This window comes from Brumimicrobium aurantiacum (assembly GCF_003402975.1).
In the GTDB taxonomy this organism is placed as follows: domain Bacteria; phylum Bacteroidota; class Bacteroidia; order Flavobacteriales_D; family Crocinitomicaceae; genus Brumimicrobium; species Brumimicrobium aurantiacum.
In genome coordinates, this window is record NZ_QURB01000002.1 from 413,444 (window position 1) to 471,114 (window position 57,671).

The following is a 57,671-nucleotide window of genomic DNA, read 5'->3' on the forward strand; positions in this document are numbered from 1 at the left end:
CAATAGTCAGTTTTATGGAGATGTTGAGGAGTGATTTGGTTTGTAACTATGGATTTATCACTTAAAAAATTTGAAATTCTTTCTTGATCATCTATACTCAAAATATAGTTACCTATTACATATTTTTCACCTTCTAAATCTCCCCTTTTCTACTTTCCAAAAGTTTTATACTTCACTGAGGTTGCACCTACTGTTATTTTTGATTTATCAATTGCTTTATTCAATCGATCGATGACCTTTGTTGCTTCTTTACGTGGCAAATACTTTCCTGCCAACACATTTAATTCAGATTTCAAGGCTTTTAAAGTTGTATAAGCACGATATGTACTCAACATTTGGTTTCCACTTAAATTATTGCGATTCATCGTTGAAAGTAAATCTTCATTTTCAGGTTTAAAATTACTTTGAACTGGATCCGTAAAACTATTGACTTGCATTTCGATTGAACGGTCGATATGGATTATAACTTCAGTCGTTCTCAAATCTTTAAATCGGCTACTTTCTTTCGCTGCCAACCTCTCATCTTGAGTATCACCTGGATAATTAGACAACTCACTTGGATTGTAATTAATCACCACTCTATTATTCTTTTTCACACCAACTCCACCACCTCTTGCAATAATATTTAGGTCCTTTTTATTATCCAATAAGGACTCGAAAAACTCTACCACAGCTATAGAATCTGACGCTGTAAACAACTGATCTTGCTTTAATTCATATTGATCCACTTCAAAAAGATCATTCAATTGTAGCTGTACATTTGAAGTATAGAGTGGAGTCGCATCAGTCACATTTATATGTAACATTACTTCATCATAATTATTACTCAAATGAGACATAGGCATAGCTAGCAAACGGATATCAAAATATTCCTTGTCCTCTTTTTCAACTTTTGAAGGAGGAAAAACAAATTCTTGTGTCAACATATTAAAAGTAGTAGAATCTTCGTATAGATAATAACCATCTTTTTCTTTGTACTCGACCCATTTTCGACCAATTGCATTATACATTTCCTGGACTTTCTTTTCCAACAAACTTTTCTTGTACAAAACTTGTTCTTTTTCTAATTTTAATTGCCTGATTTTTTTTTCAATATCTTTCAATAAATTGTATGCAGAAACCACTTCGTCTTGACGCTTTTTTCTTTTTTTACGCTTCGAATCAGTCTTATACTTCTCGTGGTTAGTCGTAATTGTACTGTATCGAATTTCATTGAGTTCTTTCTCCTTTTTTTCAATCTCCAGGTTGGTATCATCTTTTCTACCTTCCAAATCTTTTATACGACTATCATAACCTCTTCTTCCACTAATTTTATCTTCTAAATCTGCAATATCTTGTTCCAGTTTATGAATCAAAGAATAGTATGTGGTTCCACCACCATAAGCTGAATCAGGAGATAAAAAGCGCGTATTACTTGAACCAAAAAGTGGATAATACTTACCTTCTCGTTTGATAACAACTGTTGTTTGTTTTTCAGAATTGTACCCCCAAACATCTAGGTGAATATTGGTTTCCTTACCCTCTTTAGCAATTTCAAAATTATGGATTGTACTTCCATTCGATAAAATTTCAGGTTTCTTCTTTTTTGCATCTGGTTTAAATCCAATATAAGGTTCATAAGGAAACAAACCAACTGCTTTTGGCAAACCTTTATTCCATCGTCCACGTTCGTCTTTTTCACGCTCTTCAAACAAACCAGATGTTGTTGAACCATCTCCTGCTGCGGTAAGCACATTTCGGAAATAATCTGCTTTTCCTCCCAATTGAGTAAAAATTTGTTGCGCACGATTAGAGACAAAAGTATTTACAGCGTTATTATATGCTACAATAACTTGCTTCTTCTCAATTTCGGTCCAACTTCCAAAACCATCCAAAATAGCCACTTTATCTTTAAACGTTAAGGTTGGATTGGTAAATTTCTCTATCCTTTTTACAATGACAATTTCATCTCTTTTTTCTTTTTTCGCTTGGGGAGGGAGTTTACTTAGAAAAAGCTGTTCAAACTTTTCGTAATCAGTAGCGTTTCCATCTTTAATTAAAGAATTATTTCTATTGGATTGTAAAAGTTTGTTTAATTCCCATATGGCCATTTTATTGGCTAATTCAGCTAACAATCCTTTAGGCGAACGACTTATATCATGGGCATAAATCATTAATAAATCTGGCTGGTTAATTATTTTCTGTTCAGTAGAATCATAATTAATTTCTCCATTTGGGAGGGTAATTTCTTCTCCTTGGTAAACAATGTATCGACCTATGTTTTGTTCTAAGATTGGGCTTTTTCTAACAGTATGATAAAGGTAGGCTTTACTTTGAGGAGACAAGAAATAATCTTCTTGAGCGATTAAAGGAAAGCAGGATAATAAAACCGCAAATAAGCTTGTTAATAAGTAATTCATTTTACAAATATGAAAAAAAGATTCAAGCTTTTAAACTTCTCTTTCAGTAGTTATTAACATGTAGACTGTTGGTTTTAGCTTAATATTAGTAGAATAGAAAGAAAATTGACTTTATTTATATCTGCCTACTGTTTTTACACGTCGATAGAAATTAAATCAGTATTTTCGCATTTGAATAAAAACCATGAAAAAACTAAGTATTTTTTTCATAAAATCATTTGTGGGGCCGTTTTTAGCGACCTTTTTTATTTCCATGTTCATGCTAATCATGCAGTTTCTATGGAAATACATTGATGATTTAATGGGTAAAGGGTTGGAAATTAGTATTATTATTGAATTACTATTTTATGTTTCTGCCAGTCTTTTACCGCTCGCCCTTCCCTTAGCAATTTTGCTTTCCTCACTCATTGTGATGGGAAATTTAGGTGAATCAAATGAATTAACGGCTTTAAAATCAAGCGGACTTTCTATCTACAAGATATTGAAACCCCTTACTGCTGTAGTTATTTTTATTGCCATCGGTACATTTTACTTTTCCAATTACATCATACCAATAGCCAACTATAAATGGCATTCGATAATATATGATATTCAAGAAAAGAAGATGACCTCCTTCTTAAAACCCGGTGCCTACACGCAAGAAATTGATGGTTTCAGTATTAAAATCAAGGAGAAAGACGGAAATAGTTTTACGGACATTATTATTCACGATCGTAGAAATAGTGCCGAATTAAAAACCATTCGTGCAGACGCTGGTGAACTATATCAATCAGATAATGGTGAGTTTTTATATTTCAAACTTTTCAATGGAGATGTTATTGAAGAACTAAAAAACGCACCTTCATTTCAAGGATCTAAAAAGAATTCTAAAAGTATTTTTCCAGGAAGAAAAACTGATTTTAAAACAGCTACTTATAAATTAGACATGAGTGGCTTTAAGCTACAACGCTCAAAAGAAGAAATGTTTAAGGATGATTACGAAATGCTTAATGTTTTTCAAATTGACGAAACAGTAGACTCATTAAGAAAAAATTTCGATGAGCTTTCAAAAATGCTAAGGAAAAATACACTTACAAAACATCCTTATTTTCAAGCGAAAAATTATCTGGCAGGAAAGGAACCTACAAATAATAAATATCAAAATGTTCATTCAACAAAAGAATTGATTGAAAAATCCAATGAGGAAAAAAATCAGCATAAAAAGAAAACTGTCAAACAAACTCCAGCTCCAAAAAAAGTAGACAGCAGTAAATTAATTTTTCCTGTTTTTAAATTTTCTGAGATGTCAGATGAAAAACGAAAGGGAACTTTTAATCATATGAATATTCAATTGGAGAATAACATTAAGACCCTGAATGGTCAATTAGACATCATAAAAAATAGACACCGACAATTGCGTAAATTTGAAATTGAATTTCATCGAAAATTTGCCTTGTCCTTTTCTATTATCATCTTATTTTTCGTTGGTGCGCCACTTGGAGCCATTGTTAAAAAGGGTGGATTTGGTGCTCCTGTAGTTATTGCCGCATTATTATTTATGGTTTACTTTGTTTTAATTACCATAGGAGATGGTATGGCTGATGGTGGTATTATTCCTCCATCGTTGGGTATGTGGGGACCAAATATTATTTTAACACCTATTGCATTACTCTTACTGAAAAGTGCAGCAAATGATAAAAGTTTTGTAGCATTCCCGAATATTTTTAAAAGATTCAAAAGGAAAAAGGACACCAATGACTAAGGTTTTTCACTTTTCAAACAAACCACCTTTTCCACAATGTGATGGAGGCTGTGTTGCTATTTCTAGCATTTTAAAGTCTTTACTTTCTGCGCCAAATTATAAGGTGACACACTACACCATTTCAACTTTTAAACATCCCTTCGACATTTCGAAATATCCGGATTCTTGGCTGAAAAGAATGCGTGTTGAAACAGGTAAAATCAACACAAAAACAGATGTCTTTGGCGCGTTAATTCATTTAATACTCAACAAATCATATAATGTAGCACGTTTTTACGATAAAAATATAGCCCAAGCGATAACGAAAATTTTAGACAAAGATCAATTCGATGTTGTAATAATGGAAAGTATTTACCTTCTTCCCTATTTACACCTATTTAAATCAAAAAACATCAAGGTCATTGTAAGAACACATAACGTTGAACATCAAATTTGGGCTGGATTAAGTGATCATGCTCACAATAGTTTAAAAAAATGGTATTTTAGAAGATTGTCAAAACAACTTATGAAATATGAAACTGAAATGTTGATTAAAGTTGATGGGATCATTTCTATTACAGAAGATGATGCTAAATTCTTTCAGCAATTTGAACCACAGGTATTAACAACTTCAATTCCAACAGCTGTAAAGACCAAGTTTCCACCGACAGATTACCGTTTGTCTGATTTCTACTTTTTAGGCGCTATGGATTGGAAACCTAATCAAGAAGGAATCCATTGGATGCTTGAAGAAGTAATTCCAGAGGGATTAAAAGGAACATCTTTTTATGTCGCTGGGAAAAATTTAAACAAAGCAGAATTAGATCATCCAACAGTTGTAAATTGCGGAGAAATAGAAAATGCTGTTGATTTTATTTCATCTCATGGAATTTGCATCATTCCAATGCAAGCAGGAAGTGGTTTAAAAATTAAGCTATTAGAAAACATGGCGATGGGAAAACCTATTATAACGACATCAGAAGGAGTCAGAGGTGTAAATGTCACGCATCATAAAGAAGTGATGATTGCAGACGATCCTGACGAATTTAGAGAATTGATGTATAAATTATTTCTAGATGAAAAATTAAGAAAACAATTAGGAACACAGGCCAAAAAATATATAAGCGATCATTTTAGTGAAGAAAAAATAACACGAAGACTCCTTGCATTCATCTCAGACATATAAAAAATTAGTGGTTTTTACCTCGCGTTTTCCTTTTCCCCTTGAAAAAGGTGATAAATTGCGTGCATATCATCAGATAAAAGAACTTTCAAAACATTATGAAGTACATTTAATTTGTACATCAGAACATAAGGTTGAAGAAAAAAGCAAGACTCAGTTAGACCCCTATTGTGCCTCGATAAATGTTTTTCCGATTGGATTGATCCAGAAAATTTTCGGTTCTGGAAGAAAAATCTTCACCCATAAGCCTATACAAGTCGGTTATTTTCATCATTTAACCATACAGTGGAAGGTCAATAAACTTTTAAAAGAAATACAACCCGATCATATTTACTGTCAATTAATTCGTGCTGCTGAATATGTGAAAAATTACCATGAATGTCCAAAAACCATTGATTATATGGATGCATTATCCAAAGGTATTGAGCGACGTTCATTAACAGCAAAGGGAATTCGAAAAATTATATTCAATAAAGAATATAAGCGTTTATTGAATTATGAAAATTCTATTTTCGAGTATTTTGAAAATCATACAATAATTTCACAACAAGATAAGCAGTATATTTTTCATAAAAATCGTGATCAAATTGCAGTAATACCAAACGGAGTAGACGAATCATTTATTGGACAACATAATAATACTCCAAAGACTGCGGATATCGTTTTTATCGGAAATATGTCCTACCCTCCTAATGTAACCGCTGCACAATTTATTGTCAATGAAATTACGCCTTTACTGAAAAAGGAAATTAAAATAAAAATTGCGGGTTCTAATCCTGCAAAAGAAGTTTTGAAATTGGCTCAAGAAAATGTCGAGATCACCGGTTATGTTGACGATATTAAGCAAGCATACCAAAGTGCACAAATCTTTGTTGCACCAATGTTCTTGGGAACTGGATTACAGAATAAGCTTCTTGAATCAATGGCTCTAGGTGTTCCGTGCATAACAACAAGTTTAGCAAATAACGCATTGGGCGCTAAACCTGAAAAAGAAATTTTAATTGCAGATACAGCCGATGAGTTTGCAAAACGAATTAAAAGACTAAGTTCAAATGATGAATTGAGAAATAATATCATCAACAACGGAAGGTCATTTATTCTCGAAAATTACGAATGGAGTAAAGTGACACAGCAATTAGTTGAATTGATTAAAAGTAGTTAAGCGAATAAATATTTAAGATACTTCAATATCTTTTAACTGCTGAATTTCAATTTCAAACAATAAAATTTCAATACCTTACATTAAAAAAACAACTACTAAAATGACAAAAAAAGACCTATTTACCATTGTTTTTAAACTTTTTGGCCTTTACTTATTCATTCAAATCCTAATATTTATTTTTTCATTAATTGTAATGTGGCGAGAACCGAACTTCATTGATGTTCTTAGTATTTTCCTCAATGTAGTTTATCTATTCTTAACTTATCTGCTACTCTACAAATCAAATTTAATTATTGATCTATTTAAATTAACTGAGGGTTTCGATAATGACAAAATTTCTCTTAACATTAATGAAAAAGGGATAGTTAACGTTGGTTTAATATTTATTTCAATCTATTTAATCGTAATGTATTTAGGCGATTTTATTACCCAAACGATAATGTTTTTCAATGACCATATTGCCAGAGACACACAAGATCCGCAGTTTAATTTATTTGGATATAGTTCAACAAATTATGAGCGTTTGTTTAATGCTTTACTTTGTTTAATGATTGGTTTTTTGATTTTGAGTAATCATAAGAGACTTACCAATTGGATATTAAAATTAAATCAATAAAAAGAAATTGAAAGCTTTCCACCTAAAACACAACTCAACACTGTAATTCAATCAATTATAAAGGATTAAACTACACATGCATTTTTTTATATGTGATAAAGTCGTTAAAATTTGTTTTACTTCTTCGGTTTAGGCATGAAATGTTCATATTCCGGCTTTATTATCGTAAATTTGCACTAAAATTTAGAAGACAGCAATGCAATATAAATTAAATACGATAGAAGAAGCGCTCGAAGACATCAAAGCAGGTAAAGTTGTTATTGTAGTTGACGATGAAGACCGTGAGAACGAAGGAGATTTCGTTACTGCAGCGGAGAATGTAACGCCAGAAATCATTAATTTCATGGCCACCCACGGTAGAGGTTTAATTTGTGCACCACTTGTTGAAGATAGGTGTGATGAATTAGGTTTAGATTTAATGGTACATTCAAACTCTGCGGCGTATGAAACTCCATTTACAGTTTCTGTTGATTTAATCGGACACGGCTGTACTACTGGTATTTCTGCTAGCGATCGTTATAAAACGGTAAAAGCATTGATTGATCCAGAGATTAAACCAGAAGAATTAGGAAAACCAGGTCATATTTTCCCTTTGCGTGCGAAACGTGGTGGAGTATTGAGGAGAGCTGGACATACTGAAGCTTCAATTGATTTGGCGAGATTAGCTGGATTTCAGCCTGCTGGAGTGATAGTCGAGATATTAAACGAAGACGGTTCAATGGCTCGCTTGCCTCAATTGGTTGAAATTGGTGAGAAGTTTGGAATTAAAATCATTTCAATTGAAGATTTAATCAAATACAGAGTTCAAAAAGAAACACTTGTTGAACGTAGAGTTGAAGTACAAATGCCAACTGAATTTGGTGATTTTAGAATGGTTGCATATGAAAACACAAACAGTGGCGAAGAACATTTGGCTTTAGTTAAAGGAGAATGGGACAAAGATGAAGCTGTTCTTACAAGAGTACACAGTTCTTGTATGACAGGTGATATTTTTGGTTCTTGTCGATGTGATTGTGGACCTCAGTTACATGAGGCAATGCGCATGATTCAAGAAGAAGGTAGAGGTGTTATTGTTTACATGAATCAAGAAGGCCGCGGTATTGGATTAATGAATAAACTTAGAGCATACAAGCTTCAAGAAGAAGGATATGACACAATCCAAGCCAATGAAAAACTAGGTTTTAAAGGAGACCAAAGAGATTATGGTATTGGAGCTCAAATTTTACGTGATTTGAATGTCCGTAAGATGAAATTAATGTCTAACAACCCAACCAAAAGAACTGGATTAATTGGATATGGATTGGAAGTCGTAGAAAATGTTTCTTTAGAAATCGAAAGTAACAAACACAACAAGTTCTACCTGGAAACGAAACGTGACCGAATGGGACACAACATTAAGGTTGGAAATAAATAAGAATGAACTATTGAATTTTGGAGTTCAATCGGATGAATAGTTAATTCAACGAATAAATAAAAAAGTGCGAGAAGAAATTGATAGCTTTAATGGTTATCCTTTTCTTTTCGCACTTTTTGTTTCATTTAAAGTGAAGCAATTTTATAACTTCTAATCATGACATCATCAGATTTACTTTCAATGAATTTAAACTTAATAAAGCACTATATACCGTCCTCTTTATTGTCTTTTTCGTTGATTACTTCGTCACGTTTCTTGTGAACTTTTTTAGACCAACCACGTGCAATAATCAAAACTAGAATCAGCACTCCACCAATAATCATGGCTGTATTTGATTCCCAAAAATTAACTTGTTCATCATCTGTTTGCGTAACATGTTGGGGTGTTTGGGCATTTAAAATGCATCCCATCATGAATAAAGTAATCGTTAAAAATATATTTTTCTTCATAATTGTCAATATAGTTGTTTATTCGAAACTAATGAAATTTTAATCTAATAAGTACTGATTCATTCCACGACTGTATGCTCTTTCGATGCGACCTTGTTTATTTTCAAAAAGCAAATACGATTCAATTCCAAATTCGGGATTGTCTTTAATCAATTGAAGTGATTCCTCTACTCCCATCACCATAAATGCTGTTGCAAAAGCATCAGCTGTTGCAGCATCTTCAGCAATTACTGTGGCACTTAGAATATTATGTTTAACTGGTCTACCTGTCTTTGAGCTAATCGTATGACTGTATTTTCTTCCATTGAGTTCATAAAATTTTCGATAATTGCCAGAGGTTGCAACAGCCTTATCTGAAATAGAAATATAGTTTTCCAATTCACGTTGCTGCTCTCCTTTTACACCCGTATTGGATTCAACAGGTTCATCAATACCGATTACCCAATTCTTTCCTTGATCATTTTTACCTTTTACGCGAATTTCACCACCGACTTCAATAAAGTATTGCGACTGACCTTTATCTTCCAAATGTGTTGCTAGAACATCAACAAATTGACCTTTTGCAATGGCATTAAAAACCAATTTGAAACGAGAATCTTTCTTATTTAATAATCCTTCCTCGTACTGGAATGTTGATTTATCTAATCCTACAAATTGTAATACACTATCAATTTCATCTTCTGTTGGTACAACATCTATATCTTTGAAAAAGCCCCACAAACTAACCAATGGGTAGACTGTAGGATCAAAAGCTCCATCAGTTTGTTCATATATCGTTTTACTCAATTCAAAACATTGCTTAAAGTACTTTGTCGAATTTAAATCAATAGTTGTATCCGCAGTATTAAAATGACTAATCAATGAACTTGAATGATAGGTTGAAAGTTCTTGATTAAAATCTTCAATCAAGGCATCAATTTGTTCTGGATTGGTCAATAAAGAATCGTCACTTGATTTCACAACGAAGGTTGTACCTAAAGCATTTCCATGAATTAATTTTTCATTTTGCCAAGCTACATTCTCTGTGTTTTGAGCGTACAAACTCTTCTGTTTAAGATCAGAAGTTTCATCTTCGGCAATTTCTTGTGATTCTTGTGTTCCACATGCAAAAAGCATAGATAAAATCACTGTTCCTAAAATTTTTTTAGTAGTGTTTTTCCAAATTAGCGTCTTCTGTACCATTTATCCAATTTTGTTCTGTTACTGGCGAACCATTTTTACTATAAGTTAAACCATTTCTTGTTTGTGTTCGAATATACACTTCCCCTCTTCCATCGACTACAACAATACGTCTTGTAACGATTTTAACAGGTATTCCCTTACTGTCTTTTCTAATATAGTTTTCCTGAGTAACTCCTTCTGGGAAATCTTCCCCTAACTCATTCGCTATAGCTTCGGTAAAGTTGATTTTGTTATTTTCAATATCGTCTATATAGCTTCCAGTATTTCTATTTTCTTCTACCTCACGTTGTCTTTTATTTCTGTTTTTTTCTTCGTAATTATCTATACGCTCCTTCACATCCTTTTCAACAACTGTTAGGTCTTTGGTGTTTTTTATCGATCTTTCAGTATTTTCAGTTTTAATCCCTTCTACTTCCAAGTAAATTTCTTCTGTTCGGTCTTCTTTTTCTTTACTTCTTTCGAGATTTTGAACCTGTTGACTTTGATCCATTTCTTTTAACTGTTCCACTGCTCTTTGTCGGGCATCATCTTTTCCTAATGTAGTTTTATCATATTGATTTTCGTAAGCCGTAATTTGCTCATCAATTTCTACACTAACACCATGAACTGTACTCGCTTCATTTTCGTATTTCTTTTCTAATGTCATTTCATAAGCAAGAAGATCTTCTTTCATCTGTTGTTGAATTGCACCTTTTTCTTGAGAAGATTCCGCCACTTTAATTTCAGCTAAAATCGCCTCATCTTGCAAACGAATTACATCTTCATACTCCGTTCTTGAATCTTCAACTGGATTCTGACCGTTTTCGATTTCATCAATCTCCTCACCTGTTGCTGTAACCTTAACATGATGATGTTTTGATTCAGTTTTAGTCATAATATTACGTTCCGACTCAATGGCTTTTAACTCTTCTATGGCATCTTTATGCTTTGCTCGATAATCAGCCTTCTCAACATCAAAATCATCTTTTACATATTCAATCTCTTGACTTGAACGAGATAACTCTCCATCTTTATACTTCGTCAATTGATTCGTTTTCTTTTCAAAAGTGTAGATCTGATCATCGACTTTTTGTGCCAATTCTCCTTTGTTCTCTTCTTCTTTTAATTGTGATTGATCTCTTAAATCGGCAATTGCTTTTACCTCATTATTAAACTCGACACGTTCATCATAATCACTCAGTTCACGTTGAGCATCCTCTCCTTCAAACTTACTTAATCGATTTGCAACAGCCGCTTGCTTCAAACGCTCTCTTTCGATTTCTCCTTCTTGAAGCAAAGCAGCCCCTTCCAATATTGAAATATTAGATTTCTCACCAAGATTTTCTAATCCACCTTTTTCCTTAATTAAAGCTGCTAATTTCTGTTGAGCTTTTGCTATTTGTGTCTTAGGATACTGAGATGTACTCTTTAAATTACTCGCACTCTTATAAGCTGTAATTGCTTTTTCATACTCTTCATTATTGAAATATTCATCAGCGATTTTAATCGATTGTTTATAACGTAAATCTTGTTTTTTCGCTAACTCTTCACTAGCTTTCTGGATACTTTTACTTAATTGCTCCTTAGCATATGCATCATCGGATTTAATACTTAGTGCTTTTTGGTATGCTGATTTTGCTTGCTGATAACTTTCATCTTTGAATAATTGATCTGCCTCAGCTATGTATTCATCAAACATTTCTTCTTGAGACTCCTGTTTTCTTTTGGCTTCAGCAAGATTGTCTAAAATCTGTTGAGTTTCATCAATCTTATCTTTGGCCTTACTATCCTCTTCCTTTATTTCTAAAGCTGATTTATAATTCGCCAAGGCTTTTTCATAGTTCTTATTTACAAATTCAGTATCTCCTGCAGATATGAAATTATTGTACTCCTCCTCTACTTGATTTGAAGCATTTTCTGTTATCGCTTGGTCTACTTTTAAAATTTGAGCCTTTGGATATTCTTCTTCAGCTTTATAAGATAATGCCTCATTATACAAGACAATACTTTCTTTATAGTCACCACTATTGAATGCCTTGTCTGCATTTGCAATCGCCTTTTTGTAATTTTCCTCTAATTGATCTTTTGCATTTACTTTATCCAAAATAGATTGAACCCTATCAATTTCCTCCTGAGGAAAAGTCTCAGATGGTTTTAAGTTTTTTGCTGTTTTCAAATGCGTAATTGCTTCCTCGAACTTTTCTTCCTTAACTGCTGAAGCGGCTAACTGAATTTCTTCATCATATTTTTCTGCATTTATTTCAGCTTGCTTATTGGCTTGGATTGCTGCTAATTTTTCTTTGATAACATTCATATTCGCTTCTATCTCTGAATCAGTTTGAATTTTCAAGGCTTCTTCATATTTAGCTTGCGCATTTTCCCATTTTTCTTTATCAAATAATTTATTTCCGTCTTCTTTTAAAGCCTCAAATTCTTCACTTTGATTTTGTGCCGTTTCAAAAGCTTCTTTACTCGCTTTAGCTGCTGTTAATTTCTCTTCAACATCTGTTCTGCTTTCATCAATCTTTAACGCCTTTTCATATTTAGCAATTACATCCGACCATTTATTTTCTGGCTTCAATGCTTCAGCTTCATCAAGTAATGCTTGTATTTCAGCATTCTTTTCAGCATTTTCTGACTGTAATGCCAACTGCTCTTCGATCTTTTCAATACGATTATTAACATGCTCATCACCATCATTTATTGCTTTTGCAGCACTATACTTTTCTTTGGCCTTATTCCAATTCTCAGCGTCAAATGCTTCATCAGCTGCACTTACTAATGAATTAAACTCTGCCTTTGCTTCCTTTTCAGATTGCTGTGCTTCATATTCTGCTTTGCTTGCTTTTGCTGCTTCTAACATTTCTGAAACATCTGTTCTTCCTTCGTCAATAGCCAATGCAGATTCATATTTTGAAATCACCTCAGACCATTTATTTTCAGGTTTTAATGCTTCTGCTTCGTCAAGTAATGCTTGAATTTGTTCTGAAGATTCTGCTTTCGCTTGTTGTGCTTCAAACTCAGCTTTGCTTGCTTTTGCTGCTTCTAACATTTCTGAAACATCTGTTCTTTCTTCATCAATAGCCAATGCAGATTCATATTTTGAAATCACCTCAGACCATTTATTTTCAGGTTTTAATGCTTCTGCTTCATCAAGTAATGCTTGAATTTGTTCTGAAGATTCTGCTTTCGCTTGTTGTGCTTCAAACTCAGCTTTGCTTGCTTTTGCTGCTTCTAACATTTCTGAAACATCTGTTCTTTCTTCATCAATAGCCAATGCAGATTCATATTTTGAAATTACCTCAGACCATTTATTTTCAGGTTTTAATGCTTCTGCTTCGTCAATTAATGCTTGAATTTGCTCTGAAGATTCAGCTTTCGCTTGTTGTGCTTCATATTCTGCTTTGCTTGCTTTTGCTGCTTCTAGCATGTCTGAAACATCTGTTCTTTCTTCGTCAATAGCCAATGCAGATTCATATTTTGAAATCACCTCAGACCATTTATTTTCAGGTTTTAATGCCTCTGCTTCATCAAGTAATGCTTGTATTTCCGCTGAGTTCGCTTCTTGCTCTGCCACTTTGGATAATGCTGTTTCAACAGCCTCAATTCGCTCATTCACGTGTTTATTATCGTCAAACAAAGCTTTTGCTTCCAAGTACTTTTCTTTCGCTTTTTCCCATTCAGCATTATCAAAAGCTTGATCTGCAGTTGTCACTAACTCATTGAATTGTGATTCTTTTTCTTGGTTCGCATTTTTTTCTACCAACAAAGTTTCAGCATTCTCTTTTCCTTTTATCGCTTCAGCGTTCGTTTCTTCAATCGCTAAAACAGCATCAAAATCAGTAATCGCTCCTGAGAAATCTTCAGCTGTAAGCTTTTCCTTAGCACTTGCCAATAAGCCATCAATTTGTTCACTTTTTTGAGCTTCTGCAATTTTAGATTCAACCTCTGTAATTCTATTATTCACATGTTCATTATCATCAAAAACACCTTGTGCTTCAACGTATTTAGTCTTTGCTTCTTCCCATGTTTTTGCTTCAAAGGCTTGATCAGCTGCTGCTACTAGTTCTTCAAACTTAGCTTGTTTTTCTTGGCTAACCTTCTTTTCTTCAAGCAAAGCTGCTGCATTTTCTTTACCAGTTTTCGCTTCTGTATTCGTTTCATCAATAGCTAGAACAGCATCAAAATCATTGATAGCCCCTGAATAATCTTCTGCTGAAACTTTTTCTTTAGCTGCAGTCAATAAATCCGCAATTTGTTGGGCCTGTTGCTCTTTATTCTTTTGTTCTTCCAATAGACTTTTCGCATTGTCTAATTTTGTTTGAACCTCTGGACTTTCCATTAGAGCAATTGCTTGGGTATATTTGTCAATAGCAGGTTGATATTCTTTTGCGCTAATGTGTGCGTCTGCTTCAGTGACAAGTTTATTAAATTCTTCCTGACTTTTAGCTTTAGAAATTTCTTCTTTGGCCATTTTTATTCTTCCTGGTGGATAAGTCGCTGCACTTTCAAATGTCAAAGCCTCTTCATATTTAACAATAGCTTCTTCAAAATTTCCAGCATCAAAGAGTTTATCAGCTTCGGCCACTGCTTTATTATAATTATCTTTCTTTTCCTTTATGGCTTTCTGTTCATCCAACTTTCCTTTAATTATCTCCAATTGAGACTTCGGGTATTCTTCATTCGGTAAAATTTTCAAGGCATTTTGATACATATCTCTTGCTGCTTGAACACTATTTTGTTTAAAGAAACCATCGGCACGTTTGATCAACTTATCATATTCTGCCTGCTTTTTCGCCTTTTCTTTTTCAGCATTTAACGTAGCAATTCGATCTTTTGGATATTGTTCATCGTCTTTAATTACAATGGCCTCTTCATATTTTGAAATGGCTTTATCATATTCTTTGGCTTTGGCAAAATTATCTGCAGCTGCGATCAAATTTAAGTAGGCTTGATTATCTTGTTGGAAAGCCAACTCCTCCTCTTCCTTCTTCTGAAGTAACTCTTCAATTTCCAATAAACGGGCATTGGGATGCGCCTCTTTTTGCTTACCCGGTAACTGCAAAGCAGCAACATATTTATTCAATGCTTCCTCTAATTTACCTTCATCAAATAATTTGTCAGCATCTTTAATCAATTTGTTATACTCCGCATCTGCATTTTTTAAAGCGCTTTCTGCTTCCAATAATAAATTTTCAATTTTCTTTTTGGTTTGCATCATTTGACCGTTGTTGTAATTCATTCGGTCACCATCAAGATACCATTTTACCACAGGAGTTGTTTCCAAAAATGAAAAATCATAACCAGGTCTTTTTTGAAATAGATCTAGATTAATTGGAGGGAAAATCTTTCCACCAGGAGGCATATCTTCAGCAATAACAGAAGTTACATCTAATTCAATGATTTTTGTAACATAACCAGATTTGGTGTATTTCACAGTATACTTCTTTCCAACAGGAAAGTTTACGGAGTACTTCCCTCCACCAGAGGTCGTTGAACTTGTAACATTCAAACCACCCGAAAGAACAGTAACTGTAACTCCTGATATAGATTTTTGCGAGTCCATGTCTGTGATTGTACCATCATAAGTAATGTTTTGACCATAGCCAAAATTAACAAAAAGTACAAATGCTAAAATTGAGAAAAAATGCTTCATCTTATATAAATAGAACGCTGAATATAACTTCGGTTACATCTGGCGCTTTTTGGTTCATAGTTTAACTTACAAATATCGATAAAAATATGATAATTCCATAGAATTCTCACTACCGAAACAGCACCAATTCAATCACGATGCCAATTTATTGATTGACAACATTTAGACCTTGAATTAATTCACGCTTTAAGATTTATGACAACGATTCAAATAACAACATACAAAACATTGATTAACAATCAATTTAATAAAGTTGATAATTTAAAAACAAATAGCTTAAAAACAATCATTTTTACATAGCGATAGAAATTTGTAAAAACGAATTAAGTAAAATTATAATTGTATTAATTTAAGACCATACAAACGCAATACAAGAAATTCATTAAATTCGCCACATGCAGAAAAAATTAATTGAAGTTTGCTATACTCCAGCAGACTATGCCTATTTTAAAGGAAAATTTGAAATCGTTGTTGTAATCGACGTATTAAGAGCAACTTCCGCTATTTGTTCAGCAATTAATAATGGTGTGAATAGTGTCATTCCTGTTTCAACAATTGAAGAAGCTAAAGATTACCAAAAAAAGGGGTATTTAGTTGGTGCCGAAAGACAAGGTGAAATCGTTGAAGGTTTTGATTTTGGAAACTCACCATACAGCTACATGAAGCCTGAATTAAAAGGAAAAGACATTGTACTTTCAACAACGAATGGTACGCGCGCAATCAACATAGCAAAAGAGGCAGAAACTGTTGTTATTGGTGCATTAACAAATTTAGATGTGCTTTGTGAGTGGTTAGCAAAACAAGACAAAAATGTTGTGTGCTTATGTTCTGGTTGGAAAGACAATTTCAATCTTGAAGACACCATTTGTGGTGGAGCAATTGCAGAAAACTTATTAAGAACAGGAAATTTCGCTTCAAACGAGGACTCTTCAGTTGCAGCAAAATATTTATATTTAACTGCTAAAGACAACTATTTCGGCTTTTTAAAAGCCAGTTCACATAGAAGAAGGTTGAAAAAATTGAACTTGAATGAAGACATTAAGTTTTGTTTAACACCAAACCAAATGGACGTTATTCCAGTTTTGAGGAACGACAGAATTGAAAAACTAAAATATTAAAATGAAAAGCCTACTGTTTATTCTACTTTTAATAATTGCTCCAATTGCATTTGCAGTAAAGGATGACACGAGTAAAGTAGAATGGATAAAGGTTTATTTCAACGGTCAATCAGATCATAGTTTTGCACTCCCTCACAATAAATCAAACGACCTACAAGACCTTATTCAAGCCTTAGTTGACCGAATAGACAGTGCTAAGGTCAGCATTGACTTGGTGGCCTACGATTTACAAAATATGCGTGTTGGACATGCGCTTGCCAATGCTAAACGTCGAGGTGTTAGAGTTCGAGTAATTACAGATGTTATTCACCGAAATCACGCTCCAAGATTTACTCATCCAATGTGGGATACTTTGCGTGCAGCAGGAATATACAACATTGATGATAGCGGAACAATTTACGCTCCAGATGGTGAAATTATTGAATTGTATGAAAGCCTTCCTAACTCAGGGGCTAACATGCACCACAAATTCGCTGTTTTTGATTTAATTAACGACGACCCAGAAGATGATTATTTATGGACGGGATCGATGAATGTCACTTATACTGGACCATGGAATACGAATGTTACAATGGTCATTAAGGACAGTGGATTATCCGGAGTTTACGGAGAAGAATTTCAACAAATGTGGGGAAGCGACACCGAAATTCCCAATGCAAAAAGGGCACGTTTTCATAAAGACAAGAAAAATGTTTCTGAAAACATTCATTATATCAAGGACATAAAAGTTGAAGCCTATTTCGGTCCACTTGATAGAGATAAACGTAAACCAAGTATTTCCGCTAGAATTACAGAGCTCATCAATGATTATGCAAAACATGATGTTCGTTTTCTAGCATTCGCAATTAGTCCTAACATTTCAATTAGTGAGGCATTAATTGACCGTTCTGGACGAGGAGAAATTAATTTAGAAGGAGTGATCGACCCTGCTTTTTATGCAAGATACCGAAACAACAATCAAATTTGGGCGAGTGCAGAAATGAACTTTGGAAATCGAAAAGTTGTGGCTGGTAGAGAAGTAAGAAAACTCCATGCGAAAACCTTGATTATCGATGCACAATACCCTTACCCAGAAAAGCATAAAGCCTTAACAATTGTAGGTTCTTATAACTTTTCAGCAGCCGCAGAGATCGCCAATGATGAAAACATTCTCATGATTTACGACAATAAAATTGCCAATCTATTTTTACAAGATTTCAAAGGAGTAATGAGTCGCGCAGAACAAAAAACTTACCATCGTTACCCGAAAATCGATACCAGTCATTGGTACACAAACTTTAGATTTGGTCGCAGTGGCAACATTGAAGTTGAGTTAGATACAAACTTTTATTATCCTGTTTCTCTTTTAGGTGTAAATGTACCTAGAGTTTGGGGCGGTCATGAGGATTCTAGTTATTTCTTTGCTGAGGAATCAAATGATTACCTTAAGAATTTACTTGAAGGAGCACAATTGAAGATTAGCGCTGGAAAGGAAATGCCTAGCCATCAATTTGGTCGATATAGTGCATATATTTTGGCTAGAAAAGGGAAGGATACGATTTCTGTAAATAGAGAAATGTTGAAATCGGGACATGGCACCTACTCCACTTACAATCGACAACAAAAAGATTCTATTTTAAACTTTAAAATGTTAGAACAAATTGCCAAAGAAAATAAAGTTGGAATTTGGGGTTTTCCGAAATTATTTAAAACAAAGGTTTTAACCAAAGAAGCTGAAAAACGCAAAAATCTATTTCCATTGAATTTGAATACAGCATCATTAGAAGATTTAACTTTTATTCCTTCAATTGGAGAGAAAACAGCCGAAAGTATTATTGAATTCAGAGAAAAACGTGGTGCATTTAAAAAGCTCAATCAACTAACATTAATACCTGGAATAGGATCTGCAACATTAAAGAAATTAGAACCCTATCTATACATAGAAGATAAAAAATAATAACAATGACGAACAACGATATTTTACGCCAAATACGATATGCATTTGACTACAACGACGATGAAATGATGGGGCTATTTGCTTCTGCAGGAATGGAAGTCACGCGTGCACAAGTGTGTGATTGGTTAAGAAAAGAGGAAGAAGAATCTTATGTGAAACTAAGCGATAAAGAAATGGCTACATTTTTGAATGGTTTCATCAACGAAAAAAGAGGTAAAAAAGAAGGTCCACCTATGCGTCCTGAAGACAATTTAAATAACAACATCATTTTCAGGAAACTTAAAATTGCATTAAACCTTACAGATGTTGACATCTTGGACATTCTCGATTTAGCAAATATGCGTGTAAGTAAACATGAATTGAGTGCATTTTTCAGAAAACCAACACAACGTCAATATAGAAAATGTAATGATCAATTTTTGAGAAACTTCCTTTATGGAATGCAACTGAAATACAGAAAAAAATAGATATTTTTACTCTATTTTCAAGAACTTTTAAAACATTATTTATTCTTATAAATATAACTTATGATTCAAGTACAATATATTCGTAAAGAATTTGAATTAACCAAGAAACAGCAAAAAGAGAACAATACTTCTGAAAAAGTTGCTGTAGCGGTTAATGACATTAGTTTTGAGTGTAAACCTGGACGTATTTTTTCATTACTAGGTCCAAATGGAGCAGGAAAAACAACCACGCTAAGAATGTTAGCAGGGATCTTACAACCTACAAGTGGATCTATTCAAATTAATGAAATTGATATTCAGAAAAATCCAAATGAAGCCAAGAAAGACATCGGTTTTTTAACAGGCTCAACAGGACTTTATGAACGATTAACAGCCAATGAAATCATTAGCTATTTTGCCAAACTTTACGGTGTTTCAGATCAAGACTTCAAACAAAGAAAAGAGCACCTATATGAATTATTGGGAATGCATGATTTTCAGGATAAAAGAATTGGTCGTTTAAGTACGGGAATGAAGCAAAAAGTTTCTATTGCAAGAACAATGATTCACGATCCTAAGGTAGTGATTTTCGATGAACCAACAAGTGGATTAGATGTGATAACAGCCGAAAATATCATTAAATTAATTAGTGACTGTAAAGAGCAAGGTAAAACCGTAATCTTTTCTTCACATATAATGAGTGAGGTTGATTTATTATGTGATGATTTAGCGATTATTCACAAAGGAAACATCGTGCATTCAAGCACAATGGAAGAATACAGAAATGCAATGACAACTTCAAGTTTGACTGCAGAGTTTATTAAAATCATTAATGAAAATAACTAGGCCATGATATTTACAATTTTCAAAAAAGAGCTAACCGATACTTTACGCGACCGAAGAACAATTATCGCAATGATTGTTGTTCCTATTTTAGTATTCCCTATCATTTTAGGCTTGTCCACTTCTGTTTCGAAATATTTTGACGATAAACAGAAAGAGGAAGTTCTTAAAGTTGCATTAATTTCAGAAGATACTGATAATCAATTTACCCAAAGACTTTCAGCAATTCCTGATTCTTTAGGACCAAAAGAACTTATTTTCAGACAAGACACGATTGGACTTAAGAAAGAAATTAGTGAAGATTCTTTGCAATTGGCCATTGTGATTCCTGCAGATTTTGATCAACAGCAAAAAGAGAATCAACAATCAACAATTCAAGTTTTCCATAAAGGAGTAAATTTAGGTAATAAAGACAGGGTTGAAGGATATGTATCCATCATAGAAAATACTTTATTAGAAGATCGTTTTGAGCGATTGTCACTTGACAAACAACTTATCGATCCTATCAATGAGCAGTACGTTGACATTTCAAGTAAAAAGGAGGTCATCGGAAAAGTTGCTGGAGGTTTCCTTCCATATTTATTCATCATTTTTGGTTTTATAGGATGTATGTACCCTGCAATAGACTTGTTTACCGGTGAAAAAGAGAGAAAAACCTTGGAAACATTATTGACAACTCCTGTTCCGCGTTGGAAAATACTTGTCGGAAAAATGTTAGTTATATCATTATCTGGAATTGCCGCAGCTGTGTTCGCATTAGTAGGTATGTTTGCTGGATTAAGACTTTTCAATTTAGTAGATATTCCTGGAATCAATGAAATTATTGATGGAATTTTAACGCCTTCATTTATTGTAGGATTGTTGATTCTCTTAATTCCACTAACGATATTTTTTGCTGGAATTATGATTCCTGCTACCATTTATGCAAAATCGTTTAAAGAAGCGCAAAGTGTTTTAACTCCGGTGAATTTCATCATTTTCCTTCCTGCTATTATCGGGATGTTACCAAATATTGAATTGGATTATACCACAGCATTTATCCCGATTGTGAACATCGTTTTAGCCACAAAGGAAATGGTTGCAGGTACAATTGATTTTGTCTTGTTAGGCATTAGTTATTTGGTCATGGTAATTTTCGCTGCATTATCAATTCTCTTTTCTTATAAAAGATTTGGTAGAGAAAGTAACATTGTTTCCTAATTCAATAATGGAATACAATAAGACTTTAAAATTGACGCAGTTGATTTTAATTGTAATAAGAAAATAGTGGATTAAAATCAAAAAGATACATCCCTCGGAAAACTAAAAATTTTGTTTTATGTTGTCCGAGGGATTTTTGTAAATACAATCTAATTACTTCTTTATTTTTGCCAAAGTCCAATGACAAGTCCAAGATTTAAGTTTAAAAATTGAATTGATTCTTTATAAGATTTGTCTGATTCAATCGGAAATTTAGAATAAAGATCTGTTTTAGTATTATGAATTGTAATAGGTACATTAGGCATGATATTATATGTTCCAGAAACAAATATTTTTAATCTCCTATTTAGTTGGTAAGCAACATTTGCATTAGGCTCTATAAATAAATTGACCATATTACCGTATTTAGGTACAATATTAATTTCATAATATTGATTGGCTCCTTTTTCTTTTAAAATATAAGCGTATTCTAAATTGCTCATTGAAGCAAATCCAACACCAAGTCCAAGTTGATATTCCCATTTATTTTGAGTCCAACGGTACATCCCTCCTATTGATGCAAAAATATTCTCAGGCTTATCTTCTTCCGTATTGCGTACTCTTTCAGTTTGTAAAACGTAAAAATGATCGTCATAATAACTTTCAAGGGAATTGGTCGTTTCTGGAAGATTTATATTTCTTCCTGTAGCTTGAATTTTGAAGTATGCCAACCAATTGCTATTTATATTTAATGAAGCCTTAGCATGAATCCCGAAATGATGTGCTTGATTTTCATCTATTGCACTATATATCGAAGAAGAGGAAAAGTTACTTATTTGATTAGCATAATCTACTCCTATATGTAGACCAAAACGAAATTCATCATCCTGTGAAAGAGCACAATTGGAAATCAGAATGATTAACAAAAATTTAGTTAGCGTTTTCATAGTGTTAGTTGAATTGATGGTGATGTCGCTTCGAAGACCTCATTATTCATTGTAACTATCCTTATTGTAAACTCATGATTTTCTTCTTGAGTTGGGAGTTCTTTTAATAATAAATCTATTGATTCAAAAAAAGAACCATCTTTTCGTTCATTCACTTTGGCTACACGGTCACCAGATAAATAATCTTGGACTGAATAAAACATATAATTTTCAAAAACAGAAAAATGATTAATCAAATTTTCCCCTGATTGATGCTCACTATCAAAATTGGACGAAGATGTTATTATTATTGAATCTATTGTATTCTTTACTGAAAAATCTGGTTCATCCTCCCAATCAGAATCTTCTGTTAATTCTAGATCAAGATATAATTTTAAACCAAACGCTTTTGCCGATAAAGACTCCTCATTGGAAGTTGTTGGTTCTTCAAAACGATTATCAGACAAGAAAAGGTTAATTTTTTCAATATTAACAAGCTCATTATCATACTTCTGTGTACAGGCAAAAATAAGCCCCGACACCAACAACAAATAAACTCCAAATTTGATCATTTTCATGTTTTCAATTTTAAATAAATAATAGAATTTTAATATTTAATACTCTCTTTAACGGAACTACCTATTTAAAGGTTGGCAATTAATATATAAACTCTAATTATATCTATAATTAATTAATTCTGATTTTATTTGTTTACTTTAGACTCTCAAAACCAAACAAATGAAACAAAAGTTTATTTTCAAAATTACATTGACAATTCTCATTCAATTTTGTTTCTACTATGGATTTTCTCAAAAAACAAACTCTATTTTAACTAATTTACCTACGAATTTTAAATATCAGGTAATTACAGATTCAATTCCTGCTAATAATTTTCTTGCTCAGTCTTCATCTTTTAATGAAGGAAGTCAAAAATTAAATATAGGATGTTCCCCCACTGTTGAGGTTGAATTAGATTTTTCATTGGTTATCTCTCATCCTTTTCTTTTTGACTGGAACCATTATAAAAAAGATGGAAGCATGATCATATACGCCATTAAGAAAAGTTTTCTTAAGCAAGATTCTACAGTTCTCAAAGCTTTAGATGATTACTGTTTTTATGGTCAAATGAACTATGCTCACGTCACAGAAACACATATATTATTTCTTTATTCTAAATATACTAATTCCCGCCATTTTGCTGATCGTTTGAAAAACACTTCCATGTGGAAAATGATTTTAGATCCTTTAGAAGTAAGCTTACAATCTGTTGATTTTATCACGAATGAAACACAAGATATTGTAGAGGGAGTAAATGGATTTCACGAAAAGAAAAAGATTATAGGAAAATACAAACTTTGCTCAATGGCACTGCCTGCACGAAAGATTCAGAAGGATAATAAAGAATTAAAAATCTCTCAAGGCTATGAAAATTGTAACACCATACTAAAGTTTAAACGTAACGGTAATGCTAAAGCATATTCAGCTAACGAAGGTAGAAGACTGTTTCTTGGAAATTGGAAGTGGAACATGGATAGTCAATACATTTATATAGATAAACAAAATACTAGAGGAATGTCAGGATATCAAATCGTAGGACCTAAAAGAATCCTTTCATTAAATAATAATTCGAAAGACGGAGTCATTTTGTATCCATTTCCATGAAAAAACTCAAAAATATGAAGTTATCAATGTTATTATTATTCATCTTCATGGCGACTAACTTAATTGGGCAAGATGATTGCAAACTTTGTAAAACCATTTCAAAAGGTCAATTTAATAAGATGGAACACATTGTAAAAACTGAACTCTTAAAATACAAATATGGTACAATCATCAAATCACCATCGGCGAGTTACACCAATTATGATGATTCCTACGATACAATTGTAGCCTGGTTAAATTCTAAATCATGCGTTGAGCAAGCCACGTGGGACAAATGTCAAGATAAAATCCAGCCTTACCCCAACTTTTCTAGGTTGGGATTCCGTTTAAAATCGGGTGATGAGTTTGTTTTTCATATTCAACAAGGACATTCCAATAACTTAAAAAACAGATTAAAATTTAGAGAACGACTTTATTATCTTTCTATGACAGAAGATAAAGGATTCGTGAAAAAGCAAATCACTCTTTGTAAAGGTCATTAATAATCGAACCAAAAACACTTAAATTTAAATCAATTATTCACAAAAATTTAATAATTATTTCTTATTGAAGGCTGTGGTTTTAACGCTTAAAAAGAACTTAAAACTGTTTAACCGGATAATTTTATAGACGAAACCCATTTACTATAAGATTAATTATATATATTTGCACGGATTTTAAATACTAATTATGAATTCTGTCGAATTAACAAAGAATCAAAGAATATCAAATTCGGTTAACATATTTGCGTTTCTATCTATTATAACTGCAATTGTATTTTTAATTTTCAAATTATGGAGCGAATCTAAATTCATGACAACCACCATGATACCAGATTATACTGTTCTTTATATGAATAAAGCCGAAATTAATTTAATTGCATTTCTTATCGGTTCAACAATTCCAGCACTCTATTTTAGATTTAGAGGACAGCACTTAATATCAACTGTATGTATTTCTGTATTTTACATTATGGGACTTTTCTTTAAGAACTCAGTTGATATTATCGAAAACTGGTATGCTCTTGTATAATTCAAAAAGAAATATTTAAATAAACTTAATCTATTTTTTACCTTGTTCAGTAAGTTATTTCTTAAAAATACTTGCTAAGTCATACAATGATTCAACAGTAAAATAATTTGAATGACTTTTTGGATGTATATACACATTGATCATTCCTGCTTTATCTCCAAATTGCATATCACTGATTGAATCCCCTACCATAATTGATTTTGAAAAATCAATCGTTGGAAAATCTGATTGAGCCTTCTTGGCCATTCCTATTTCAGGCTTACGCATTTCACTATTTTCTGCTGCTAGTTGAGGCGCATAATAAACAGCATCTATTTTTCCTCCGGCAGACCTAATTTTATCTAAAACTTCATCATGGACTATTTTCAAATCATCATGAGACATTAATCCCTTCCCTATCCCCTGTTGATTAGTTACAATAACAATTCTGTGAAAGTATTTAGAAAGTAAAGCAATAGCTTCAATGGCACTTGGAAAAACATCTAATTCATCCAAGTTTTTCACGTAATCATTGTCTAATTTTCGGTTTATCACACCATCGCGATCCAAAAACAAAGTCCAGCTTTCATCTACATTTGAAAATAGATTTTCATAATTTTGGTTACTTTCCATTTGCTATTTTTTTGTTTGTCTATAAAGTTCTAGGATGTTATTGACTAAAATCTCCCAACTGTATTTCTTCTTCTCTTCCTTGATTCCTTCTAATAGAATATTCTGATCTGTTTGTTCGTAAAAACGTTCAATTGACTCAGCCAAAGCAGATTTATCAACTGGTACGACAAATCCTACTTTACCGTCTGGACACATTTCTTTCAATCCACCAACATCAGTCACAATCATTGGTTTATTAAAATGATATGCGATTTGTGTAACACCACTTTGGGTAGCAGTTTTATACGGTTGAACAACAACATCTGCAGCACAGAAATAATATTTCACTTCAGAATCCTGAATAAACTCCTCCACATGAATTACCTCTTCCGTTAATTGATACTTTTCTATCAACTTCAAATACTTTTCCTTATCCGTGTAATATTCTCCTGCAATAATCAATTTAATTTTCTTGTCCCTCAATCGTTTTTCAGCGAAGGCTTCCAATAAAATATCCAAACCTTTATATTCTCTGATTAATCCAAAGAACAGCATATACTTGAATTCTGGATCTAATTTCAAATAGCGTAAAGCTTCTTGTTTTTCAATATGTTCACCAAAATTATCGAAGATGGGATGCGGAGAAATCAATCTAGGTTTTTGCTGATCAAAAGTAGATAAATCCTCTTGAACCACTTTTGTCATGGATAAAAATGCATCAACTGATTTCACAAAGTACTGAGTAAACATTTTATCCCCAATTCTTGACTCATGGGGAATCACGTTATCCAAAATTGAAATTACTTTTGTGTGCTTATTGCGTTTAACAACACGCAAGATCGTTCCCAAACATGGTCCCATAAATGGCAACCAAAATCGAGGAATAATAATATCAGGTTTTTCTTTAGCAATTTGACGTCCAACTTTTAACCAGTTTAATGGATTCACGGAATTCACTGTACGTACAATATTTAAATCGTAGGTTGGTACTTCGTCAACAAATTGAGTTTTTCCTGGAAATAAAAACTGTGGATATTGCAAACTAAAAGTATGTATTTTTACTTGATGCCCCTCATCCTCTAAGGTTTTGGCTAATCTTTCATTATATACTGCCAAACCTCCTCTATAAGGATACGCTGGACCAATAATTACAATTTTCATACTTTTAATAACTCTTAAATTTCGGCTGAAACAATTTTGTTTGCGTCCTGATTTATTGACAAACATCACGATTTTTTTTCAAAAACAATACTATTTCAAGTCGAAATATTGAAGTTTTAAATCTCCTAGAGAAGGCTTTGCTTATAATCGACAAAAAATCACAGAAAAAGCAAACAAATACCAATCAAATTAATGAGAATCCTTAATTTTATAGCACGAAAATAATTTTAGAAAATATGATAAAAAAAGTTGCAGTTATTGGTGCAGGAACAATGGGAAATGGTATTGCTCATGTATTCGCACAATTTGGATATGAAGTATCATTGGTTGATATAGCTCAAGAATCGTTGGACAAAGGAATGGCTACGATTGAGAAAAATCTTGACCGTATGGTTAGCAAGGAGAAAATCAGTGCAGATGACAAAGCTAGTACAATAGGTCGTTTAACAACATTTACTTCTACAGAAGAAGGAGTTAAGAATGCAGATTTAATCGTTGAAGCAGCAACAGAGAATGAAAGTTTAAAATTCAAAATTTTCGAACAACTGGATAAATTTGCTAAACCAGAAGCAATTTTAGCAACGAATACATCTTCAATTTCAATTACAAAAATTGCAGGCGTAACTTCTCGTCCAGACAAAGTAATTGGAATGCACTTTATGAATCCAGTTCCAGTAATGAAATTGGTTGAGATTATTCGTGGATATTCTACTTCAGACGAGGTAACTGACTTAATTATGGAAACTTCAAAATCATTGAAGAAAACTCCAGTTGAAGTGAATGACTATCCTGGTTTTGTTGCCAACCGTATTTTAATGCCTATGATCAACGAAGCAATTATCACATTGAACGAAGGCGTTGCTGGTGTTGAAGAAATCGATACAGTAATGAAATTAGGTATGGCTCACCCAATGGGACCATTACAATTGGCTGATTTCATCGGATTAGATGTTTGTTTAGCTATTATGGAAGTACTTTACGATGGATTAGGTAACGATAAATACGCACCTTGTCCTCTACTTGTGAACATGGTAGCAGCAGGTAAAAAAGGTGTTAAATCTGGGGAAGGATTCTATGACTGGAGTCACAAAACAAAAGATTTAATTGTTGCTGACAATTTCAAAAAATAAGAATTAACTAAACAGGATTGAAAAATAATTTGATATCCTAAATAATTTAGTTTATACTAATGCAAGTACCTTAATATAGGTACTTGCAATTTTTATATATAACTCTTTCATTGAACTGGTATTATTTGTGTAACAAATCAAGATCTTAAACGTTATAAAGTTATGAGACTATCCATTTTATTTTTATTCGCATTTTTAATTTCATCATTTTCTTTCTCACAGGGGAATGAATCGAAACTTCGTGAAAAAGAATTAGAGCTTTCTCAATTATTGGCAGAATTAAGATCTGTAAAAGAGGATGCTAAAATTGATGATCTCAATGCTGAATTTAAAAAAGAATTTAAACGTGCATTATTAATTGACGGAGCTTTTGATTATCCTTTTGAATCCTTAAGAACAGTTGGTAAAATTCACTCTCAAGATAAATTGGTACGCGTGATAACATGGAACGTTCAATATGAAAATTTGGCGTTCAACTACTCTTCTTTCATCATGAAAAAGGATGAAAGAAGGAATAAAGTTTATGTTACAGAATTAAATCGACAACAGCAGCCGTATTCTATGATAGAAGGAGAATCTGTAACCGATGAAAATTGGTATGGCGCATTATACTATGATATTATCGATGTTAAACGAAGAAGCAGAACATTTTACACCTTACTTGGATATGATGCAAACAATCAATCAAGTTCTATAAAATTGATTGATGTGCTTTATTTCACTGGAAGTAAACCAAATTTTGGTTACCCTCTTTTCAATACTAAAAACGGAAGAGCACGCAGGGTTATTTTTGAACATTCGGCAAAAGCGACAATGTCTTTAAAATATGATGACAAGCGTGAAAAAATCATCTTTGACCATTTGACACCAGAGTCTCCAAATTTGAAAGAATTTAGATCATATTATATTCCAGATATGTCATATGATGCTTTTAACTGGGATGGAAAACAATGGAATTTAGAAGAAGATATAATTGCAATCAACAAAGAAGAGTCTGACCGAGTAGAATTAAAAGCCTACGATTCAAAATTAGATACCGTTGTCACAGTTCCAGTAAAGAAAAAATGGATTAATCCTGAAGATCCAAATTCAGCAGTGAGCGGTGGAAAACACCAAGCGATAACACCTGAGGATATAGAAGAAGGCAATTCAAAAAAGAACAAAAAGAAACGTAAAAAAGAAAAAAAGAGAAAATCTAGTTATCCTCCTTCAAATATTGGAAGACCATAGATTGAAGTAAATCCAATTGGTGAGGTCACGAAAATTTTCGGAATCATCCCTCATCAAATTTAAATTGTCAGTTACCTAGGGATGATTTCAATCACTTACTTCAATAGATTCGAGAAATTACTCCACTATTAAAGATGTTTTAAATACTATCGGTTGGATTTATTTTAAATTTATAAAAGTTGAATTTTAAGTCCTTGAAACGACTCGTGGCTGAGCGTACTATTTCTATTGAATGTTTGATAAATTCCACCTCAATAAAATTTGACTCCAATTAAAAACACATTTTTATTGCGTTGACCAGATCCCCTATTCTGACCAATTTCTCACAATAAAATCTGATTAAAATTAACTTAAGAAATTAAGTTATTTTATAAAGTTTCTCACTTATGTTTGTCTTATCCTCGGTAGGAATAGTCAAATAAAATCCTTATTTTCGCACTCTAAAATTTTAACCTTATGTCAAAAAACACAGTCCTTAAAGAGGAACCCAATAAAATAGATTTCGAAGACTTCAAAAAAGAAGTAATTGCTGATTATGAATTGGCTTGTATTTCTCGTGAAGCATCTTTGCTTGGAAGACGTGAAGTCTTGACTGGGAAAGCAAAATTTGGAATTTTTGGTGATGGTAAAGAAGTCGCTCAAATAGCTTTAGCTAAACAGTTTAAAGATGGTGATTTTAGATCAGGTTATTACCGTGATCAAACCATAATGATGGCAATCGATCAACTGAATGTTCAACAATATTTTGCTGCCCTATATGCTGAAACAGATGTTAATTTAGAACCAGCTTCAGCAGGTAGACAAATGGGAGGACATTATTCTACACGTAACATTGACGAAAACGGTGAATGGAAGAATTTGATGGAACAAAAAAATAGTTCTGCAGACATCTCTCCTACTGCTGGTCAAATGTCTAGATTATTAGGATTAGCACAGGCATCAAAGGTTTATAGAAACCATGATGAGTTAAAAAACATAGAAAAATTCAAATCATTTTCAAACGGAGGTAACGAAGTTGCTTTTGGAACAATCGGAGATGCAAGTACATCTGAAGGTCAGTTCTGGGAAGCAATGAACGCTGCTGGTGTACTTCAAGTACCAATGGTAATGTCTGTTTGGGATGATGGATATGGAATTTCAGTTTCAAAGAAATTTCAAACCATAAAAGAAAATATTTCTGAGGCATTATCTGGATTTAAACGTACAGAAGAAAAACCTGGTTTTGAGATTTTCAACACTAAAGGTTGGGATTATCCACACTTATGCGCAACTTACGAAAAAGCAGTTCGTTTAGCGCGTGAAGAACATATTCCAGTTTTGGTTCACGTTGAAGAGGTAAATCAGCCACAAGGTCACTCAACTTCAGGATCTCATGAAAGATATAAATCTGATGAGCGTTTGAAATGGGAAAAAGAATTTGATGCTTTAGCGAAATTCAAAGAGTTCATCGTTAACTTTAAGGGAGAAAACGGCGAAACGATTGCCAATGAAGAAGAGTTAGATACTATTCAGAAGGCGGCTAAAAAATCTGTAATGGCTCAAAAGAAAGCAGCTTGGGCTGATTTCAGAAATGGTGTCGGTGCAGATTTCAATACAGCAATTCAATTGATGAAAAACGTAGCTTCTGAAAGTGCTAACGGAACATTCATCAATAAAGAAATCGAATCTTTAGAAAAGGAGTATGAACCAATTCGAAGAGATGTTTTCAATACTGTAAACAAAGTTTTACGTTTAGTACGTGGCGAAAAAGGTGATGCAAGAGCACAACTGATTAACTGGTACAAAGGGAAATTAAAAGAAAATAAGGAGCGTTATGGATCACATCTACACTCTTCTTCAAAATATGCTGTAACAAACATTGAAGGTGTTGCTCCAACTTATGGAGACGATGAAAAAGTGGATGATGGAAGAATCATCCTTCGTGATAACTTCATGAAATTGTTTGAAAAGCATCCAGAAATCATCACTTTCGGTGAGGATACAGGAAAAATTGGTGGTGTAAACCAATCAATGGAAGGAATGCAAGAGAAATTTGGTGAATTACGTGTTTCTGACACTGGTATTCGTGAAAACACGATCCTAGGTCAAGGAATAGGTATGGCCATGAGAGGTTTGCGTCCAATCGCTGAGATTCAATATTTAGATTACCTATTGTATGCAATTCAAGTTATTTCTGATGATTTAGCAACATTGCAATACCGTACAAAAGGTGGACAAAAAGCACCTGTTATTATTCGTACACGTGGTCACCGTTTAGAAGGAATCTGGCACTCTGGTAGTCCAATGGGAATGATCATTAATGCTGCTCGAGGTGTGAATGTTTGTGTACCAAGAAACATGACTCAAGCCGCAGGAATGTACAACACATTGATTGAAGCAGATGAACCAGCTTTGGTAATTGAGCCATTAAATGGTTACCGTGTTAAGGAACCAGTTCCAACGAACCTTGGTGAATTTAAGGTTGAGCTTGGAAAAGTTGATGTGGTAAAAGAAGGTACTGATTTAACATTAGTAAGTTATGGTTCAACTTTCAACATTGCTGAAGGTGCTGTAAAAGAATTGGAAAAATCTGGAATTAGCGTTGAATTAATTGACGTTCAGACCTTATTACCTTTTGATTTAGATCATACCATTTCTAAGTCATTAGAAAAAACAAGTCGTTTGATGATTGTTGATGAAGACGTTTCAAGTGGAGCATCTGCATATATTTTAGATCAAATATTAGTGAAGCAAAAAGCATATTACTTATTAGACAGTGAACCTGTTACAGTAAGTGCAAATGACCATCGTCCGGCTTACGGAACGGATGGAGATTACTTCTCTAAGCCAAATATTGATGACATTTATGCAGCAGCATATAAATTGATGAATGAGGCAGATCCAAAAGAGTTTCCTTCTTTTTTGGATTAATAAATAGTTAAAATAGAAAAGAGCGTTTCGAAAGGAACGCTCTTTTTTTTGTGCTTGAATTTTGATAAAAAAAAATGAAATGACTCATGATTATATTCTGAATAATTAAGTGGTTGAAACCACTTTTGGATAGAATTTCGTTTCTATTAGTGAGGGATGAATTCCTCACCAATAGTACGTTAAAAAATAATATTAATTATTTATCAGATATTTATTCTTTATATATTTCTATCTGTTTTTAGAATTTCATAAATCATAGATAACTATTCGATTCCATTGATGCGGGATTCATCCCGCATTCAATGAAATTTGTACAAACTTTAGCCGTTTTAACGGCTTTAAATTTTGAGTTATTTTATTTAGAGGCCCTTCCCTCCTAATATTATGTTTTCAAGACAATTAATTTATACACATTAAACGCATTATTTAATTAATTTCTCTACTTTTCCAGATTCAAAAATGAGGTACTAAAAAAAATATTTGAATTTTTATTACTCATTAATGAACCTTAAACATTATCGTTTGTACAGTACACTTATAACAACAAAATAGCAATGAAACTCCAACATATTCCTTTACTTTTTCTTCAGATTTTCTTGATTAATTCTTCGCTTAATGCACAACCTGAAGAATTGCCAATTTTCAGACAATATCATGCTACAGATACACTTGAAAATCAAAACTTCATTGGGCATCTTTTTGACACAAAAGATTTAATCATTCGTGATCAAGAAAAGGATACGATTGAAATCGTTTCCTTACGAAAAGGAAAAAAACATGGGGAACGAAAAATCTTCTATAAAAGTGGTCAAGCAAAAGCAATTGCAGAATATAAAAATGGATTTCTCGATGGAGCTGTAAAATACTACCAACAGTACAATCAATTATTGACTAAAATTGAACATTATAAATCATTTCCAAAGCAAGACACGTCTTTGCTCGATGGTAAAACTACCATTTACCGTAACGGAACTGAAATTCAAGAAGAATATGAATACGCTGAGGGATTAAAAAACGGTAAATATCGTATTTTCAATTACAATGGAACATTAAAAGAGGAAGGTCAACTTGAGAATGGAATCAATGTTGGCAGAAGACTTTCCTACGATGGTAATGGAAGGCTTAGAAAAGATGAAAACTATAAAATCATAGATAATCCAAACTACATCCAAATAAAGCAGCGACACCAAGAAAAATACGGTGAAGTTAGACATAAAGAAATCGTACATATTCCACAAAAAAAAGCTGTATTAGACGGAACTTGTCGTTATTATTATAAAGATTTCTTAAAAACAGAAAACGAATTCTTAGAAGGACAAAAACATGGAACTTGTAAAGAGTATCACCAAAACAGTACTACTTTAAGTTCCGTCAATGAATACAAGAATAATTTACGTCATGGTGCATTTGTCAATTATTTTGCCAATGGTAAAGTCAAAAGTAAGGGAATATATTACCGTACAATTAAGGTTGATGATCAAGTCTATAACAATGTTTATGATGGAGAAATTATACATTACAAAGAACGTAAAATGCCAGATGGTTCAATGCAAATCACAAAAGACCGTGTTGAACACTGGGATAATTACATGAAAAATGGGGTCTTTGAAAATTACTCTTACCATAATGGAACATTAACACAACGTACAATTTACAAAGACAATTTAAAAGCAGGTTTAGAACAACGATTTGATCAAGAAGGAAACAAAAGCTATGAAGCAAATTATGAAATTGTAACGGTTAACGGAAAACAGATTTCTCAAAAAACTGGAACCGAAAAGGCATGGAATAATGGGAATCTAAGCTATGTTAAACATTGGAAAAGTGGGAAAGAACATGGAATTACAACCACTTATTATGCCAATGGAAATATTGAACGAAAAATGACTTTTGTCGATAATGAACTAAAAGGGCCTTATCAATCTTATTATGAAAACGGTCAGTTAAAGGAAGATTTAAATTATCAAAAAGCACCCTACTCTAGTTCAAACATGCATGTAGCTTGGAATAGAAAATATGACGAAAATGGAAAGCTTACCAATATTTTTTATGCACAAGGAAAAGATGAAAAAAGTATAAACTTGGCCTTTGAAAATGGTCAGCCTACCGAAATCTTGTTAGCCAACTCCTTGAGGTTTATGATTAACAAGAACAAAAAGCTAAAATCTGTTCATTGGATCAATTACTCTAGACCTTATCTTGGTTTCGATAATTTCAGTAATGGTCAATTAAGACGAGTTCATTTTAATGCTAATGGATTTAATCCTGCATTGGCGAACTTTACAACAGAGGGTAAAATCATCCAAGTTTATACCAATACTGGACAAAATGTTAGGAATCAAGAATTAGAAAACATTGCCCAAGCCATTGCAGAAAGTCAAAATCCAGACTGGAACAATGAGAACCTTGTTACTGAAGGATTCACCAATAAAACACACCAATGGAAGTTTGCTGATGGAACTCCATTTTTCAAAGTTTCATTTAAAGACAGTTTACCAGATGGCATTTGGACCGTCTATAGTCCGATCACCAAAGACACCATTTACAGACAAGAATATTCAAATGGAAAACCTATTGGAAATTGGTTCGAAAAAACAATTGATGGAATAAACTTGAATCGTTCTAGTTATCATGAAAATCATAAAATCAAGAAAAATATCCGCTACATCAAAGATGGCATTGTAAAGGAAATTAAAGAAACCGACAAAAACGGAAATGAGATTTACTATGCAGAATATTTTGAAGATGGAACAATCCACAATTGGAGAAAACCGAAAGAAGAAGCCTATTTATACATGCGAAAAGAAGGTGATACCTCAAATTACAGATATTTCGATACACGAGCAGATTCTATTCAAATAGAACGTCAATTTTACGCAGGAAACCAATTAAAAACCATTCGTAAAAACAACATTACAACTGGTCGTGGTGAAGTTCGCACCTATTATGAAAACGGACAATTGAACACGCTACATGAAATGAAAGATAAGGTGGCACATGGCGTTTACAAACGATTCAGAGCCAACGGAGAACTTTGGACCATCGGTAGTTTCAAAGAAAAGAAAAGAGATGGAAAGTGGATCAATTACGACGAAAATGGTAAAGCTGAAATCAGTAATTTTAAAAATGGAAAAATTGTCATTGAAGAAAATTTAGGAGAAGATGATTTTTGTAGATGTTACGATACTAGCCTGCAAACTGGTTCCATTGGTTATGCCGGAATGCTTTCCCACTTTGAAGAATACGAAAATGTTGTCAAGTATTTCCCAAAGAAAATTGTTCCGATCGACAGCTTAAATTATGATCATATATTCTACCTTGGGTTACAAACGGACAATAACCGTTCGGGTGGTTACACCAGTTTTAAACTTTTAATGTTTAGAGATTTCTCTTTTCATTATCCAGCACAGAATTATCTAAAATTTAACTTAAATCCATGTAGAACGACCGGTTACATCAGCAACATGAGAGGTGAATTTAGCTACCAATTCAACAATGAACGTACGATGAATTCGACGCTTTACGCAAAAAACATCGCCATTGGACTAAATAATAACCCTTTAATGCAAAGTAATGGAAATGCTTACACTGTGAATTTTGATACAAAAAGAATTCGTTTTAATGAAAATGACATTCAATCCATCACTTTTAATGAAGCTGAAACAGTTTGTTATCCTCCTGGCATAATCAACTCAATACTGCAGATTGAAATTAAAAAAGCAGCATTAAACTACAATCGTCCAAGTTTAAATACTTATGGGCTTCCACTCTTTCCCAATGAGGCTAAACAGTTTTACGGATTTGAAATCACTGTAGCCGATCTTGAATTTCAAATGGAAAATCTACAGAAAACAAAAATTCACGCAAGTGCTGAAAGAATCGTCGCAGGTGCGAATTATGTTGCTGGTAAAATCAAAGTTGAAGGAAATCTAAAAGAAGAAAATGTATTCATTTTAAAGAGCAGTAATACGCCAGTTAAAATTGATGAAATACAACGATTTTTAGAGCAAAAAGGATTTTACAGAGTTAAAATTGAGCAAGAGAACGATGCTTTATACATCGAATTTTTTACAGAAAAATAAAGCATAATAAATCATGAAAAATCCAAAATATTTAGTTCATCCATTGAAAAATAAATTCAACATGAAACACGCCTTCCTTTTTATTCTTTTGTTCTCTTTTACCATTTCAGTAAAAGCACAGTTTACCGACATTTATCAAAATAAGAAATACGAAATTCACAATTTGGTACTCAAAGCTGAAATTAAAGCTGCCTACTCTCCGAGTCAGCTAGAAATCGTACAATCCAGAAATGAAGAAAAACCTGAAGATTGGGCTAAAGTAGAGGATAAAATATTTGATATCGCTGTGAATCAAGTGAAAAATGAGATTTCTTTTTTTAAAATTCAATCTAAAGCCATAGACTTTCGCAATCGCATTCAAGAATGGAAAAGAATCAACGGAAGAGACTCCTATTCTACGATGCAGCCTAACTTCACCTCTATTGATATAGATTTAGTAAGTGTTTTAAACAATTGTGCTGTTTACGCCATGAAATTCAATTTTGTGATCAACAAGAACAGCTATTATGGTGACGATGAAGCAGTGATTACACAATATTATTTTGCAAATTTCAAAAAAGGTACAGTTACTCCATTTAACGAGCAATTAACGCAAGAACAACAAAATAAGCTAAAGGATTTATGCTTGAATCGATTCAAGAAATTATACCTCTTACAAACCCAAAAACTTGCGTTAGATGAGTTAGATAATGATGAAAAAATGAACCTAGACCACAATTCAAGTTTCGCATCAAAAATCTTCTTTTCAGAAGCCATTATTTATCCGTATTTGGCAGGAGTTATTGTTGAATTCCCTCAATACTCAAATTCGTCAAAGCTCTTTTTTAATTATCCTGTTCGTGTTTTCCTTAAAGGCAATGATGTTCAGCAATTATTAAAGGACTTTCCAATAATTGAACCGGCCTTCAGTAATCCATTGAAAGCACCGACACCGAATCAAATAGAACAACTAAACAATGATGAGAATTTCAATTTGATTCGTTTTAGCACTGCTCCTAAAGAACTTGATATGTTAGAATATTTAGATCCTAAGAAATCGATTTATACCCTGTCTATTGACAACATTTACCATAGAGATACAACACAAACAAGACAATCAACCAAAAAGTTTTTCTTCAACAAACAAGGTTTGGTTACAGCTGTTGAAACAAGAGACGGGAATGATAAATTATTTAGAGAAGAACGTTTCACATACAATGAAAACGCTCAATTAATCAAGGTTGAAAAAACGAGTCGAGAATCGAATATAGATTTTCACTATTATAACGGTAAAAAGCTAAATTATATTGAAAAAGTCTACATTGACAATGACAGTCGATATGATGAAGATTTAAATGTAAGTATAAATCAAGAACATTTTATCTACAATGGCAACTACCGCTATCAAGTGAAGATTCACCTTACAGATGAGTTTAAGCCTAGTGGATATCAACATTTCAGGTATTTAAAGGAAAATAAATATTGCACGAACTCTTATTGTTTATTGCTGAATGAAAATAAAGATGTTGTTGGAGTTCGTTTAGAAAGAGGTTCACCAATGGACATCTTAACCAATGAAAATAATCAGGCGGTAGAAAGCTTTTTGGATTATGACAGACATCATCATCAATTTAGCTATGATGATCAAAATAGAATTCTTGAATTAAGGTCTACACACGATCGTTCAAATGGTTTGAATGTAAATTATGAATATTCTGATTCCCCTACTCAACCTTTGATTATTAAAGAGGAACAAAGATCATATAGTAATGTGAATTATAGGGAATACATATATCGTTTGGAGTTTTATAATCATTAAAACGATAAATAAATAGTACGCTGTAATAAAAATAATTCTAAATAAAACGACCATGAGATAAAATCTCGCGGCAGCATTTTATTTAGAATTCCATTAGGTAGCACAGGAGTTTTTCAATTCCAATTTTATTCCCTAAATTTAACCTACACAAAAAACTCACGAAAATGAAATCGATTTTACTTCTCTCATTTCTACTCCCTACACTCCTATTTAGTCAAATCACGCATCACTTTTCGAATCAAGATTCAAAATGGCACGTAGCAAAATCATTCACTGCAGCCACCCAGGAACATCCGAGTTTTGTAGCAACTACAACAACAGTTTTTGGAATACAAGGAGACAGCACGATAAATAGCGAAGTTTGGTCTAAAATATATTCTACAAGTGATTCTTCCTTTCAAAACAACCTTGTTTTTGAGGGATTAACAAGAGTTGATAATGATTTGATATTGTACAAAAACGGAACAAACCCTATTGATACGCTTTATAATTTTGATTTAGCAATTGGAGATAGTGTATTTTATGATTTTGACTACTTCACTTCATGGATTCACGTATATGAAATAGAAACCGTTCTGTTGAACGGAGAAAGTTATAGAAAATTCATTTTTACTGAACCAAATGGTCCCACAGCTTTTGATCACTTAAGTGAAGTTTGGATTGAAGGAATTGGGAGTGTTCATGGACCACTTTTTCCAAATACACCAACTAAATTTAGTGAAGAAGTTCCTGATTCATTGTTACTGACTTGTTCTTTCTCAAACAATCAAGACTTCTTTCAGCATCCATCCTATTCTGATTGTTATGTTAATATCACTTTAGGAATTAAAAATCAAGAAGCTTTAGATTTTAGCATTTATCCGAATCCGGTAAGTTCGATATTGACGATTGAGAGTACACAAAATATTAATGGAGAAATCGAGTTTTTTGATGTGAATGGGAAGTTAGTAAAAACGATGGAATCTTTTGATGAAAAGGTTACAATTGATGTTTCTGGTTTTGAGAATGGGGTTTACTTTTTACATTTTGATGTTGGTTCTGGGAAAGTTGTGAAGAAGGTATTGGTTGGGGAATGAAAAACGAATCAAAAGCCTAAGCCAAAATTATTTATGGATTTTATCAATTTCTTCGTATTTTAATTAATGATAAAGGAACAAATTTAAATAACCCTCTCTAAATCAACAATTTTATGACTGGAAAAAAGAAACAAATTGAAGTTGAACAAAAGATCATTGCAATCACATCTCATAATGATGATGATTATATTTGTTTAACTGATATGGTGCGTGGAGAAGAAGGAAATGATCATATTAGAAATTGGATGAGAAATAGAAATACTGTAGAGTATTTGGGCATCTGGGAACAATTAAATAATCCAAGTTTTAAAGGTGTCGAATTCGACACCTTTAAAAAAGAAGCAGGATTAAACTCATTTAATTTAACACCAAAAAAATGGGTAGACAACACTGATGCAATAGGGATTATATCTAAAAGTGGAAGATACGGTGGCACTTATGCTCATAAAGATATTGCTTTTGAATTTGGTGCTTGGATTAGTCCGATGTTTAAACTTTTACTAATAAAAGAATTTCAAAGGTTAAAGAAAATAGAATCTAATCAATATAATTTAGAGTGGGATGTGAAAAGAGTTCTTAGTAAAGTAAATTATCAAATTCATACTGATGCAGTTAAAAATCATATAATCCCTAAATCAACTCAAAAATTTGATAATTTATGGATTGAATATGCTGAAGAAGCAGACTTATTAAATGTCGCTTTATTTGGTTGCACAGCCAAGCAATGGAAAGAGGCTAATCCGAGTCTTTCTTTAAATGGTCAGAACATGAGAGATTTTGCGAGTATAAATGAATTAGCGGTTCTTTCTAATCTTGAATCTATAAATTCCGAATTAATTAGAAATGAAATAAGCAAAGAAAATAGGTTTGAGAACTTGAAAAGGATTGCTATTCATCAGTTAAGGATAATCGATAAACTAGACATAATAAAATCAATCAAAAAACAATCGGACTCAACCTTTTTGGATGCTCAAAATAAATTTAATAAATAGATTTTTTTTAAATTGAATAAATTATGAGATGGTCTTATTTTTTCAAACATTGGTTTACCACAGTGGTTTTGGGAACAATTTTATGCTCTTTAGTTCTGTTTAACGATATTCATATTTTCTGGCTTATGTTCGGTGTATTTTACGTTACCCTATTTTCCTTCCCTACTTTCACGCTTTTGGCCTTTATTTTCCAATATCTAGATAAGATAGCAGTAGAAACAAAAAAGGTAAAAGCTATTCTCATTTTATCCACAATTTCAGGAGTGGTTTTATCGGAGTTAGTAATAGTGCAAAATATTACTTTGGAGATAACTTTAAGTTACTCACTTGCAGCAATTATTTCAGGCATGATATTTAAATTGAAAAGCAAAGAAATTGAAAATATATCTTAATTTTAAAATTATGAGATGGTCATATTTATTCAAACATTATGCAGCGACAGTAGTGTTGGGCTCTATGATTTCTCTTGGATATGAAATTGGTTTAAGTGAAATAACCAGCTATTTTGGTGTTTTTGAAATGTTGTTGATATATATTACTGTTATTGGAACGATTTCAATTCCAGTATTTTTAATAATCCTAATTCTATTTCACTATCTTAAATTAAAAATAGTAGAAGTTGAAATAGCAAGAATTGTAATTATTGGAGTAACTATTTTAGGAATTTTCCTTACGCTCTTTATTCTAGTAAAAAAATTACCTTTAGACATATTTATTCCTTTTTCTATTGCAGCAATCATTTCTGGAATGCTCATTAAACTAAAAAGAAATGTCAATCAAGAAGATATTCCAAACCAATCTAGATTCACTCAAAATGAAGATTAGCAATAAAATTTGGAAGATATTAAACATCCTAATTATCTCAGCCATCCTAATAAATGCCGTTTTAATGATTTTCAGAATCAAAGATCATATCCAAAATCTCGATTCTCCACTTTTACCAAAATACGTTTCAATTTACATGTATGGATCTGATATAAACCTCACCTGTTTTACATTAGGCGCTCTGATTCCTGCGCTATTTCTGACATTTAAAAAACATTACATTTCTTCAATTATCGTGATGATTTTGTTTCTTATTGTAGGGTTTCTATTAAGGGAAAAAATATTAATCTATGAGAACTTTTATTAGTTAACGGAGTATTTATAAAGCAGTTAAAATCAGAGAGTAATTACTTAAAGAGGTTCAATTTAAACGTAATTAAACCTCTAAAACAACAAGAGGGAAAAGTGAATTGATTGGTAATAGGTAGCATTTTACGCTTTTTTTCATGGCAATTCACAATTAATTCGGGTATAAATAATAAAAGAATATCAATAATAGAACTCCAGTTGGTTCTGTCATATTTATTACAAAACTAAATCCACTTCCTAAATTAGACAGCTTTATTATTCAGAATCATAAAGAATTATAATTCATTTGACAAAACTTCATTTATTTCTTATATTATAAACAAGCAATTCATTTTCAAACAATACGATTAAAGATTGGAAACACTCAATCTGATAAATTCTGCTTTTCAAATCTTAACTAAAAAAATAAATATGTTAAACGAACAAAAACAATACAGTCCAGAAAAACTTAAAGACTTTAAATCAATCATTGATAAAGAAATATCAATTGTTGAAAAAGAGCTCAAAAAATTTGAAGAGGATCAAGAAACACAAAAGGAAAAGCGGGCCAATTCCAATGTAGATTTTAATCAAAGTAGTAGACACTTCCAACAACAAGCTAAGAACAAAGAAATAATGAATCGATTACAACAAAGGTTGAAAGAGTTACAATCGGCATTATTAAGAATTGAAAATAAAACCTATGGTGTTTGCGAAAGAACAGGAGAATTAATCAGAGAAGAGCGATTAAAAGCCAAGCCTACTGCGAGATATGATATAGCTCAAAATTAATTACTTTCTAGCTTAACCAACCGCAACCGTCTTCTTCATTCCTTCTTTCAAAAAACCTTCAATCATGTCCTTTGGATGTGTCGTTTTAGGAACTGGAAAATCGAACCAATGTTGCATATCTTTATCATAACCAACATTATTCATAAAGGCATGAAGGGCTTTATTGAGTCCCTCGGTGTATTTTCGGTGATCAGCGCCAAGCGGATCTTCGTGATATAAATCATTTTGGGCAAAACCTTCGAAAGTTGGTCCGATTATTTTGATTCCAAATTCGTCTGGATTTTTTCCTACCGGACTGTGCACTGTGGTTGTAAATTGGTGCCAATAGGCCGACTGAATACAATTCTTCTGAAACAATTGTTTAACGACTTCAAGAGAATCGATTGTTTCTTGTTCGTTTTCAGTAGGAAAGCCATACATTAAATAGGCATGCACCATTATATTGAATTGAGAAAAGTTGTTGGTAACACGCGTAACTTGTGCGATATCTACTCCTTTTTTCATTTTCGACAACAAACGGTCTGAAGCGACTTCTAAACCTCCAGTTACCGCGATACAGCCAGACTTTGCCATTAGTTCACACAATTCGGCTGTAAAGGTTTTCTCAAAACGAATATTCGTCCACCAGGTTATTTTGACATTGCGTTCAAGTAATTTCAAAGCTAATGACCTACACATTTTTGGTGGTGCAGCTTCATCCACAAAGTGAAATCCGGTAATGCCGGTATCAGCAATAATTCGTTCAATTTTATCAACCAAAGCATACGCCGTTGTGTTTTGATAAGTAGCGATATAATCCAAATTAACATCACAGAAAGTACACTGCTTCCAATAACAACCATGTGAAATGGTCAATTTATTCCAGCGGTCATCTGTCCACATGCGGTGCATTGGATTTACGATATCAAGGAAAGAGACATATTTATCGTAAGGTAATCCTTGGTAATTTGGTGCGGGTAAATCTTTGTGATGAAAAATGGTATTCGGGAACTTATTTTTATAAACCACACGTCCTTTTTCAAGGATGTACGTTCTTTCTAGATCCTCTACTCCTATTTCACCTTGCGTAAATTTGGATAAGTTCAATAAAGGACCTTCGCCATCGTCTAATGTGATAAAATCTACCCATTCAAAAATACGTGGATCCTCAAGTGAGCGCAACTCTGTGTTACAATACCCTCCTCCCAAAGCAATTTTAGTTTTAGGAGCAATTTGTTTAAGGTATTGAGCACAACGCAAGGCAGCGAATAAGTTTCCAGGAAAAGGAATCGTAAAACAAACCAAAGTTGGTTGTTCTTGATTATACTTCTCTTCCATTAAATCCAACATACGATCTTCAATGAGTGTTGGCTGGTAATGCAGAAACTCATCCAATTGATTAAAACTACACGAAGCGGTTGCGATTTGTTCTGCATATTTTGTAAAGGCAAAAAACTCATCGACATTGGCTTGTATAAAATCTCCTATTTCTTCAATAAATAAAGTTCCATGGTGCTTCGCTTTATCAATAATTCCGATATCACCAGCTTTCCATGCTATAGCATTATTCACCTTTGATAGTCGGTGTCCTTTAGGTAAAAAGTCCGCTTGAAGAATAACATGAGCAGATTCAAGGTCATTTTTTTGAAGAAACGCGATAACCGTCTCTACACAATCAATATATTTCTGTTTTCGTTTCCAAACTTCAGGAAAATTGAAATTCCCCAGTTCTTCTGCTTCTTTAAACAATTCGTTCAAAAATTCACCTTTGAAAATTTCAGTGAATAATTCGATACTCAAATCAAAATGTTCCACAGAAACTCCTTTCTCTTCCAAGAAACCTTTCAAATAGGCTGTTGCTGGATAAGCGGTGTTTAACTGAGTAAACGGAGGAGTGACTAAAAGAAGTTTTGACTGCATGGTGCAAATATAGGGTTCTCTTTTTATTTCTTGGAGAAAGCTTAGTCTATTTCAATCCACAATAAGGCTGATTGGTAATAGCTTTCTCCACGTTGTAAATAAAAAGGGTCGTTAAAATGCAAGCCCTGAATTGTAAGTTGAAGTTTTGAAGATGGCTTCTTAATCTCCGCCACAGCGTGGTGAGATATTACTAAAAAGCTTATTCTTAAAGCACAAAAAGCCACAGCGTGGCGACATGTTTTTTATGCGCATAATTGCTTCTCATCTCTTTTGTGATTGTGTCACCGCTCTGCGGCTTATCAAAAAACGGTAAACGTTTTTTTTATTAATGTTTCACCCACTCCGTGGGCTTGTTGAACTGACAATGAAGTTTAAGGTACAAAAGCAAAACTTTAAACAAAGGATTTATTAATTGTAAGTTAAAGTTTTGAAAAAATCTTTTATATCACCGCCACAGCGTGGTGGGATGTTACTAAAAAGCTTATTCTTAAAGCACAACAAGCCACAGGGTGGCGACATGTCATTACTTCAAATCGTATTGCTAAAAATTTATTTTACTTCTCATTTGAAAATTGTTAAATTAGAAGGAAAATTCATAATTCGTTATTCGAAATCTTTCGGATCGTTATTCGTAATTTTACTGTATGAAAATTGAATCTATTGTTACTATAAAAAAAGAGCTAAAGCACCTTCCTAAGGAGGAATTAATTGAGTTATGTTTGCGTTTGGGAAAATTCAAAAAGGAAAACAAGGCTATGCTCACCTATTTATTGTTTCAAGCCGATGATGAACAAGGATATATCTCAGCAGTTCAGGAAACCGTTGACGAACTTTTTGATGAGATGAATACCTACAGTTATTTTTACATGAAAAAAACTATCCGTAAAATCTTAAAGCAAATTAGACAATACATTCGATTTTCAAAAAATAAAACGACTGAAGTTGAGCTTCTCCTATATTTTTGTGAGAAATTACTTCAACTTAAACCTTCTATTTTTAATAACACAACATTAACTAATATCTACGAACGTCAAATAGAATCTATCCAAAAGAAAATTGGTGCATTACACGAGGATTTACAATTTGATTATAATCAACGTATTGTAGAATTGGAAAGTTTAGAGTGAAATTAAAGATCGACTAAACTATTTCACCCTTATTTGATTTGTTTTCTTAACTTTAAATACACTAAAGTTAAAATCACTTAAGATGAAACAACTATTTACACTAATGTTCTCTTTACTTTTTTCAACAGGTTTAATTCATGGTCAGGAACCAATTAACGAAGAAAAATTAGAATTTAAGAAGCTCGAACAGCTTACAAATTCTACATATAAACTTTATCATACCTCTAATGAAATGGGCAAATGGGTTTATCTAAAACTAAACACTGCCAACGGAATGCTTACTCAATTGGTCATTGATGAAAAGAATAACTTAAGTTATGAAAACAATATCAATACCCTTCCGCTTGTAGAAAAATCGAACCAAATCAATGATCGTTTTGTTTTAAAATCAACTCCAAATAATTATACTTTCATTCTTTTAGATCAAATTAATGGACGAATGTGGAAAGTGTATTGGTCATTAGAGACAGAAGAAAGAGAAATAATTTCAATTCCTTAAATTCCACAACATTTATACATCTTTTACGTTGAACATTGTGTATTCAATCCACAATGAAATGAAAACACCTATTCATAAAACTACTTTTATCAATTCCGTTCAAGTTGCTCAGTTGTTGCTTCTTTATCTATCCTTCAATTTTTCATTTCTATTGAATGCGCAATCATGGCAACAGCTTGACGATTTTCCAGCTACAGAACGTGATGATGGGGTTTCTTTTGTTATTGGTGACAAAGCCTATTGTGGTACCGGATATAAAACAGGTTGGGTTGAAACGAAAGATTTTCATGTTTTGGATATGAACACAGATCAATGGTCTACTGTTTCCTCATTACCTATTGGAGAAGAACGCCAGTACGCTTCAGCTTTCGCCTCTTCAACAAAAGGATTTGTATTTGGTGGAATTAAAGATGGTGATCATTTGAATGATTTATGGAAATATAATTCATCGCAAGACAGTTGGACAGAAATGACTCCATTACCTGCAGAAGGAAGGCGAGGTTCCGTCTCATTCGTAATTAATGGGGTTGCATATATTGTGGGTGGAAATACAGAAATAGAAAATGCAATTGATGAAGTTTGGGCGTATAATATCAATGATGATACATGGGAACAAAAAAACGACTTCCCTTTTGGTGGACTATATCGTGCATCAGGAACATCATCGGAGAATTATGGATATTTGATTTTTGGTCAGAACGAAAGCAATAATTTAAACAATAAACTTTACGCGTATGACCCTATTTCGGATTCTTGGACTTTGAAAAGTACCTTTCCTGAAACTGGAAGAATGCATTCTTCCTTAAATTTAATTTCAAATCAATTGTTTGTCATTGCTGGAATAGATGATATGGATGTTTATCATAAGGATTTATGGCGATTTGATTTAAGTGACTCCACTTGGCATGAGTTAGTGGAAATTCCTGGAAATGTTCGAAAAGGTGGAATGGCTTTTAATAATGGTGACAATCTTTATTACACTACTGGAATAAACGACCAGGACGTCAGATTAAAAGAATCATGGAAATGTGTTCAGCCCTTAAGCTTGGATAAAAAAGAGCTATCTCTCAATTTATCCATCTATCCTAATCCAGCAAATGAAACACTTATTTTAGCTTGTAATAATTTCAACTTAGTCTCAAATAATGAAATAACTATTACTAATTCAATTGGGAAACTTGTCACAAAGGTAAAAATGAATAGTGCACTGACCTTACTTGATATTTCACATTATTCAAAAGGAGTTTTTTTCGTTTCAATTCAAAATGAAAACATACATCAAACTATAAAATTCATAAAGAAATAAGAAGAAAATGAAAGTTCCAGGTTTAAAAATAATTTTGATAATAACCATAAGTAATCTATTGCTTTTTGCTACTACTTTACATAGTCAGGTACCAATTTACTTTGAATCGGATGTTATTGCTGATACACTTTATTTCGGCTTACCAACAGGAGAAGAAGATATTCCACAAGAATTTAAAGAAGAAGAGCAGGCGATGATGAATTTAATCAATGCAGAACGAAAACGTTTTGGTTTAAAACCACTGAAAATTGATACTGCACTTTCTGCTGCTTGCAGATATCATGCCTATGACATGGCTACACAAAATTACATTAGTCATACAGGTTATGACAGAGGTAAAGACGGAAAGCGTAAATTTGCAAATTCTACATTTGAAAGAATTTCTCAATTTTACGATGCAACAACTTTAATTAATGAGAACATTGCATTCGGTTCTAAAAACGTAGAAGATATGTTTAATTTATGGGTAGAAAGTGATGGACATTATAAAAATATGCTTGCACCCAATAGCAGAGTTGCTGGAATAGGTCTGGTCTATATTCCTGAGAGTGAGTATAAATATTACTGGGTTTATAATTCAGCAGAATAATTTAGCGCTTCAAAAAGTGTATAAAATCATTATTTTTGCGCTTTAAATAAATACCTATGATCAATAGTTACCGTCTAATTTCAATTCTTCTACTCCAAGTAATCATTTCAAATTATACTTTTTCAAAAGATAACATAACTGAAGCGGAATTTGATAGTGTATACTTTCATATTGCTTCAACTTCACTTACTCACAATCTTGACAATGCATTAAGTTTATCTGATTCTCTCTATAAGGTCAGCAAAAAACCTTCACAACAAATTAGAAGTTTATTATTGAAAGCCTATGTTAATGAAAACATGGGAAAAATTGATGAAGCTGTATATCTAGCAACCAAAGCTGAAAAGAAGGCCCAACAAAAAAATCATTTTGATCTTGCTACTAAAGCTGCTGGTTACATTTCATCATTATATCAAAGTGTTAACCTACACAGTGAAGCAGAACGTTATTTACTTAAGGCAGAACAAGCAAATGCTATGCTAAAGGATGATGAAATGTTTGCTTTAAGGCAAAGTATTATTCTTCATGATAAAGCCTTTTTAGAAATTGAGAAGGGGAACTATGAAAATGCATTAAAACAATTGCATCTTTCCGAAAAAATGTTGGATGAATACGATAGTTCATATATTAAATCGTATTCACTGAGTACAATTTATGAGTCATTTATAGATGTGAATATTCAACTAGAAAATTACCAAAAAGCCCAAGCATATGTTGACACTCTAAAAACCTATAATGAAACTAATGATGATGCGATTCTAAGTCTATTAAATGGACATATTGGAAAGATTGCTTTAGAGCAAAACAATTATGATAAATCGATATCTCATTTAAATAAGGCTTTGGAATATTCGAAGACTTCAGAGAATATGAAATTCATTAAAAAAACTTATGATAGACTTCATCAATATTTTAGCAAAATAAAAGACTATCCTAATGCGCTTCGTTTTCAAAATAAGATTGACAGTATAACCACGCTAGAAATAGAACAAAATAAAGTCATTACAGAAAGTATACTCGAAAAGTTAAGGAAGGAAGAAGAGTCTTGGTCTTCAAAAAACAAGGTTTATATTTTAATTATTTCAATTTTAGTTATTTTACTTTTAATATCGGTTTTTTATATTAAAAATAAGCGTTTACAATTAAAATCGAATCTTAAGAAAGATGATAAAGAGGTCAAAGTAGAACCTACTCCTACTCCACAATTAAAAAACGAAGAAGTAAAATCTCATGGATTTACAATTCCTAAAGAAACAGAATTAAGAATTCTCAAAAACTTAAAGATTCTTGAAGAGAATAAATTCTTTTTATCTAGGGATGTTTCCCTATCCGCAACTACATCCAAATTGAACAGTAATACACGTTATGTATCTCAAGTAATTAGAAAGAATAAAAATAAAGACTTTACTAGTTATGTCAACGAATTAAAAATAAATTACGTCATCGATTTGTGGAAAAACGATCCAAAAGCAATTAACTACAAACTTTCCCATATCGCGGAATTATCTGGATTTACCTCACATAGTAATTTCACATTTGTATTTAAAAAATTAACGAAAATGACACCTTCGAATTGTTTAGAGAAAATCAAAAAAGAGAATTTGAAGAAACAATCAGCTGATAATAAAGAGGTTTAAATAATAGTATAACAGAATTACATTTCTATTTTAAAATGAGGTATTTATTGATATCTTTTCACAAATGATTACATATAATTAGAATAGTATATCAATAAACTCTATTAAAATCAACTTGATATAATCAGCTGTATTCCTAAAATATTTTGGGGAATCAATTTTGAAATATAATTTGCTTTACAACATTTTCTTATTGTTTCTGAACAATATTGTTATTTTTATGTTCAATAGACTGCAACAAGTTTAAATATTAAAATTATATTACAAACGTATGATCGAAACCAAAAAGAAGAAGAAACTAAAATCACTTAAACGAAGAAAAAGTTATTTATCTGAAGCAAAAAATCAAATTTTTCTTTTAGAAAGAGAACAACTTATTGGTCCCCGATTTGGCGAAAAACTTAAAGAACATAATCAATTCCCCCTTAAACCTAGAACAATTGATATTCTTCAATTAAATTTAGGATATATGTGTGATCTTACCTGCGAGCATTGTCACGTTGATGCTGGTCCAGATCGAAAAGAAATCATGACCAAAGAGACATTAGAAGATGTACTTAAAATCATCGATACTGCGAATGTTAAAACAGTAGATTTAACCGGAGGTGCACCAGAAATGAATCCTCACTTTTTATGGTTAGTGGAAGAATTAACCAAACGAAATGTAAAGGCAATTGTAAGAAGTAATTTAACGATTCTTGTTTCGAATAAACACTATAAAACCTATCCAGATTTTTTCAAAAAACACAATGTTGAGGTTATTGCTTCAATGCCGTGCTACACGAAAGAAAATGTGGATAAACAACGTGGTGATGGTGTATTTAACCGTTCCATTGAGGCTTTATTGAAATTAAATGAAATTGGCTATGGAATAGAAGGTTCTGGACTAGATTTACATTTAGTATTTAATCCTGGAGGTGCAAGTTTACCACCCGAACAATCTGCCCTAGAAAAGGATTATAAAAAGCAATTGCGCGATGATTGGAATATTGAGTTTAATTCCTTGTATACGATTACCAATTTACCAATATCAAGATACCTAGATTTCCTTTTAGCAGCGAATAAATATGAAAGCTACATGGAAACTTTGATCAACGCATATAATCCTGCAGCTGCAGAAAATGTAATGTGTAAAGACACTATTTCTGTAGATTGGGAAGGATATTTATACGATTGTGATTTCAACCAAATGCTACAATTAAAAGTACAAGGAAAACGCCAGCATGTTAAGGATTTTGATGAAGATGAGTTGTTAAAAAGAAAAATCACCATTGGTCAACATTGTTATGGATGTACTGCAGGGGCGGGATCAAGCTGCCAAGGGACAACCACATAAATAACAACACTTTAAACAATATTATCTAAACTTTTAATATAATCATATTTCTTGCTTTATGAATACTAAAAATGCCTTAATAATAATGACCAAAGACCCTGTTTTAGGTCAATGTAAAACGCGCTTAGCAAAAACAATTGGGGATGAAAAAGCATTAGAAGTTTATATACAGTTACTCGATTATACAGCTGATTTTTCGAAGAAAGTAAATGCTGATAAATTCATTTATAGTACAGCAGAATTAAAAGATAAAACGCGCTGGGAAAGTAATCAAACTTTATTTAATCTTCAAAGTAATGGCGATTTAGGTAACCGAATGAACACAGCTTTAGAAGCTGTTTTTCATTTGGGTTATCATAAAGCTGTTGTCATTGGTTCAGATTGTGCTGAAATTGACGAAAACACCATTCAAAAAGCTTATGATGAGTTAGCATCCAATGACGTTGTTGTTGGACCCGCTTTAGATGGTGGATACTACCTCATCGGAATGAAAAAAGCCACTCCTGCTCTATTCCAAGACATTGAATGGAGTACCGAAAATGTTTGCCCTTCAACAATATCTATTGCCAAGCAAAATCAATTGAGTATTGCCCTACTTGAAGCTAAATCAGATATTGATTTTGAAGAAGATTTAAACCGTAAAGGGTATATTCAATGGAAAGTTAAACAAGAATAATAGTTTAAATTGAGTACAACCCAATCACTAGAAATAAACCTTGTATTTCCTTTTTAGTTTTTTTCTACATGAAACATATCGTTTTTAAAATGGAAGCGTGTTAGCAAGGCATATTCCATTTTAAAAATTAAGAAGGGTCAACGTCGATGATAATCCTCACAGACTTATTATAAGCCACACTATAAAAATCATCAATCTTTTGCTGCAATAACTTCTTCACTTTTTTATGTGATGCTTCACGTTCCACCTTCAAACGAATAACTTTCAAATAACTATTTTGAATTCGTTTCACAACAGGAAATTCTGGACCTAGCACTCGACTTCCAAAAACTGCGACTAATCTATCAGCTAAATCGGCAGCCATCATTTCTAGTTTATTCGGATCTCTGTGCTTCAAAGTTAGATTTATCATCTTGTAAAAAGGCGGATAGAAATAATTCTTGCGTTCAATCAATTCATTTTTATACATTCCGATAAAATCGTGATTGATGACATGCTGAATAATCCAATGATCTGGATCATAAGTTTGAATAACTACTTTCCCTCGCTTTGTCTTTCTTCCTGAACGTCCAGAAACTTGTGACATCAATTGATAACTACGTTCAAAAGCACGGAAATCTGGTCGATTCAACATCATATCTGCATCGAGAATCCCGACCAGACTCACATTATCAAAATCTAATCCTTTGGTAACCATTTGCGTACCGACAAGAATATCTATTTTACGATCATCGAAATCACGTAAAATATTTTCATAACTATTCTTTTGTCGCGTAGTATCTAAATCAAGTCTTTGCACGCGAACTCCAGGCAAAATAATAGACAATTCATCCTCTATCTTCTCTGTTCCAAATCCAATCATTTTTAAACGGTTACTCTGACATTTTGGACAAGCTCCAACTGGAGGCGTGAAGTAACTACAATAATGACATTTGAGAATATTACTATTCTTGTGATACGTTAGTGAAACATCACAGTTTTTACAATGCGGATTCCAACCACACACTTCACAAGCCCAAACAGGATTATATCCTCTTCTATTTTGGAATAAAATGATTTGCTCTTTATTTTCAAGTGCTTCTTTCATGTGTTCAACCAAGAATCCAGAAAAGTCAGATTGCATGGTTTTATCCCTTTTCTCTTTTTTAAGATTGGCAGTAAAAATCTCTGGCATCATCAAGTCACCAAATCGTTTATCTAAACTCACCAATCCATACTTTCCTTCTTCCGCATTGAAAAATGTTTCCATTGCTGGAGTAGCAGAACCCAATAGCACTTTGGCATCATGAAAGGCCCTTAAAACAATTGCAGTGTCTCTTCCGTTATATCTCGGACTCGGGTCATATTGCTTAAACGAAGATTCATGTTCTTCATCAACGATGATTAATCCAAGATTTCTAAAAGGCAAGAAAACTGCACTTCTCGCACCGAGTACAATTTGAAACTTTGTGGTATCATTATGCAATAATGAATTCCATATTTCAACACGTTCATTTTGATTAAATCGAGAATGGTAAACCCCAACCTTATCACCAAAATAGCGTTGCAAACGTTGAATTAATTGAGTGGTTAAAGCAATTTCAGGCAATAAAAATAAAACTTGTTTACCTTGATCTAGTTGCTCTTGTATTAACTCAACATATATTTCTGTTTTTCCAGAACCCGTAACCCCGTGTAAAAGTGTTACGTCTTTCTCTATGAAAGAAGTTCTAATTTCATCTAAAGCTGATTGTTGTGCTTCCGAAAGTGATTTAAAAGAAGAATCAGCCTCGCTACCTTCCGCTAATCTTGAAATCTCAAGACGTTTAATTTCTAAAACCTCATCTTTATTTAGTGTATTAATAGAAGACGCAGAAGCTCCATGCTCAACGAGTTCTGAACGCAAAATAGGTGTTGATTCACCCTGCTTATAACTTCCTAATTTTAGAAGCGTCAGTAAGACATCCAATTGCTTCTTCTTTCTTGCGTTTTCGCTATACACTTTTATTAAAGCTTCAATTTGCTCATCAGATTGATAAGCCTTAGCAAATTCAACAAACAACTGTGTTTTAGGAGCGTATTTCTGTTTTAAATCCTCTTGAGTAATTATTACTCTTTTTTCAATCAAAGATTTAATTACAGGTTGTATGGTTTTAATCCCAAGAATATCCGAAATTTCCTTCAGGTCTAGTTCATTTTGAATTTCTAAAGCTTCAAAAACTTGGTATTCTTTATCCGTGAGTCGATCAAGATTCCCTTCATATTCTGGATGGAGTAAAACTTTTGTTTCACTTCCCAATTTAAAATTTGAAGGCAAAGCAGCATTCATCACATCTCCAAGTGGAGCCATGTAATATTCAGAAATCCAATTCCACAATTTAAATTGTTTCCCTGTGATTATTGGAGCATCATCCAATACCGCTTCAACATATTTTGATTGGTAACCTTCCGGCACCTTTTCATGTATTTTAATGATAATTCCCGTTTGTAGTTTTGAACGACCAAAAGGTACAACAACCCTTACACCCGTTTTAATGTGTTCATTCATTTCAAATGGCACACGATAGGTAAAAGCGTTATTGATGGGTACAGGTAGGATTACATCTACGAAATATGTTTTTCTTTCTTCCACATTCCAAAGTTAAGAATGAAGAGGAAAACACGAACAGTAAAATCGGAAAAAGTCAAAAAAATAAAAGCTTTAAATTCACCGTTAATAACATTTTTTAATGCTTAGTCTTATTGGATGTCATAATAAGTTATGTATATTTGCAGGACTAATTATATGGGGCTGACCTGGATTTGACAGCAACTGCATCTAATTAGTATAAGCATGTCGAGCCATGTGGTGAGTCTCGTTAATCTCTGGTCACACACGATAATTGACAACACGTCATATAATCTTGCAGCCTAATAACCTCAGGTTATTACGCTTAATCCACTCCGAAGCACAGTAAGAGGGACAAGTTTCTCGCCAGTTCTCCCGTCTCATGAGCGCTGGATCCCGAGAAATCAACAATTTGAGAATAGTTTGTAAACGGCTTCTGTTTGCATGCGAAATTGAATGAAGATAAGTTATGGTAAGGGTGTTTGTGTCCGTTCCATAATCGAAAACCTAATCACAAACTAAACATGTAGAAGGCTGATTATTTCATTGTTTGGACGAGGGTTCGAACCCCTCCAGCTCCACAAAACAGTTTTGAGCAAGAGTACTGAGCATACAGCGAAGTAGCTCTTGCGAAAAAATGTTTTGTCCCTCAAGACTCACACTCAAACTCAAACTAAATCAGTATTTAGCAAGAGTATCAGCATACAGGAAAACCACAAGTTCATCAGAATAAAATGTATAATTCCTATATCAAAGGAAATATAGTTCAGTTTTGAACAAATGCAATTACAGTTTTGAGCAAGAGTACTGAGCATACAGCGAAGTAGCTCTTGCGAAAAAATGTTTTGTCCCTCAAGACTCACACTCAAACTCAAACTAAATCAGTATTTAGCAAGAGTATCAGCATACAGGAAAACCACAAGTTCATCAGAATAAAATGTATAATTCCTATATCAAAGGAAATATAGTTCAGTTTTGAACAAATGCAATTACAGTTTTGAGCAAGAGTACTGAGCATACAGCGAAGTAGCTCTTGCGAAAAAATGTTTTGTCCCTCAAGACTCACACTCAAACTCAAACTAAATCAGTATTTAGCAAGAGTATCAGCATACAGGAAAACCACAAGTTCATCAGAATAAATTGTATAATTCCTATATCAAAGGAAATATAGTTCAGTTTTGAACAAATGCAATTACAGTTTTGAGCAAGAGTACTGAGCATACAGCGAAGTAACTCTTGCGAAAAAATGTTTTGTCCCTCAAGACTCACACTCAAACTCAAACTAAATCAGTATGTAGCAAGAGTATCAGCATACAGGAAAACCACAAGTTCATCAGAATAAAATGTATAACTCCTATATCGAAGGAAATATAGTTCAGTTTTGAACAAATGCAATTACAGTTTTGAGCAAGAGTACTGAGCATACAGCGAAGTAGCTCTTGCGAAAAAATGTTTTGTCCCTCAAGACTCGTACTCAAACTCAAACTAAATCAGTATTTAGCAAGAGTATTCAGCATACAGGAAAACCACAAGTTCATCAGAATAAAATGTATAACTCCTATATCGAAGGAAATATAGTTCAGTTTTGAACAAATGCAATTACAGTTTTGAGCAAGAGTACTGAGCATACAGCGAAGTAGCTCTTGCGAAAAAATGTTTTGTCCCTCAAGACTCGTACTCCAAGACAGTATTGGGCAAGAGTATTTAGCATACAGGACGATTTTTATTGGGTAATTGACGCTAACTATTTCCTCTTTTTTCAAACTCAAACTAATTCGGTACGTAGCAAGAGCAATTACAGTATTCAGCATACAGTTTCAGAATACATGACTTACTTTTTATTAACTACCAACATTTCTAAAATTGTTTTACCTTAAACATGGTATTGCCTTTTCTTTATAAGCTTTCTAATTTTACGTATTATTTAGAACAATTCTAAATAATTGAAATTGTTAAATTTAAGTCTAGACAGTCATGCCTCAACAAATACTCTCTCACGATAAAAATGGTTTTATCGCTATATGCAATAATTGTGGAAATTATCAAATCTTTTTTGGCACCACCGGAATCTACTTAAAGTATAATGAACTTATGGAGATTATTGAATTTGCAAGAGATGAATATAAGTACTTTCAAAACTATGAATACATTGATCAAAAGTGCATTCAAATACCAACTTTCAATGATAATACCCAATTAGTCTTGACTTATCGTGAACTACAAAAACTCCAAGTTCTTCTTGAAGAAGCATCTATCATGATTCAAGTGCACAATATTTTAAATGAAAGGTAGATTTCTTTTCAAGGACATAGGTATTTATAAATTCAAAAGTTGAATACTAAATCATCGTTTGTATATATTGATAACCTAAACCTATTAACATTGCCAAACCAAAACTGAACAATGTCCCAATTAAAATATACTCTGTGAGTTTCCTATCTTTTGCATTGGATAAATCTCCAAATCGAAAAACTGACTTCGCGGCTAACAAGAATCCAATTCCTTCCCAATAATCTAAAATTATGAAACCAAATATGAACAATCGCTCCAACATTCCGATATAGGCCCCAGCATTTTGTAAAGATTCATGATTATTTTCTTCTGGCTTCCATTTTGAAATAAGAACTCGCATCACAATTGATGTTACATTCGTTACCAAAAGAATAGCAATGGTCAACAATAATATATTTGGTGTAAACAATTCAATACTTGACATTATTTCAGGTTGATAAAGGTAAACCACTCCAAAGATTATAAATAAGTGTAATAATTGATCTATAAAGAAAAGTGTTATATTATTAAAACGATCATTCGCATATAGTTTCCCCAAATCAATAACATAGTGCGATACCAAAATTATTGTGAAGCCTTTCCAATAACTAAAGTCAAACTGGAAGACAACAATTAGAAAAATTGCGTGAATCAAAAGATGTAAATACAACTTTGTTGATTTAACCTTATACCTCCTTTTATGTTGTACCCATCTACTCGATTGAAACACAAAGTCTCCTAAAATATGCGCCAATAAAAACTTTAGTACGAGTACAATCATAATTTCTGAATTTCTTCTTTATAATAGTTTAATAGTCTCTGTATTTCATCAAATCCACCACGCTTTAATGCAATACTTATATTACTCTGACTTTTGTCTAGTAATTTAGCCATTTCAGATTGCGTCATGTTAGGATTTTTTAAACTCAATTGAATGATTTTAGAAGATAATGGAGTCCAACTATTCATTGATATTCCCGCTAGTGAAAACATTACATTCATTGTTTTGTCAAAGTTTTTGTCGGGTGACTTCATCTTTAAAAGATCTTTCTTTAGCTGCTCAAAGCATTCACCTGACCTCAAAAATGCATCTCCATTTGATTCTGTTATTTTTTCAGCTTCATAATTAACTTCTCCTATTCCAATAGCCATTCTGATATCTAACGCTTTGAATTGTTTAATTTGTGCTTTTAATAGAACAGCCGCTAACAAAGCTTTTTTGGGTTCTACTTTCAATTGAAAACTATCACCTCTATATATTTCCCATTGTCCAGGCTCATTACCGAATAAGCTTAAGCATTCTTTGAGTTTCGAGATCCACACTTTTGCTTCTATAGCTCTCGAATTTACAATATCACCTGTTATAATTGCTTCCATGACTTATACTAATTAAATATACCCATTTTTATGTATAATTTAAATTATACTCTATTTTGTGTATATCTACAAACATACTCATTTTTAAATATAATTCATCATACAAACTGAAATTTAAATACTTCAATTAATACTGACAATAATTCTTTATGTTTGTAATATGGAATTTAAACTTGTATCTCCGTTCGAACCAATGGGCGATCAACCCCAGGCAATTAAAGAACTTGCTGAAGGTGTGAACAATAATACTGAGCATCAAACTTTGTTAGGCGTGACAGGAAGTGGGAAGACTTTTACAGTGGCTAATGTCATTAAAGAAGTTAAAAAACCAACCTTGATATTGTCACACAATAAAACCTTAGCAGCTCAACTTTACAATGAATTTAAACAGTTCTTTCCTGAAAATGCAGTTGAGTATTTTGTTTCATACTATGACTATTATCAACCTGAGGCTTACTTGCCAGTTACAGATACATTCATTGAGAAAGATTTAGCCATTAATGATGAAATTGAAAAGCTTAGACTTTCTGCTACTTCTGCCCTACTTTCAGGACGAAGAGACGTTATTGTGGTTTCGTCGGTTTCTTGTATATATGGTATTGGAAATCCAA

At 32.8% G+C, this 57,671-nt stretch carries 45 protein-coding genes and 1 other RNA gene (2 of these 46 running past the window's edge); 34 read left to right on the plus strand and 12 right to left on the minus strand.

Annotated elements, in window-relative coordinates; genetic code table 11:
- Positions 1-34 carry the final stretch of an ATP-dependent DNA helicase gene (locus DXU93_RS05075; protein ID WP_116880175.1) on the plus strand. 1,400 nt of this gene lie to the left of the window's left edge, so 34 of the gene's 1,434 nt are visible here — the last part of the coding sequence; its start codon lies beyond the left edge, outside the window; it ends in the stop codon at positions 32-34.
- Positions 35-149: 115 nt separating this feature from the next.
- On the opposite strand, the gene DXU93_RS05080 is transcribed toward DXU93_RS05075, so the two are convergent.
- Positions 150-2,399 carry a hypothetical protein gene (locus DXU93_RS05080; RefSeq protein ID WP_116880176.1) on the minus strand — a complete coding sequence of 750 codons (2,250 nt, stop codon included), beginning with the start codon at positions 2,397-2,399 and terminating at the stop codon, positions 150-152.
- A gap of 184 nt (positions 2,400-2,583) precedes the next feature.
- Here DXU93_RS05080 and DXU93_RS05085 point away from each other — a divergent pair, with 184 nt between their 5' ends.
- From DXU93_RS05085 to DXU93_RS05105, 5 genes are all read left to right on the plus strand, one after another.
- Positions 2,584-4,140, plus strand: coding sequence for an LptF/LptG family permease (locus DXU93_RS05085; RefSeq protein WP_116880177.1), 1,557 nt, complete (start codon positions 2,584-2,586; stop codon positions 4,138-4,140).
- Entirely contained in the window at positions 4,133-5,305 is a 1,173-nt protein-coding gene (locus tag DXU93_RS05090; RefSeq protein WP_116880178.1) for a glycosyltransferase family 4 protein, read from the plus strand. Before DXU93_RS05085 ends, DXU93_RS05090 begins: the two co-directional genes overlap by 8 nt.
- Before the next feature lie 55 nt (positions 5,306-5,360).
- Positions 5,361-6,464, plus strand: a complete 1,104-nt coding sequence (locus DXU93_RS05095) for a glycosyltransferase (RefSeq protein WP_123776049.1) — start codon at positions 5,361-5,363, stop codon at positions 6,462-6,464.
- A gap of 100 nt (positions 6,465-6,564) precedes the next feature.
- The gene (locus DXU93_RS05100; RefSeq protein WP_116880180.1) at positions 6,565-7,080 is read left to right on the plus strand and encodes a hypothetical protein; all 516 of its coding nucleotides are present in this window, start codon (positions 6,565-6,567) and stop codon (positions 7,078-7,080) included.
- A 196-nt stretch (positions 7,081-7,276) separates the two neighbouring features.
- The gene (locus DXU93_RS05105) at positions 7,277-8,494 is read left to right on the plus strand and encodes a bifunctional 3,4-dihydroxy-2-butanone-4-phosphate synthase/GTP cyclohydrolase II (protein WP_116880181.1); all 1,218 of its coding nucleotides are present in this window, start codon (positions 7,277-7,279) and stop codon (positions 8,492-8,494) included.
- A gap of 203 nt (positions 8,495-8,697) precedes the next feature.
- On the opposite strand, the gene DXU93_RS05110 is transcribed toward DXU93_RS05105, so the two are convergent.
- From DXU93_RS05110 to DXU93_RS05120, 3 genes are read right to left on the minus strand one after another with little or no spacing between them, the layout of a single operon-like run.
- The gene (locus tag DXU93_RS05110) at positions 8,698-8,943 is read right to left on the minus strand and encodes a YfgM family protein (RefSeq protein ID WP_123776050.1); all 246 of its coding nucleotides are present in this window, start codon (positions 8,941-8,943) and stop codon (positions 8,698-8,700) included.
- Positions 8,944-8,982: 39 nt separating this feature from the next.
- On the minus strand, positions 8,983-10,125 hold the full coding sequence (locus DXU93_RS05115; protein ID WP_116880183.1) for an FAD:protein FMN transferase: 1,143 nt from the start codon (positions 10,123-10,125) through the stop codon (positions 8,983-8,985).
- Positions 10,088-15,760, minus strand: a complete 5,673-nt coding sequence (locus DXU93_RS05120) for a hypothetical protein (RefSeq protein WP_116880184.1) — start codon at positions 15,758-15,760, stop codon at positions 10,088-10,090. Before DXU93_RS05120 ends, DXU93_RS05115 begins: the two co-directional genes overlap by 38 nt.
- 395 nt (positions 15,761-16,155) lie before the next feature.
- Between DXU93_RS05120 and DXU93_RS05125 the strand changes: the two genes are divergently transcribed.
- The 5 genes from DXU93_RS05125 to DXU93_RS05145 are packed head-to-tail and all read left to right on the plus strand — an operon-like array spanning position 16,156 to position 21,303.
- The gene (locus DXU93_RS05125; RefSeq protein WP_116880185.1) at positions 16,156-16,878 is read left to right on the plus strand and encodes a 2-phosphosulfolactate phosphatase; all 723 of its coding nucleotides are present in this window, start codon (positions 16,156-16,158) and stop codon (positions 16,876-16,878) included.
- 1 nt (position 16,879) lies between these two features.
- Positions 16,880-18,814 (plus strand): phospholipase D-like domain-containing protein, encoded by a 1,935-nt coding sequence (locus DXU93_RS05130; protein ID WP_116880186.1) that lies wholly within the window; start codon positions 16,880-16,882, stop codon positions 18,812-18,814.
- A 5-nt stretch (positions 18,815-18,819) separates the two neighbouring features.
- On the plus strand, positions 18,820-19,281 hold the full coding sequence (locus DXU93_RS05135; protein WP_116880187.1) for a YehS family protein: 462 nt from the start codon (positions 18,820-18,822) through the stop codon (positions 19,279-19,281).
- A 60-nt stretch (positions 19,282-19,341) separates the two neighbouring features.
- Complete coding sequence (locus DXU93_RS05140) at positions 19,342-20,106, plus strand: ABC transporter ATP-binding protein (RefSeq protein WP_116880188.1); 765 nt, start codon at positions 19,342-19,344, stop codon at positions 20,104-20,106.
- Between the two features lie 3 nt (positions 20,107-20,109).
- Positions 20,110-21,303 (plus strand): ABC transporter permease, encoded by a 1,194-nt coding sequence (locus tag DXU93_RS05145; protein ID WP_116880189.1) that lies wholly within the window; start codon positions 20,110-20,112, stop codon positions 21,301-21,303.
- Positions 21,304-21,464: 161 nt separating this feature from the next.
- Here the strand turns inward: DXU93_RS05145 and DXU93_RS05150 are convergent, their stop codons facing one another.
- A complete protein-coding gene (locus tag DXU93_RS05150) occupies positions 21,465-22,229 on the minus strand; it encodes a hypothetical protein (RefSeq protein WP_116880190.1) in 765 nt (254 codons plus the stop codon).
- Positions 22,226-22,786, minus strand: a complete 561-nt coding sequence (locus DXU93_RS05155; protein WP_116880191.1) for a hypothetical protein — start codon at positions 22,784-22,786, stop codon at positions 22,226-22,228. The genes DXU93_RS05150 and DXU93_RS05155 overlap by 4 nt, the downstream gene beginning before the upstream one ends.
- A 160-nt stretch (positions 22,787-22,946) precedes the next feature.
- Here DXU93_RS05155 and DXU93_RS05160 point away from each other — a divergent pair, with 160 nt between their 5' ends.
- The 3 genes from DXU93_RS05160 to DXU93_RS14955 all read left to right on the plus strand — a co-directional run bounded on the left by DXU93_RS05160 (position 22,947) and on the right by DXU93_RS14955 (position 24,881).
- On the plus strand, positions 22,947-23,870 hold the full coding sequence (locus tag DXU93_RS05160; RefSeq protein WP_116880192.1) for a hypothetical protein: 924 nt from the start codon (positions 22,947-22,949) through the stop codon (positions 23,868-23,870).
- A 14-nt stretch (positions 23,871-23,884) separates the two neighbouring features.
- Entirely contained in the window at positions 23,885-24,352 is a 468-nt protein-coding gene (locus DXU93_RS05165; protein WP_123776051.1) for a hypothetical protein, read from the plus strand.
- 349 nt (positions 24,353-24,701) lie between these two features.
- On the plus strand, positions 24,702-24,881 hold the full coding sequence (locus tag DXU93_RS14955) for a hypothetical protein (protein ID WP_123776052.1): 180 nt from the start codon (positions 24,702-24,704) through the stop codon (positions 24,879-24,881).
- A 54-nt stretch (positions 24,882-24,935) separates the two neighbouring features.
- Here DXU93_RS14955 and DXU93_RS05175 read toward each other — a convergent pair whose 3' ends face one another.
- Entirely contained in the window at positions 24,936-25,493 is a 558-nt protein-coding gene (locus DXU93_RS05175) for a D-glycero-alpha-D-manno-heptose-1,7-bisphosphate 7-phosphatase (RefSeq protein WP_116880195.1), read from the minus strand.
- Positions 25,494-25,496: 3 nt separating this feature from the next.
- On the minus strand, positions 25,497-26,633 hold the full coding sequence (locus tag DXU93_RS05180; RefSeq protein ID WP_116880335.1) for a glycosyltransferase: 1,137 nt from the start codon (positions 26,631-26,633) through the stop codon (positions 25,497-25,499).
- A gap of 239 nt (positions 26,634-26,872) precedes the next feature.
- Here DXU93_RS05180 and DXU93_RS05185 point away from each other — a divergent pair, with 239 nt between their 5' ends.
- The 10 genes from DXU93_RS05185 to DXU93_RS05235 all read left to right on the plus strand — a co-directional run bounded on the left by DXU93_RS05185 (position 26,873) and on the right by DXU93_RS05235 (position 41,756).
- Positions 26,873-27,763, plus strand: coding sequence for a 3-hydroxyacyl-CoA dehydrogenase family protein (locus tag DXU93_RS05185; protein ID WP_116880336.1), 891 nt, complete (start codon positions 26,873-26,875; stop codon positions 27,761-27,763).
- Between the two features lie 162 nt (positions 27,764-27,925).
- Positions 27,926-28,993 (plus strand): hypothetical protein, encoded by a 1,068-nt coding sequence (locus DXU93_RS05190; RefSeq protein ID WP_116880196.1) that lies wholly within the window; start codon positions 27,926-27,928, stop codon positions 28,991-28,993.
- A 456-nt stretch (positions 28,994-29,449) separates the two neighbouring features.
- Positions 29,450-31,903 (plus strand): alpha-ketoacid dehydrogenase subunit alpha/beta, encoded by a 2,454-nt coding sequence (locus DXU93_RS05195; protein WP_116880197.1) that lies wholly within the window; start codon positions 29,450-29,452, stop codon positions 31,901-31,903.
- Between the two features lie 554 nt (positions 31,904-32,457).
- Entirely contained in the window at positions 32,458-35,985 is a 3,528-nt protein-coding gene (locus tag DXU93_RS05200; RefSeq protein ID WP_116880198.1) for a toxin-antitoxin system YwqK family antitoxin, read from the plus strand.
- 13 nt (positions 35,986-35,998) lie between these two features.
- Positions 35,999-37,783 (plus strand): hypothetical protein, encoded by a 1,785-nt coding sequence (locus tag DXU93_RS05205; protein ID WP_116880199.1) that lies wholly within the window; start codon positions 35,999-36,001, stop codon positions 37,781-37,783.
- A gap of 164 nt (positions 37,784-37,947) precedes the next feature.
- On the plus strand, positions 37,948-38,859 hold the full coding sequence (locus DXU93_RS05210) for a T9SS type A sorting domain-containing protein (protein WP_116880200.1): 912 nt from the start codon (positions 37,948-37,950) through the stop codon (positions 38,857-38,859).
- 113 nt (positions 38,860-38,972) lie between these two features.
- The gene (locus DXU93_RS05215; RefSeq protein ID WP_116880201.1) at positions 38,973-39,851 is read left to right on the plus strand and encodes a KilA-N domain-containing protein; all 879 of its coding nucleotides are present in this window, start codon (positions 38,973-38,975) and stop codon (positions 39,849-39,851) included.
- Positions 39,852-39,874: 23 nt separating this feature from the next.
- Complete coding sequence (locus DXU93_RS05220) at positions 39,875-40,243, plus strand: hypothetical protein (protein ID WP_116880202.1); 369 nt, start codon at positions 39,875-39,877, stop codon at positions 40,241-40,243.
- 10 nt (positions 40,244-40,253) lie between these two features.
- Entirely contained in the window at positions 40,254-40,676 is a 423-nt protein-coding gene (locus DXU93_RS05225) for a hypothetical protein (protein WP_123776053.1), read from the plus strand.
- A 720-nt stretch (positions 40,677-41,396) separates the two neighbouring features.
- The gene (locus tag DXU93_RS05235) at positions 41,397-41,756 is read left to right on the plus strand and encodes a TraR/DksA family transcriptional regulator (protein WP_116880205.1); all 360 of its coding nucleotides are present in this window, start codon (positions 41,397-41,399) and stop codon (positions 41,754-41,756) included.
- A 12-nt stretch (positions 41,757-41,768) separates the two neighbouring features.
- Here DXU93_RS05235 and DXU93_RS05240 read toward each other — a convergent pair whose 3' ends face one another.
- A complete protein-coding gene (locus tag DXU93_RS05240) occupies positions 41,769-43,655 on the minus strand; it encodes a B12-binding domain-containing radical SAM protein (RefSeq protein ID WP_116880206.1) in 1,887 nt (628 codons plus the stop codon).
- 644 nt (positions 43,656-44,299) lie between these two features.
- On the opposite strand from DXU93_RS05240, the gene DXU93_RS05250 reads away from it, so the two are divergent.
- From DXU93_RS05250 to DXU93_RS05280, 7 genes are all read left to right on the plus strand, one after another.
- Entirely contained in the window at positions 44,300-44,782 is a 483-nt protein-coding gene (locus DXU93_RS05250) for a hypothetical protein (RefSeq protein ID WP_116880208.1), read from the plus strand.
- Positions 44,783-44,864: 82 nt separating this feature from the next.
- Positions 44,865-45,281, plus strand: a complete 417-nt coding sequence (locus DXU93_RS05255) for a hypothetical protein (protein WP_123776054.1) — start codon at positions 44,865-44,867, stop codon at positions 45,279-45,281.
- A 58-nt stretch (positions 45,282-45,339) separates the two neighbouring features.
- On the plus strand, positions 45,340-46,587 hold the full coding sequence (locus tag DXU93_RS05260) for a Kelch repeat-containing protein (RefSeq protein ID WP_116880210.1): 1,248 nt from the start codon (positions 45,340-45,342) through the stop codon (positions 46,585-46,587).
- Between the two features lie 7 nt (positions 46,588-46,594).
- On the plus strand, positions 46,595-47,176 hold the full coding sequence (locus DXU93_RS05265; RefSeq protein ID WP_116880211.1) for a CAP domain-containing protein: 582 nt from the start codon (positions 46,595-46,597) through the stop codon (positions 47,174-47,176).
- 56 nt (positions 47,177-47,232) lie between these two features.
- Positions 47,233-48,813, plus strand: a complete 1,581-nt coding sequence (locus DXU93_RS05270; RefSeq protein ID WP_116880212.1) for a hypothetical protein — start codon at positions 47,233-47,235, stop codon at positions 48,811-48,813.
- A 271-nt stretch (positions 48,814-49,084) separates the two neighbouring features.
- Positions 49,085-50,149 (plus strand): arsenosugar biosynthesis radical SAM (seleno)protein ArsS, encoded by a 1,065-nt coding sequence (gene arsS / locus DXU93_RS05275; protein ID WP_116880213.1) that lies wholly within the window; start codon positions 49,085-49,087, stop codon positions 50,147-50,149.
- 58 nt (positions 50,150-50,207) lie between these two features.
- On the plus strand, positions 50,208-50,825 hold the full coding sequence (locus tag DXU93_RS05280; protein ID WP_116880214.1) for a TIGR04282 family arsenosugar biosynthesis glycosyltransferase: 618 nt from the start codon (positions 50,208-50,210) through the stop codon (positions 50,823-50,825).
- A gap of 127 nt (positions 50,826-50,952) precedes the next feature.
- On the opposite strand, the gene priA is transcribed toward DXU93_RS05280, so the two are convergent.
- On the minus strand, positions 50,953-53,436 hold the full coding sequence (gene priA, locus DXU93_RS05285; protein ID WP_116880215.1) for a replication restart helicase PriA: 2,484 nt from the start codon (positions 53,434-53,436) through the stop codon (positions 50,953-50,955).
- Between the two features lie 155 nt (positions 53,437-53,591).
- Between priA and ssrA the strand changes: the two genes are divergently transcribed.
- Positions 53,592-53,996: a transfer-messenger RNA gene (ssrA, locus tag DXU93_RS05290) on the plus strand.
- A 1,390-nt stretch (positions 53,997-55,386) separates the two neighbouring features.
- Positions 55,387-55,704 carry a DUF6686 family protein gene (locus DXU93_RS05295; protein WP_116880216.1) on the plus strand — a complete coding sequence of 106 codons (318 nt, stop codon included), beginning with the start codon at positions 55,387-55,389 and terminating at the stop codon, positions 55,702-55,704.
- 46 nt (positions 55,705-55,750) lie between these two features.
- On the opposite strand, the gene DXU93_RS05300 is transcribed toward DXU93_RS05295, so the two are convergent.
- Positions 55,751-56,464: a DUF3307 domain-containing protein gene (locus DXU93_RS05300; protein WP_116880217.1), complete on the minus strand. Its 714-nt coding sequence runs from the start codon at positions 56,462-56,464 to the stop codon at positions 55,751-55,753.
- Positions 56,461-57,060, minus strand: a complete 600-nt coding sequence (locus DXU93_RS05305; RefSeq protein ID WP_116880218.1) for a SatD family protein — start codon at positions 57,058-57,060, stop codon at positions 56,461-56,463. Before DXU93_RS05305 ends, DXU93_RS05300 begins: the two co-directional genes overlap by 4 nt.
- Before the next feature lie 160 nt (positions 57,061-57,220).
- On the opposite strand from DXU93_RS05305, the gene uvrB reads away from it, so the two are divergent.
- Positions 57,221-57,671: the 5' end (the start) of an excinuclease ABC subunit UvrB gene (gene uvrB / locus DXU93_RS05310; protein WP_116880219.1), read on the plus strand. Its footprint extends 1,538 nt past the window's final position; only the first 451 of its 1,989 coding nucleotides appear in the window; its start codon is at positions 57,221-57,223; its stop codon lies beyond the right edge, outside the window.

Bases quoted from the DNA above. Each gene is read 5' to 3' on its own strand.
- DXU93_RS05080 (WP_116880176.1), bottom strand. From the start codon at position 2,399: ATGAATTACTTATTAACAAGCTTATTTGCGGTTTTATTATCCTGCTTT.
- DXU93_RS05085 (WP_116880177.1), top strand. From the start codon at position 2,584: ATGAAAAAACTAAGTATTTTTTTCATAAAATCATTTGTGGGGCCGTTT.
- DXU93_RS05090 (WP_116880178.1), top strand. From the start codon at position 4,133: ATGACTAAGGTTTTTCACTTTTCAAACAAACCACCTTTTCCACAATGT.
- DXU93_RS05100 (WP_116880180.1), top strand. From the start codon at position 6,565: ATGACAAAAAAAGACCTATTTACCATTGTTTTTAAACTTTTTGGCCTT.
- DXU93_RS05105 (WP_116880181.1), top strand. From the start codon at position 7,277: ATGCAATATAAATTAAATACGATAGAAGAAGCGCTCGAAGACATCAAA.
- DXU93_RS05110 (WP_123776050.1), bottom strand. From the start codon at position 8,943: ATGAAGAAAAATATATTTTTAACGATTACTTTATTCATGATGGGATGC.
- DXU93_RS05115 (WP_116880183.1), bottom strand. From the start codon at position 10,125: ATGGTACAGAAGACGCTAATTTGGAAAAACACTACTAAAAAAATTTTA.
- DXU93_RS05120 (WP_116880184.1), bottom strand. From the start codon at position 15,760: ATGAAGCATTTTTTCTCAATTTTAGCATTTGTACTTTTTGTTAATTTT.
- DXU93_RS05125 (WP_116880185.1), top strand. From the start codon at position 16,156: ATGCAGAAAAAATTAATTGAAGTTTGCTATACTCCAGCAGACTATGCC.
- DXU93_RS05130 (WP_116880186.1), top strand. From the start codon at position 16,880: ATGAAAAGCCTACTGTTTATTCTACTTTTAATAATTGCTCCAATTGCA.
- DXU93_RS05135 (WP_116880187.1), top strand. From the start codon at position 18,820: ATGACGAACAACGATATTTTACGCCAAATACGATATGCATTTGACTAC.
- DXU93_RS05140 (WP_116880188.1), top strand. From the start codon at position 19,342: ATGATTCAAGTACAATATATTCGTAAAGAATTTGAATTAACCAAGAAA.
- DXU93_RS05145 (WP_116880189.1), top strand. From the start codon at position 20,110: ATGATATTTACAATTTTCAAAAAAGAGCTAACCGATACTTTACGCGAC.
- DXU93_RS05150 (WP_116880190.1), bottom strand. From the start codon at position 22,229: ATGAAAACGCTAACTAAATTTTTGTTAATCATTCTGATTTCCAATTGT.
- DXU93_RS05155 (WP_116880191.1), bottom strand. From the start codon at position 22,786: ATGAAAATGATCAAATTTGGAGTTTATTTGTTGTTGGTGTCGGGGCTT.
- DXU93_RS05160 (WP_116880192.1), top strand. From the start codon at position 22,947: ATGAAACAAAAGTTTATTTTCAAAATTACATTGACAATTCTCATTCAA.
- DXU93_RS05165 (WP_123776051.1), top strand. From the start codon at position 23,885: ATGAAGTTATCAATGTTATTATTATTCATCTTCATGGCGACTAACTTA.
- DXU93_RS14955 (WP_123776052.1), top strand. From the start codon at position 24,702: ATGAATAAAGCCGAAATTAATTTAATTGCATTTCTTATCGGTTCAACA.
- DXU93_RS05175 (WP_116880195.1), bottom strand. From the start codon at position 25,493: ATGGAAAGTAACCAAAATTATGAAAATCTATTTTCAAATGTAGATGAA.
- DXU93_RS05180 (WP_116880335.1), bottom strand. From the start codon at position 26,633: ATGAAAATTGTAATTATTGGTCCAGCGTATCCTTATAGAGGAGGTTTG.
- DXU93_RS05190 (WP_116880196.1), top strand. From the start codon at position 27,926: ATGAGACTATCCATTTTATTTTTATTCGCATTTTTAATTTCATCATTT.
- DXU93_RS05195 (WP_116880197.1), top strand. From the start codon at position 29,450: ATGTCAAAAAACACAGTCCTTAAAGAGGAACCCAATAAAATAGATTTC.
- DXU93_RS05200 (WP_116880198.1), top strand. From the start codon at position 32,458: ATGAAACTCCAACATATTCCTTTACTTTTTCTTCAGATTTTCTTGATT.
- DXU93_RS05205 (WP_116880199.1), top strand. From the start codon at position 35,999: ATGAAAAATCCAAAATATTTAGTTCATCCATTGAAAAATAAATTCAAC.
- DXU93_RS05210 (WP_116880200.1), top strand. From the start codon at position 37,948: ATGAAATCGATTTTACTTCTCTCATTTCTACTCCCTACACTCCTATTT.
- DXU93_RS05215 (WP_116880201.1), top strand. From the start codon at position 38,973: ATGACTGGAAAAAAGAAACAAATTGAAGTTGAACAAAAGATCATTGCA.
- DXU93_RS05220 (WP_116880202.1), top strand. From the start codon at position 39,875: ATGAGATGGTCTTATTTTTTCAAACATTGGTTTACCACAGTGGTTTTG.
- DXU93_RS05225 (WP_123776053.1), top strand. From the start codon at position 40,254: ATGAGATGGTCATATTTATTCAAACATTATGCAGCGACAGTAGTGTTG.
- DXU93_RS05235 (WP_116880205.1), top strand. From the start codon at position 41,397: ATGTTAAACGAACAAAAACAATACAGTCCAGAAAAACTTAAAGACTTT.
- DXU93_RS05240 (WP_116880206.1), bottom strand. From the start codon at position 43,655: ATGCAGTCAAAACTTCTTTTAGTCACTCCTCCGTTTACTCAGTTAAAC.
- DXU93_RS05250 (WP_116880208.1), top strand. From the start codon at position 44,300: ATGAAAATTGAATCTATTGTTACTATAAAAAAAGAGCTAAAGCACCTT.
- DXU93_RS05255 (WP_123776054.1), top strand. From the start codon at position 44,865: ATGAAACAACTATTTACACTAATGTTCTCTTTACTTTTTTCAACAGGT.
- DXU93_RS05260 (WP_116880210.1), top strand. From the start codon at position 45,340: ATGAAAACACCTATTCATAAAACTACTTTTATCAATTCCGTTCAAGTT.
- DXU93_RS05265 (WP_116880211.1), top strand. From the start codon at position 46,595: ATGAAAGTTCCAGGTTTAAAAATAATTTTGATAATAACCATAAGTAAT.
- DXU93_RS05270 (WP_116880212.1), top strand. From the start codon at position 47,233: ATGATCAATAGTTACCGTCTAATTTCAATTCTTCTACTCCAAGTAATC.
- arsS (WP_116880213.1), top strand. From the start codon at position 49,085: ATGATCGAAACCAAAAAGAAGAAGAAACTAAAATCACTTAAACGAAGA.
- DXU93_RS05280 (WP_116880214.1), top strand. From the start codon at position 50,208: ATGAATACTAAAAATGCCTTAATAATAATGACCAAAGACCCTGTTTTA.
- DXU93_RS05295 (WP_116880216.1), top strand. From the start codon at position 55,387: ATGCCTCAACAAATACTCTCTCACGATAAAAATGGTTTTATCGCTATA.
- DXU93_RS05300 (WP_116880217.1), bottom strand. From the start codon at position 56,464: ATGATTGTACTCGTACTAAAGTTTTTATTGGCGCATATTTTAGGAGAC.
- DXU93_RS05305 (WP_116880218.1), bottom strand. From the start codon at position 57,060: ATGGAAGCAATTATAACAGGTGATATTGTAAATTCGAGAGCTATAGAA.